Source organism: Mycobacterium sp. E802 (genome assembly GCF_001666875.1).
Taxonomy (GTDB): domain Bacteria; phylum Actinomycetota; class Actinomycetes; order Mycobacteriales; family Mycobacteriaceae; genus Mycobacterium.
Map to the genome: position 1 here is coordinate 1 of NZ_LZJD01000099.1, position 53,841 is coordinate 53,841.

General features: G+C 66.7%; 54 protein-coding genes, 1 tRNA gene and 2 pseudogenes. 37 read left to right on the forward strand and 20 right to left on the reverse strand.

Annotated features, from left to right (window positions below; translation table 11 throughout):
• Nucleotides 1-327: hypothetical protein (locus tag A5699_RS14940; RefSeq protein ID WP_157561273.1), on the forward strand; the 327-nt coding region annotated here is incomplete at its 5' end.
• On the opposite strand, the gene A5699_RS14945 is transcribed toward A5699_RS14940, so the two are convergent.
• The 3 genes from A5699_RS14945 to A5699_RS14955 form a co-directional block, all read right to left on the reverse strand.
• Complete coding sequence (locus A5699_RS14945; RefSeq protein ID WP_067770549.1) at nucleotides 321-2,921, reverse strand: LuxR C-terminal-related transcriptional regulator; 2,601 nt, start codon at nucleotides 2,919-2,921, stop codon at nucleotides 321-323. The genes A5699_RS14940 and A5699_RS14945 overlap by 7 nt on opposite strands.
• A 122-nt stretch (nucleotides 2,922-3,043) precedes the next feature.
• On the reverse strand, nucleotides 3,044-4,159 hold the full coding sequence (locus A5699_RS14950) for a catalase family protein (RefSeq protein ID WP_067770642.1): 1,116 nt from the start codon (nucleotides 4,157-4,159) through the stop codon (nucleotides 3,044-3,046).
• A gap of 20 nt (nucleotides 4,160-4,179) precedes the next feature.
• Complete coding sequence (locus A5699_RS14955) at nucleotides 4,180-5,967, reverse strand: peroxidase family protein (RefSeq protein ID WP_067770551.1); 1,788 nt, start codon at nucleotides 5,965-5,967, stop codon at nucleotides 4,180-4,182.
• 187 nt (nucleotides 5,968-6,154) lie between these two features.
• Here A5699_RS14955 and A5699_RS14960 point away from each other — a divergent pair, with 187 nt between their 5' ends.
• From A5699_RS14960 to A5699_RS14970, 3 genes are all read left to right on the forward strand, one after another.
• A complete protein-coding gene (locus A5699_RS14960) occupies nucleotides 6,155-7,540 on the forward strand; it encodes a hemopexin repeat-containing protein (RefSeq protein ID WP_067770553.1) in 1,386 nt (461 codons plus the stop codon).
• A gap of 150 nt (nucleotides 7,541-7,690) precedes the next feature.
• Complete coding sequence (locus A5699_RS14965) at nucleotides 7,691-9,562, forward strand: S8 family peptidase (protein WP_067770555.1); 1,872 nt, start codon at nucleotides 7,691-7,693, stop codon at nucleotides 9,560-9,562.
• A 25-nt stretch (nucleotides 9,563-9,587) separates the two neighbouring features.
• Nucleotides 9,588-10,940 carry a serine-threonine protein kinase gene (locus A5699_RS14970; protein ID WP_067770557.1) on the forward strand — a complete coding sequence of 451 codons (1,353 nt, stop codon included), beginning with the start codon at nucleotides 9,588-9,590 and terminating at the stop codon, nucleotides 10,938-10,940.
• Between the two features lie 4 nt (nucleotides 10,941-10,944).
• Here the strand turns inward: A5699_RS14970 and A5699_RS14975 are convergent.
• Nucleotides 10,945-11,030, reverse strand: a tRNA-Leu gene (locus A5699_RS14975).
• An 86-nt stretch (nucleotides 11,031-11,116) separates the two neighbouring features.
• Between A5699_RS14975 and A5699_RS14980 the strand changes: the two genes are divergently transcribed.
• Both A5699_RS14980 and A5699_RS14985 read left to right on the forward strand, forming a co-directional pair.
• A complete protein-coding gene (locus A5699_RS14980) occupies nucleotides 11,117-12,451 on the forward strand; it encodes a M20/M25/M40 family metallo-hydrolase (RefSeq protein WP_067770559.1) in 1,335 nt (444 codons plus the stop codon).
• Nucleotides 12,452-12,492: 41 nt separating this feature from the next.
• Nucleotides 12,493-13,017, forward strand: coding sequence for a YbhB/YbcL family Raf kinase inhibitor-like protein (locus A5699_RS14985; RefSeq protein ID WP_067770561.1), 525 nt, complete (start codon nucleotides 12,493-12,495; stop codon nucleotides 13,015-13,017).
• Between the two features lie 42 nt (nucleotides 13,018-13,059).
• On the opposite strand, the gene A5699_RS14990 is transcribed toward A5699_RS14985, so the two are convergent.
• From A5699_RS14990 to A5699_RS15000, 3 genes are read right to left on the reverse strand one after another with little or no spacing between them, the layout of a single operon-like run.
• Nucleotides 13,060-14,142, reverse strand: coding sequence for a quinone-dependent dihydroorotate dehydrogenase (locus A5699_RS14990; RefSeq protein ID WP_067770563.1), 1,083 nt, complete (start codon nucleotides 14,140-14,142; stop codon nucleotides 13,060-13,062).
• Complete coding sequence (locus A5699_RS14995; protein ID WP_067770565.1) at nucleotides 14,142-14,411, reverse strand: DUF5703 family protein; 270 nt, start codon at nucleotides 14,409-14,411, stop codon at nucleotides 14,142-14,144. Before A5699_RS14995 ends, A5699_RS14990 begins: the two co-directional genes overlap by 1 nt.
• Nucleotides 14,408-15,436: a YncE family protein gene (locus A5699_RS15000; protein WP_067770567.1), complete on the reverse strand. Its 1,029-nt coding sequence runs from the start codon at nucleotides 15,434-15,436 to the stop codon at nucleotides 14,408-14,410. Before A5699_RS15000 ends, A5699_RS14995 begins: the two co-directional genes overlap by 4 nt.
• Before the next feature lie 122 nt (nucleotides 15,437-15,558).
• On the opposite strand from A5699_RS15000, the gene A5699_RS15005 reads away from it, so the two are divergent.
• Genes A5699_RS15005 through A5699_RS15025 form a run of 5 tightly spaced genes read left to right on the forward strand, consistent with a single transcriptional unit; the run spans nucleotide 15,559 to nucleotide 18,880 of the window.
• Nucleotides 15,559-15,870, forward strand: a complete 312-nt coding sequence (locus A5699_RS15005) for a hypothetical protein (protein WP_067770568.1) — start codon at nucleotides 15,559-15,561, stop codon at nucleotides 15,868-15,870.
• 55 nt (nucleotides 15,871-15,925) lie between these two features.
• Nucleotides 15,926-16,756: an undecaprenyl-diphosphate phosphatase gene (locus A5699_RS15010; protein WP_067770644.1), complete on the forward strand. Its 831-nt coding sequence runs from the start codon at nucleotides 15,926-15,928 to the stop codon at nucleotides 16,754-16,756.
• Nucleotides 16,757-16,771: 15 nt separating this feature from the next.
• Nucleotides 16,772-17,443 carry a histidine phosphatase family protein gene (locus A5699_RS15015; RefSeq protein ID WP_067770570.1) on the forward strand — a complete coding sequence of 224 codons (672 nt, stop codon included), beginning with the start codon at nucleotides 16,772-16,774 and terminating at the stop codon, nucleotides 17,441-17,443.
• Nucleotides 17,444-17,478: 35 nt separating this feature from the next.
• A complete protein-coding gene (locus A5699_RS15020; RefSeq protein WP_067770572.1) occupies nucleotides 17,479-18,066 on the forward strand; it encodes a DUF3090 domain-containing protein in 588 nt (195 codons plus the stop codon).
• Nucleotides 18,050-18,880, forward strand: a complete 831-nt coding sequence (locus A5699_RS15025) for an SCO1664 family protein (RefSeq protein ID WP_067770574.1) — start codon at nucleotides 18,050-18,052, stop codon at nucleotides 18,878-18,880. Before A5699_RS15020 ends, A5699_RS15025 begins: the two co-directional genes overlap by 17 nt.
• Here the strand turns inward: A5699_RS15025 and A5699_RS15030 are convergent.
• A complete protein-coding gene (locus A5699_RS15030; protein ID WP_067770576.1) occupies nucleotides 18,877-19,284 on the reverse strand; it encodes a DUF2628 domain-containing protein in 408 nt (135 codons plus the stop codon). The genes A5699_RS15025 and A5699_RS15030 overlap by 4 nt on opposite strands.
• Before the next feature lie 68 nt (nucleotides 19,285-19,352).
• Between A5699_RS15030 and A5699_RS15035 the strand changes: the two genes are divergently transcribed.
• The 3 genes from A5699_RS15035 to A5699_RS15045 all read left to right on the forward strand — a co-directional run bounded on the left by A5699_RS15035 (nucleotide 19,353) and on the right by A5699_RS15045 (nucleotide 22,368).
• The gene (locus A5699_RS15035; RefSeq protein WP_067770578.1) at nucleotides 19,353-20,117 is read left to right on the forward strand and encodes a 3'(2'),5'-bisphosphate nucleotidase CysQ; all 765 of its coding nucleotides are present in this window, start codon (nucleotides 19,353-19,355) and stop codon (nucleotides 20,115-20,117) included.
• Between the two features lie 102 nt (nucleotides 20,118-20,219).
• The gene (mshC, locus tag A5699_RS15040) at nucleotides 20,220-21,458 is read left to right on the forward strand and encodes a cysteine--1-D-myo-inosityl 2-amino-2-deoxy-alpha-D-glucopyranoside ligase (protein ID WP_067770580.1); all 1,239 of its coding nucleotides are present in this window, start codon (nucleotides 20,220-20,222) and stop codon (nucleotides 21,456-21,458) included.
• 25 nt (nucleotides 21,459-21,483) lie between these two features.
• On the forward strand, nucleotides 21,484-22,368 hold the full coding sequence (locus A5699_RS15045; protein ID WP_067770582.1) for an SDR family oxidoreductase: 885 nt from the start codon (nucleotides 21,484-21,486) through the stop codon (nucleotides 22,366-22,368).
• Between the two features lie 22 nt (nucleotides 22,369-22,390).
• Here A5699_RS15045 and A5699_RS15050 read toward each other — a convergent pair whose 3' ends face one another.
• The gene (locus A5699_RS15050) at nucleotides 22,391-23,269 is read right to left on the reverse strand and encodes a PAC2 family protein (protein WP_067770584.1); all 879 of its coding nucleotides are present in this window, start codon (nucleotides 23,267-23,269) and stop codon (nucleotides 22,391-22,393) included.
• Nucleotides 23,266-23,418 carry a hypothetical protein gene (locus A5699_RS15055; RefSeq protein ID WP_157561275.1) on the reverse strand — a complete coding sequence of 51 codons (153 nt, stop codon included), beginning with the start codon at nucleotides 23,416-23,418 and terminating at the stop codon, nucleotides 23,266-23,268. The genes A5699_RS15050 and A5699_RS15055 overlap by 4 nt, the downstream gene beginning before the upstream one ends.
• A gap of 362 nt (nucleotides 23,419-23,780) precedes the next feature.
• Here A5699_RS15055 and metH point away from each other — a divergent pair, with 362 nt between their 5' ends.
• From metH to A5699_RS15070, 3 genes are all read left to right on the forward strand, one after another.
• The gene (metH, locus tag A5699_RS15060; RefSeq protein ID WP_067770645.1) at nucleotides 23,781-27,485 is read left to right on the forward strand and encodes a methionine synthase; all 3,705 of its coding nucleotides are present in this window, start codon (nucleotides 23,781-23,783) and stop codon (nucleotides 27,483-27,485) included.
• Nucleotides 27,486-27,561: 76 nt separating this feature from the next.
• Nucleotides 27,562-28,245 carry an HAD family phosphatase gene (locus tag A5699_RS15065; RefSeq protein ID WP_067770588.1) on the forward strand — a complete coding sequence of 228 codons (684 nt, stop codon included), beginning with the start codon at nucleotides 27,562-27,564 and terminating at the stop codon, nucleotides 28,243-28,245.
• Between the two features lie 99 nt (nucleotides 28,246-28,344).
• The gene (locus A5699_RS15070) at nucleotides 28,345-29,820 is read left to right on the forward strand and encodes a sugar porter family MFS transporter (RefSeq protein ID WP_067770591.1); all 1,476 of its coding nucleotides are present in this window, start codon (nucleotides 28,345-28,347) and stop codon (nucleotides 29,818-29,820) included.
• A 15-nt stretch (nucleotides 29,821-29,835) separates the two neighbouring features.
• Here the strand turns inward: A5699_RS15070 and A5699_RS15075 are convergent, their stop codons facing one another.
• Nucleotides 29,836-30,303 carry a hypothetical protein gene (locus tag A5699_RS15075; RefSeq protein WP_067770593.1) on the reverse strand — a complete coding sequence of 156 codons (468 nt, stop codon included), beginning with the start codon at nucleotides 30,301-30,303 and terminating at the stop codon, nucleotides 29,836-29,838.
• Between the two features lie 37 nt (nucleotides 30,304-30,340).
• Here A5699_RS15075 and A5699_RS15080 point away from each other — a divergent pair, with 37 nt between their 5' ends.
• The 5 genes from A5699_RS15080 to A5699_RS15100 all read left to right on the forward strand — a co-directional run bounded on the left by A5699_RS15080 (nucleotide 30,341) and on the right by A5699_RS15100 (nucleotide 33,919).
• Nucleotides 30,341-30,622: a phosphoribosyl-ATP diphosphatase gene (locus tag A5699_RS15080; protein ID WP_067770595.1), complete on the forward strand. Its 282-nt coding sequence runs from the start codon at nucleotides 30,341-30,343 to the stop codon at nucleotides 30,620-30,622.
• A 14-nt stretch (nucleotides 30,623-30,636) separates the two neighbouring features.
• Nucleotides 30,637-31,491: an ATP phosphoribosyltransferase gene (gene hisG / locus A5699_RS15085; RefSeq protein WP_067770647.1), complete on the forward strand. Its 855-nt coding sequence runs from the start codon at nucleotides 30,637-30,639 to the stop codon at nucleotides 31,489-31,491.
• A 67-nt stretch (nucleotides 31,492-31,558) separates the two neighbouring features.
• On the forward strand, nucleotides 31,559-32,041 hold the full coding sequence (locus A5699_RS15090) for a DUF4126 family protein (protein ID WP_067770597.1): 483 nt from the start codon (nucleotides 31,559-31,561) through the stop codon (nucleotides 32,039-32,041).
• A gap of 3 nt (nucleotides 32,042-32,044) precedes the next feature.
• Nucleotides 32,045-33,421 carry an FAD-containing oxidoreductase gene (locus A5699_RS15095; protein ID WP_067770600.1) on the forward strand — a complete coding sequence of 459 codons (1,377 nt, stop codon included), beginning with the start codon at nucleotides 32,045-32,047 and terminating at the stop codon, nucleotides 33,419-33,421.
• 147 nt (nucleotides 33,422-33,568) lie between these two features.
• Nucleotides 33,569-33,919: a hypothetical protein gene (locus A5699_RS15100; RefSeq protein ID WP_157561276.1), complete on the forward strand. Its 351-nt coding sequence runs from the start codon at nucleotides 33,569-33,571 to the stop codon at nucleotides 33,917-33,919.
• A 25-nt stretch (nucleotides 33,920-33,944) separates the two neighbouring features.
• On the opposite strand, the gene A5699_RS15105 is transcribed toward A5699_RS15100, so the two are convergent.
• The 3 genes from A5699_RS15105 to A5699_RS15115 all read right to left on the reverse strand — a co-directional run bounded on the left by A5699_RS15105 (nucleotide 33,945) and on the right by A5699_RS15115 (nucleotide 36,063).
• Nucleotides 33,945-34,304 carry a nuclear transport factor 2 family protein gene (locus A5699_RS15105; RefSeq protein WP_067770604.1) on the reverse strand — a complete coding sequence of 120 codons (360 nt, stop codon included), beginning with the start codon at nucleotides 34,302-34,304 and terminating at the stop codon, nucleotides 33,945-33,947.
• Nucleotides 34,305-34,438: 134 nt separating this feature from the next.
• Nucleotides 34,439-35,239: a thioesterase family protein gene (locus A5699_RS15110; protein ID WP_067770606.1), complete on the reverse strand. Its 801-nt coding sequence runs from the start codon at nucleotides 35,237-35,239 to the stop codon at nucleotides 34,439-34,441.
• Nucleotides 35,236-36,063 carry a RecB family exonuclease gene (locus tag A5699_RS15115; protein WP_067770608.1) on the reverse strand — a complete coding sequence of 276 codons (828 nt, stop codon included), beginning with the start codon at nucleotides 36,061-36,063 and terminating at the stop codon, nucleotides 35,236-35,238. The genes A5699_RS15110 and A5699_RS15115 overlap by 4 nt, the downstream gene beginning before the upstream one ends.
• Before the next feature lie 85 nt (nucleotides 36,064-36,148).
• Between A5699_RS15115 and A5699_RS15120 the strand changes: the two genes are divergently transcribed.
• Nucleotides 36,149-37,054, forward strand: a complete 906-nt coding sequence (locus tag A5699_RS15120) for a tRNA (adenine-N1)-methyltransferase (RefSeq protein WP_082957723.1) — start codon at nucleotides 36,149-36,151, stop codon at nucleotides 37,052-37,054.
• A gap of 123 nt (nucleotides 37,055-37,177) precedes the next feature.
• Here A5699_RS15120 and A5699_RS15125 read toward each other — a convergent pair whose 3' ends face one another.
• The 3 genes from A5699_RS15125 to A5699_RS15135 are packed head-to-tail and all read right to left on the reverse strand — an operon-like array spanning nucleotide 37,178 to nucleotide 38,529.
• Complete coding sequence (locus tag A5699_RS15125; RefSeq protein ID WP_067770610.1) at nucleotides 37,178-37,471, reverse strand: DUF503 domain-containing protein; 294 nt, start codon at nucleotides 37,469-37,471, stop codon at nucleotides 37,178-37,180.
• Nucleotides 37,472-37,477: 6 nt separating this feature from the next.
• Nucleotides 37,478-38,017 (reverse strand): hypothetical protein, encoded by a 540-nt coding sequence (locus tag A5699_RS15130; protein ID WP_067770612.1) that lies wholly within the window; start codon nucleotides 38,015-38,017, stop codon nucleotides 37,478-37,480.
• An 8-nt stretch (nucleotides 38,018-38,025) separates the two neighbouring features.
• On the reverse strand, nucleotides 38,026-38,529 hold the full coding sequence (locus A5699_RS15135; RefSeq protein WP_067770614.1) for a hypothetical protein: 504 nt from the start codon (nucleotides 38,527-38,529) through the stop codon (nucleotides 38,026-38,028).
• A gap of 145 nt (nucleotides 38,530-38,674) precedes the next feature.
• Here A5699_RS15135 and arc point away from each other — a divergent pair, with 145 nt between their 5' ends.
• Nucleotides 38,675-40,477: a proteasome ATPase gene (arc, locus tag A5699_RS15140; RefSeq protein ID WP_067770616.1), complete on the forward strand. Its 1,803-nt coding sequence runs from the start codon at nucleotides 38,675-38,677 to the stop codon at nucleotides 40,475-40,477.
• A 27-nt stretch (nucleotides 40,478-40,504) separates the two neighbouring features.
• Here arc and A5699_RS15145 read toward each other — a convergent pair whose 3' ends face one another.
• Nucleotides 40,505-41,401 (reverse strand): LysR family transcriptional regulator, encoded by an 897-nt coding sequence (locus A5699_RS15145; protein ID WP_067770618.1) that lies wholly within the window; start codon nucleotides 41,399-41,401, stop codon nucleotides 40,505-40,507.
• A gap of 36 nt (nucleotides 41,402-41,437) precedes the next feature.
• Between A5699_RS15145 and A5699_RS15150 the strand changes: the two genes are divergently transcribed.
• From A5699_RS15150 to A5699_RS15200, 11 genes are all read left to right on the forward strand, one after another.
• Complete coding sequence (locus A5699_RS15150) at nucleotides 41,438-42,457, forward strand: DMT family transporter (protein ID WP_231965726.1); 1,020 nt, start codon at nucleotides 41,438-41,440, stop codon at nucleotides 42,455-42,457.
• 340 nt (nucleotides 42,458-42,797) lie between these two features.
• Nucleotides 42,798-43,343 carry a diaminobutyrate acetyltransferase gene (gene ectA / locus A5699_RS15155; protein ID WP_067770651.1) on the forward strand — a complete coding sequence of 182 codons (546 nt, stop codon included), beginning with the start codon at nucleotides 42,798-42,800 and terminating at the stop codon, nucleotides 43,341-43,343.
• Nucleotides 43,344-43,391: 48 nt separating this feature from the next.
• A complete protein-coding gene (gene ectB / locus A5699_RS15160) occupies nucleotides 43,392-44,678 on the forward strand; it encodes a diaminobutyrate--2-oxoglutarate transaminase (protein WP_067770622.1) in 1,287 nt (428 codons plus the stop codon).
• A gap of 13 nt (nucleotides 44,679-44,691) precedes the next feature.
• A complete protein-coding gene (locus A5699_RS15165; protein ID WP_067770624.1) occupies nucleotides 44,692-45,084 on the forward strand; it encodes an ectoine synthase in 393 nt (130 codons plus the stop codon).
• Nucleotides 45,081-45,959, forward strand: a complete 879-nt coding sequence (gene thpD, locus A5699_RS15170) for an ectoine hydroxylase (RefSeq protein WP_067770626.1) — start codon at nucleotides 45,081-45,083, stop codon at nucleotides 45,957-45,959. The genes A5699_RS15165 and thpD overlap by 4 nt, the downstream gene beginning before the upstream one ends.
• A 9-nt stretch (nucleotides 45,960-45,968) precedes the next feature.
• A complete protein-coding gene (gene dop, locus A5699_RS15175; RefSeq protein ID WP_067770628.1) occupies nucleotides 45,969-47,477 on the forward strand; it encodes a depupylase/deamidase Dop in 1,509 nt (502 codons plus the stop codon).
• A 105-nt stretch (nucleotides 47,478-47,582) separates the two neighbouring features.
• Nucleotides 47,583-47,777, forward strand: coding sequence for a ubiquitin-like protein Pup (locus A5699_RS15180; RefSeq protein ID WP_003880265.1), 195 nt, complete (start codon nucleotides 47,583-47,585; stop codon nucleotides 47,775-47,777).
• Nucleotides 47,774-48,613 (forward strand): proteasome subunit beta, encoded by an 840-nt coding sequence (gene prcB, locus A5699_RS15185; protein WP_067770630.1) that lies wholly within the window; start codon nucleotides 47,774-47,776, stop codon nucleotides 48,611-48,613. The genes A5699_RS15180 and prcB overlap by 4 nt, the downstream gene beginning before the upstream one ends.
• Complete coding sequence (prcA, locus tag A5699_RS15190) at nucleotides 48,614-49,345, forward strand: proteasome subunit alpha (protein ID WP_067770632.1); 732 nt, start codon at nucleotides 48,614-48,616, stop codon at nucleotides 49,343-49,345.
• 189 nt (nucleotides 49,346-49,534) lie between these two features.
• Entirely contained in the window at nucleotides 49,535-49,789 is a 255-nt protein-coding gene (locus tag A5699_RS15195) for an antitoxin (RefSeq protein WP_067770634.1), read from the forward strand.
• Complete coding sequence (locus A5699_RS15200) at nucleotides 49,786-50,220, forward strand: type II toxin-antitoxin system VapC family toxin (RefSeq protein WP_067770636.1); 435 nt, start codon at nucleotides 49,786-49,788, stop codon at nucleotides 50,218-50,220. Before A5699_RS15195 ends, A5699_RS15200 begins: the two co-directional genes overlap by 4 nt.
• A 42-nt stretch (nucleotides 50,221-50,262) precedes the next feature.
• On the opposite strand, the gene A5699_RS15205 is transcribed toward A5699_RS15200, so the two are convergent.
• Entirely contained in the window at nucleotides 50,263-51,387 is a 1,125-nt protein-coding gene (locus A5699_RS15205; RefSeq protein ID WP_067770638.1) for a hypothetical protein, read from the reverse strand.
• A gap of 145 nt (nucleotides 51,388-51,532) precedes the next feature.
• Between A5699_RS15205 and pafA the strand changes: the two genes are divergently transcribed.
• Both pafA and A5699_RS15215 read left to right on the forward strand, forming a co-directional pair.
• Entirely contained in the window at nucleotides 51,533-52,891 is a 1,359-nt protein-coding gene (gene pafA / locus A5699_RS15210) for a Pup--protein ligase (protein ID WP_142253857.1), read from the forward strand.
• Between the two features lie 16 nt (nucleotides 52,892-52,907).
• Nucleotides 52,908-53,294 (forward strand): annotated as a pseudogene (locus A5699_RS15215) (helix-turn-helix transcriptional regulator); the annotation flags it as partial.
• A gap of 3 nt (nucleotides 53,295-53,297) precedes the next feature.
• Here the strand turns inward: A5699_RS15215 and A5699_RS30300 are convergent.
• Nucleotides 53,298-53,750, reverse strand: a pseudogene (locus tag A5699_RS30300) (WYL domain-containing protein); the annotation flags it as partial.
• Nucleotides 53,751-53,841: the final 91 nt, after the last annotated feature.

A 53,841-nucleotide genomic window follows, 5' to 3' on the forward strand; every position in this document is an offset into this window, starting at 1 on the left:
CGCCGTGAGAACTTCTACTATCGCAACGAGCTCGAGGAGATGGCTGGTGACGGGTTCTTGAGCCGGCTGGATCTGGCGTTCTCCCGCGACCAGGCCGACCGGGTGTACGTCCAGCACAAGATGCTCGAGGCCGGCGCAGAGGTATGGCGCTGGCTGGCCGAGGGCGCACATTTCTACGTCTGCGGTGACGCGGCCCGGATGGCAAAGGACGTCGACGCCGCGCTCAGCACGATCCTGCGCACCCACGGCGGCATGTCCGAGGACACCACGCGTGACTACAAGCGGGAACTGATCGCCGACAAGCGGTACGTGCGCGACGTCTACTGAGCCAGATCGCTCCAGACGATCTTGGCGAGCTCGTCGCGGTCGGCCACGTCGAGTTTGATGCAGGCCCGGTAGATGTGGCCCTCGACGGTGCGGACCGAGACGGTCAGACGTTCGGCGATCTCACGGTTGGACAGGCCCTGCGCGACGAGTCCGGCCACCTCACGCTCGCGGCCCGTCACCGGCAGCGGGCGGGCCGCCGAACGGATCGCCGGGGTGGCTGCCCCACCGCACTTGGCCGCCAATTGCAGTGCGCGGGCGGCAGATTCGGTGCTGTTGCGGCGATGTCCGGCGCGATCGTGCAGCGGCACCGCCTGGGCCGCAGCGTCCGCCGCCGACAACAGGACACCAGCGGTTTCGAATGCGGCGGCCACCTTGTCCAGTTCGCCCGGGTCCGCGGCGGTCACGGCCGCGGCGTGGCGGGCGTACAGCGCCGCCAGCGGGCCGCCGACGCGGTCCACCAGGTCCTGCAGACGACGGGTGACACTGCGGTCGCCGAACCGGGCCGCGCTGTGCAGAGCCTCGGCCTCGACGGCGAACTGGCCGCAGGAATGGGCGGCGTCAGCGGCGGCGCGGGCCTGGTCGATGGCTGAGCGGTGACTCCCTTTGGCGGCGGCAAGCCAGGCCTTTGCGATCATCCGATGCGGCTCGTGCAGGGCCATGAATTCGCCCGAGTGTTCCTCGGCGTCGGCGAGCACCCGTTCGGCGTCGGTGGGGTTGCCCACCCCGGCGTACGCGCGAGCCAACAGCAGCCGGCCGGGCAGCTGCCAGGGCAGTGAGCTCTCGGCGTTCAGTGCGGCCAGCGCCTGCTCGATCGCCGAGATGGCGTCCCGGAACCGGCCACTGTGGGTGGCGGCCACGCCCTCCATGATCTTGGCGATGGCCCATCCGGCGAACTGGCCGGCCGAGGAGAACTCGGCGTATTCGGTGGCGCGCTGCCGGGCCAGATCCAGCCGGCCGGTGTAGGCCAGAGCCAGCACCTCGCCGTAGAACACCATGATGCGGACCATGCCGTCGGTGGTCTTGCGTTGCGCGCGGCACCGCGACGCGATCGGCAGGAAATCATCGCCCCGGCCCACCAACGGCATCGACAACCCCGCGGCGAACGCCGCGAAATCCACGGCCTGGCGGGGCGCCTCGGGCGTGGCCAGCACCCGTTCGGCGATCGTCAGGCCCTCGTCGATCTTGTTCTGATGCACGGCCATTCCCGCGCCGGTGGCGTCGATGATCAACCGCAGGGCCGGGTGGCTGACCCGCTGCTGCAGGAGCGCCAGCACTTGATCCGCCCGCCCCACCTCGCCCATGGACCAGAACAGATTGGACACCCGCGGTACGCCCCACTGCACAAGTTCCAATTCGTTGAGATCGGCGGGGGAGAACTGCTCCAGGATGCTGTCGGCCTGGGCGGGATGACCCTGCCACAACAGCGCGCGGGACAGCAGGGCCGCCGCACCCAGACCACCGCCGTGGTCGAACGCCGCGCGCGCCAGTTTCTCCCCGAGCGGAAGGTTGGACAGGAACACCGCGTCTTTCGCGGCGGTGATCAGCAGTTCGATGTCGGTGCCCTGATCACTCTCGATGGCCAACTCGGCCAACTTGATTCGGCTGGCCGGGGAGTCGAGGTTACGTTCGTGCAGGATCTTGGCGATGCGACCGCGGAGTTTGCGGGCCGATGCGGTACCCACCCGGCGGCGAACCACCTCACCGAACAACGGGTGCGAGAACCGGACGTTGATCTGACCGTCGTCGGAGACGATCCGGATCAGGCCGCGCATCTCGGCCGCGTCCACCGCCTCCTCCCCGGCGAGTTCGGCTAGCGCATCGATGTCGAGCGGTTCGCACAGCGACAGCAGTTTCAGCGCATGCAACACATCTTCACCGGCATGCGCGAGTCGCTCGTCGAGCAGTTCGACGAGCCCGGTCGGGATGACGGTCGGACCGCGGAACTGCCAGACCCCGTTGACCTCGGCCAGCGTTCCGGCGTCGAGAGCGCCCTCGACCATGTTGCGCAAGAACAGCGGGTTGCCGCCGGAGGTCTGCCACATCACGTCGGCGCTGAGACCCTCAAGTGTTCCGCCCAGCACGGTTTCGATCAGGGCGATGCTCTGCTGCTTGGTGAAGGGGCTGAGTTCGAAGCGCTGGAGGTAGCCGTCCTTCCACAGCGAGGTGACGGCGTCGGGTACCGGTTCGCCGCTGCGCACGGTGGCCACCACATGCCCGGAACGCTCGACGGCGATCTGGTGCAACAGGGTGGCCGACAACTGGTCGAGCAGGTGGGCGTCGTCGATACCGATGACGGTGTCACCGTCGGACACAAGCGATTCACGCGCCGATCCAATGAGCGCGATGGGGTCGCGCGAAGCCGTCGAGGAGACCCAATGGGCGAATGCGCCGAGCGGAATGCTGCGGGATGATTCGGTACAGGCCGTCCAGTGCACCCTACGGCCCAGCGATGCTGTGACGGTGCGCGCCAACGTGGTCTTGCCCACTCCGGCAGCGCCGACGAGGATTACTCCGCAGCTTTCGGTCCCACTGAGGGCGGACCGGATGGCCTCGTGCTCGGTGGGCCGGTCCAGAAGCTGCCACTGACCAGGCATGAACGCAGAGTCTAAGGGCATCGGACCGCCGACGCTGGCGAACCTCGGGTCAACGGCATGACGTCTGTGGGCGACGAGGCTGGAAGTTCTTGCCATGTCAAGCAATTCCCGTTCGCTGCGGATCAGTCCGGAAGCTCGGAGATATCCGACGGTTCGTGCCGTTCGACGTTGTTCTTGAGGTGCCGGAAGTCGCTCGAGGCCTCGTACACCGTGCGTTTCAACCGGTTGATCGACCCCAGCGGCCGGTGGGCTTCGAGCCCGCGCCATGAGTTGAACGACAACACGTCGTCGCCGTAGGCCCGACGCAGCGCGCTGTAGGGGTTCTGCCGGGGGAACACGATTTTGGCGACGGGAAGGTAGGGCGAGACCGAGGTGTCCCAGTGCTTCGTGGCATCCTCGATCGGCATCGTCTGGGCATCGGTGCACAGCTGCACGCTGAAGGTGTATTCCGCACAGTTGTTCTCGAAAAATCCCATGATCAGGTCACGGTGGGTATCTTGACCGGGATTTCGTGGGAGGAGTTGCCCGGCAAGAGCTTTGACCTCGGGCGAGGACGGCTCGTACTTGAACCTCGCCACGTAGTCGCCGTAGCGGATGGGTGCGGAGGAGAAGAAGGTCTCGCCCAGGATCGGCCGGTTGGGGGCGACGAACACCGCCAGGTTCGGCGGGAGTGGCAGCCCGATCTTCTTCAGCAGGCCCAGCAGTTCACTGCCCGCGCCCAGCAGCCCGTCGGACAACCGGGCCAGCGCACTGGCGGTGGGCATACCCAGTTTGAGATAGGCGTGGGCATCGGCGAACAGGAACTCCTCGTGGGTGACCAACACGAAGTCCTGGGTGATGTTCGGTTCGTCGTCCATCGCCCGGGCCCCGTGCACGCCGATAGCCTTGAGGGCCAGGCCGCGGACGCCGCGCATCTTGTCGCTGCGCAACACCCCCGAGGTCGTCGAAATGCGCGCGATCACCGGATAACTGCGTGGTTCGGCGAACATCCCCTGAGCCAGCACACCGGGCAGGTCGGGGTTGACGATCAGTTCACCGCGCAGCACGGCGTGACTCTTGGCGTGGGCATCCCGCAGGCCCCGTTTGAACTTCTTGTACGCCCGCTCGTTGTTCTTGCGCAGTGCCGCGATGATCTTTTCGATCACCTCGGCTTCTCCGGCCCGTGGTTGCTCGAGGTCGTCGCGGTAGGAGACCGGGTCGAGATTCTCGGCGATGCGACGGACATCGGCTTCGGTCATCGTGGCGGTGGTGGCCTCGGTCATGTACATACCTTTCTGCCGGACTTGGGGGACATGGAATTCCAGGGAGCGAATGGGTTGGTCACCCCGGCCAGAGCGGGGGCCAACTCGGGAAAGTGACGCAGCAGCACCGATCGCATGTCGTTGTCGCGGACCCACTTCATGCCGGCGACCGTGTATGTCTCCTCACGGAAGTCGACGGTGAAGAATCGGTCGCTTTCCAGCCGGCGGGTGGCCATCAGGATGAAGACCCGGAAGGCGGTGTCGCTGAACCCGAAACCTCGGGGCTTGGGTTCGGCGTACAGGCCGATCATCAGGTCGACCAGGTCCACGTCGTCGTAGATCTCACGCAGCTCGGCTGCCAGCACCGTTTCACCGGTGAGTTCCTCGAAAGTCTTGGCCGGCTTGAGCCGGAACAGCTTCCGGAACTCGTTGTAGCGCGGCACACCGCGCTCCCTGGACCGGATCAGGTCGATGGTGGCCAGGTCGAGTAGTGCGCCGTCGACGCGACGCAGGTTCTGCAGATGCCGGGGGAAGTTGCGCAGCGACAACGCTCCCGGGTGGGCACGGCCGAAGGAGTAGAACAGATCGGCCATCGGCGTCTCGGCCAACCGGGCCCGTACGTTCTCGACCGACAGCTCGGGCAGCTCGTGCTCTGCGACGATCCGGTCATCGACCACCGAACGGAAGGTGAAGTCGTCAGGGATCAGTGGGTGCATCCGGTACACCGCGACGAACTCCTCGGTGAGCGAATACGGCACGCCGTGGTGGGTGGTCGCTGAGCCCGGGATGCCGCGCAGCAGCGGACTGCGGCTGATGCGACCGAAGCGCCGGCCCAGCCGTTCGCCCAGCAGCCCGAACCAGTTAGCCCGCATCGCGGCCACCGTGGTGGGGTGCGCGATGATGGCGGGGGTCCAGTCGACCGTGTGGATCTTGGCCATCAATGCGGAATTGACGAGGCGCGCCTTGTCGTAGAGCTGTTGATCGGTCAGATGTGGATGCGCCTGCGCCAGGCGGTCGCAGATGGCGTTGTGCTCACGCATGAACAGTGAGTGCAGCAAGGCCAGCCCGACCCAGAAGTTTCCGGCGGTACCGGTCAGGTCGACCGTCGCCTCCACATCCTGCGGCGGTAGCCCCGCGGAATCGATGCGTAGCTTGCCACCCTCGGGTGAGCGCAGTGCGCTGGCGAATTCCGGTGTGGTTCCGTAGATCTGAGAGCCGTCCCACCAGTGTGACTCCTGCGTGGTGAAGGTGGGCGGACCGACCGGGTTGGGGTGGGGATCAGGCTGTGTGCGCTGCACCCGCATCGGCCGCTGCGGCCACGGGTCGTCGTCGTGCAGCGGTACCACCCACGGGCCGCCGGCGACGGTGCCGTGGGCGAACCAGTCGTGTACCTCGAACTGGATCCACGCGGCGGCCAGCAGGTTGAGTGTGGTCGCGGGTTGAAAGCGCTCGCGGGTCAGCAGGCGGCGGCTGATCAGCCGCGGGTTGGGATCGAGAAGCTGCGGGTCCGACTCCGGATACGTGTACTCGGCCGGCACGTTGCGCCCGAAGCGGCAACCGACGGCGCCCATCCGCGGATCGGCGAGGTCGTTGTACGAGCCGTCACGGGTACGGGCCGACAGATAGTTACCCACCGCACCGGGGACGGCGGTTTGAGGTGGGCCCGGTTCGGCGGCATACAGATTCGAGGTGCGCAGTTGATGGCGTAGGCCCACCAGGACCGCCAGGCCCAACGCGGTCGGCAGCCGCGACCATCCCACCGACTGATCAATCTGCTGGGCGATCCGGGCGCCCACCGCGGCCATCGTCGACCGCGCTCTGGATCGGACATTGTTTTGACGCACATGTCGATCGTTGTCGCGCCGATGCGAAATGACACGAGTAGTGAGCTACCCGAATGCAGGTAGCGCTCCACTCGTGTGTCGAGGTGTCGATCGGCTCTACCTTCGCCGGTGACAACCGATGACGTCCGGACCCGAAGGAGGGACGACGATGACATTCATACCGTGCACGATCAAAGGACTGCCGGCCGGGAAGGTGATCGCCTCCGCGGAGGCGGCCGTCGGGGTCAATCCGGCGAATGCCCCCAACGTCAGCGGGATCTCGGCCGGGGATCGGCCGTCTCGTGAACACCTGGCCGTCATGACGAACAAGCGCTGGAATGCCGGCGGGGTCCGGCTGACGGTCGGCTTCCTGGACACCCCGCCGGCCGATCTGCAGCGCCGAATCCTGGCTCATATGAACGCCTGGGGAGCGTGGGCGAACGTCAGGTTCGTGGCGTCCCACGTCGATCCCCAGGTGCGGATCGCCCGGGTGGCCGACGACGGGTACTGGTCCTACCTCGGTACCGACATCCTCCTGGCCGCCGCCGACGAGCAGACCATGAACCTCGACGGTTTCACGATGAGCACCTCCGAGGCGGAGTTTCGCCGGGTGGTCCGGCACGAGACCGGACACACACTCGGGTTCCCACATGAGCACCGCCGCAAGGCAATTGTCGACCGGATCGACCGGGAGAAGGCCATCACCCTGTTCATGGCGACCCAGGGCTGGTCGCGGGACGAGGTGATCGAGCAGGTGCTCACCCCGTTCGATGTCTCGGCCTTGACCGCGACCAACGAGACCGACGAGAACTCGATCATGTGCTACGAACTGCCGGGTTCGATCATGACCGACGGCATCGATGTACCCGGCGGAACCGACATCGACAACCTGGACGCCCAGTTCGCGGCGAGCATGTACCCCGGTCCGGTGTCGCCGAGCTCGGTGTGGCCGAACGGCAAACTGTACTTCTTCAACGGCTCGCAGTACGCGCGGTTCGACGAGGCCGTAGGCAAGACGGATCCCGGTTATCCGCTGCCGGTGGCCGGGTTCTGGGCCGGTTTCCCGGCGGAGTTCGCCGATGGCATCGACGCGGATGTGCTGTGGACCAACGGAAAAGCGTACTTCTTCAAGGGCAGCCGATACCTGCGCTTCGATCTGCCGACCGATCGGGTGGATCCCGGTTATCCGATGGACATCTCGGCGGGGTGGCCGGGCATCTGGCCGGATGGTTTCGATGCGGTGGTGGTGTGGCCGAACAGCAAGGCCTACTTCTTCAAGGGGGCGCAGTATCTGCGCTACGACATCGCCACCGATCAGGTCGACGCGGGTTATCCCAAGCCGATCAAGGACAACTGGGCGCCCAATCTACCCACCGAATACGAGAGCGGCATCGATCATGTGGTGATCCGCAACAACGGCAAGGCGTACTTCTTCAAAGGGTCGCAGTACATCCGCTATGACATCGCGTCGTCACGGGTCGACGCCGGCTACCCCAAACAGGTGGCCGGCAACTGGCCCGGATTGTGGGCCGACGGCGTCGGCCGGCCGGACTGAGCGCGCACCCATGCTCAGCACCCACGCGCGCATGCTCGAACCGGCGGCGTCGAACCGTCGATTGCGGAATCGGCGAACTATCGCCTCCCTGAGGCCCGATCGTGTGTTGAATGCCAGTTGTAGGGTCGAGCACAGTTCCGAGGTGTTGCGGTGAGTCCGTCAAACAGTGAAGCCTGGACCGATCGGGCGCAGTGCGCCCTGGCCGACTTGGCAGCCAAGAACATCGACGCCGGTCCGCAGAACATCCTGGAAGCCGTGGCCGCCCGGTTCGCCTCACGGTTCGACTCCGAGGATCGTCTCTGCGCGGACGGGACGCCGCGGTGGCACCGCAGTGTCGCCGAGGCCGTCGACCGGCTGGTGCACGACAAGCTGGCGACCCGACGACGCGCGAGGAAGGACGCGGCGGGGGCCGAGCCGACGGTGGCCTTGACGGCGGCCGGCCGCCGTGCCGCCGAGCAGGCCTGTGAGCGGGCGATGGCGCCGCAGGAGCGGGCCCGGGCGGTGGCTCCGGCCGACGCGCCACCGCACCGCGACCTGCTGGTGGCCGGGGTGATCACGCCGCCACTGCGGGAGAAGTTTGTGGTGGGCCCTGACGATGACGCCGAGACGGCGCGGGAAACGTTGTGGCCGATCATGATCGAACTCAATCTGCGGTTTGCCGGGGGAGTTGCGGCGGCGATGGACCGGGTGCGCGAGCTGTGGCGCCTGGTCGGCGGGGCCGACGTCCCGCTGACGGTGGCCGACCAGTTCATGGTCGGTGAGCTGACCACCCGCCAGATCGAGGGCATGGTCTCGGCGGACGCGGTGCCGCAGCAGTGGCCCGAGCGGGCGGTCTACCGGATCTGGCCGGATTTCGACGCCCACCCGCAGATCGACGCGTCGTCCAACACCGTCAAGGCGGTCCCCGCGCAGCGGACATTCGCCTGCTTCGGGTCCGGAATCGTCTGGGCCGTCGTCGATTCCGGGATCGACGAGACGCATCCACATTTCGGTGACCGGGCCACCGTCACGGACCCCTCGGTCTGCGACCTACATCGCGATTTCACGGTGACCGGGGGTGAGGCGGCATTCACGCCCAGTGCACTGCAGGATGCGGACGGACACGGCTCCCATGTTGCGGGCATCATCGCCGGCGGCCTTGTCGGAAAATCGGCCGACGACGTCTATGTGGCCGAGAAGCGCTTCAATGTCGGTGCGCCGGAAGGCGATATCCCCATCCTGCAGAAGCGGGCGATCAGCGATCCGAGCCGGTTGGCCGGGATGGCACCCGAGGCCAAGTTGGTCAGTCTGAAGGTGTTGGGGCCGGGGGAGCGGGCCGCGCGGGTGAGTCGGGTGATGCGGGCCCTGGCCTATGTCCGCGAGGTGAACGCCGCGAGCCAGCGGATGCCGCGCATCCACGGCGTGAACCTCAGCCTGGGTTACGAGTTCGCCGCGGAGTGGTTCGCGTGCGGTCAGAGCCCGCTGTGCATCGAGGTCGACAAGACCGTGCGGTCGGGGGTGGTCGTGGTCGCGGCGGCCGGAAACAGCGGATACGTCTCGCTCAACCCGCTGTTCACCACCGACGTCACGAAGTTCAGTGCGGGCATGACGATCAACGATCCCGGCAACGCCGAGCGCGCCATCACCGTCGGTTCGACGCACCGCGACGCCCCGCATACCTCCGGGGTGTCGTACTTCTCGTCCAAGGGCCCCACCGGTGACGGCCGGTGCAAGCCCGACCTGCTGGCTCCCGGTGAGCGCATCACCTCGGTCGCGGCCGGTCGAATGCGCAGCGATGTGCTGCGGCAGACCGACGCGCCGCCGGAGAGCGCGGCGATCTACATCGAGGCCACCGGGACCAGCATGGCCGCGCCGCATGTGTCCGGGGCGATCGCGGCATTCCTGTCGGTGCAGCGCGAACTGGTCGGCCGGCCCGACGAGATCAAGCGCATCTTCATCGAATCGGCCACCTCGCTCGGTCGCGACCGGGCGTTCCAGGGGGCGGGCCTGCTGGACCTGATGCGGGCCCTGCAATCCGTCTGAAGATCCACAGCATCGAGGAGTCACCATGACCGACACCATCGAGGGCAGGCCGTTGTGGCGGCTGGTGTTCGACGCCGACGGCGACGTCGACACGGACACCCTCGCCGCGATACGCGAGGGCATCGGCGCCCACGCACTCACCGACCTGGTGCTGTTCTCCCACGGCTGGAACAACGACGAGGCCGCAGCAGAGTCGTTGTATGCCCGCTGGTTCGCCCTGCTGGCCGATCAGCTCGACGGTGACCGGAAGGTCGGATTCGTCGGAATCCGATGGCCGTCGCAACTGTGGCGGGACGAACCGATCCCGGACTTCGAGGGCACGCCCGCACATGACGGCGGCGGGGCGGCGGCGTTGACCGAACGCACCGCGACAGCGGCCGGCCCGGCCATGCTCGGGCCCGCCGAGTTGGCCGACCTCAAGGACATGTTTCCCGATGGCAGCGCGCATCTGGACGCCATCGCCGCGCTGTTGGAGAAGCCACCCACCGCACAGCGCGCGCACGAAATGTTCGCCGAGTTGCGCCGGTTCAACGCCGCGACCCGGAGTGGTTTCGACGACGGCGAGGCGGACACGCCGGTCCAGGTACCAGGCATGCTGGACCCGCAACGGGAGCCCGTCGACGTCTTCACCCGGTTCGCCGACCGGTTGGCCGATTCCGGCGTCCGGTTCACCGACGCCGACGGCACCGGCGGGGCGGCCGGTCTCGGCGACGTGGGCGACAAGCTCTGGCACGGTGCCAAGGAAGTCTTGCGTCAGCTCAGCTACTGGAAGATGAAGAACCGGGCCGGCGTCGTCGGACGCACCGGGTTGGGCCCCGCGATCGACGATCTCTCCGGTGCTCATCCGGATCTGCGGATCCATCTGATCGGACACAGCTTCGGTGCCCGGCTGGTGTCGTTCGCGCTCGACGGCATCGCCGATCACCGGCCGTCGCCGGTGAAATCGGTGACCCTGCTGCAGGGCGCATTCTCCCGGTTCACATTCACGAAGGGGCTGCCGTTCCGGGACGGCGACGGCGCCCTGGCGGGCCGATTGGCCCGGATCGACGGTCCGATGGCGGTCTGCTTCTCCAGCCATGACCGGGCGCTGGGGACGTTCTACCCGTTGGCCTCGTTGACCGCCGGTGACGATGCCGCCGGCCTCGACGATCCGATGGCGCGGTGGCGGGCGATGGGCGCACTGGGCGCATTCGGCAGTGACACGCAGGTTCTGGGCGATGAGGGGGCGCAGTATCCGTTCCAACCGGGCCAGATCCTGAACCTGAACTCGTCAGAGGTGGTGATCGCCGATGCGGGCCCGTCCGGGGCACACAGCGACATCTTCCACAAGGAACTGAGTTGGGTTGCCGCCGTGGCCGGGAAATTGATCCCGGTCTGAATTGTGTCCGAGGGGGGACTTGAACCCCCACGCCCGTTAATAGGGCACTAGCACCTCAAGCTAGCGCGTCTGCCATTCCGCCACTCGGACTTGCCAACCTTGCGGGTTGGGCGCCTAAGGCTATCGGATTGTGTGCCCTAGACCCAAACCGGTGTCCCAGTGGTACGAATGGGACTGTGACTGTCCCCGCCTCCAGCGCCGACGAGGTGGTCGATCTCGTCAGCGCGCTCATCCGATTCGACACCTCCAACACCGGTGATCCGGTTACTACCAAGGGTGAGGCCGAGTGTGCCCACTGGGTGGCCGAGCAGCTGCAGGAGGTCGGTTACGAGACCGAATACGTGGAGGCCGGGGCACCCGGGCGGGGCAATGTGTTCGCCCGCTTGGCCGGCGCCGATCCGTCGCGCGGGGCGCTGATGATCCACGGCCACCTCGACGTCGTCCCGGCCGAGCCGGCCGACTGGAGCGTGCATCCGTTCTCCGGCGCGGTCAAGGACGGTTATGTCTGGGGCCGCGGCGCGGTCGACATGAAGGACATGGTCGGGATGGCCATCGCGGTGGCCCGCCACTTCAAGCGTTCGGGGATCGTGCCGCCGCGGGACCTGTTGTTCGCGTTCGTCTCCGACGAGGAACACGGCGGCACCTACGGGGCCAACTGGCTGGTGGACAACCGGCCCGATCTGTTCGAGGGCGTCACCGAGGCGATCGGTGAGGTGGGCGGGTTCTCCCTGACCGTGCCCTGCAAGGACGGCGGGGAGCGTCGGCTCTACCTGATCGAGACCGCCGAGAAGGGCCTGTCCTGGATGCGGCTGACCGCGCGGGGACGGGCCGGGCACGGTTCGATGGTGCACGACGACAACGCCGTGACGGCGATCGCGGGCGCGGTGGACCGGCTGGGCCGCCATCAGTTCCCGTTGGTGCTCAATCCGGCCGTGGAGCAGTTTCTCACCGCGGTGGCCGAGGAGACCGGGTACGACTTCGACGTGAATTCCCCGGACCTCGACGGCACCATCGCCAAGCTCGGCGGCGTAGCGCGGATCGTGTCGGCCACGCTGCGCGACACCGCCAATCCGACGATGCTCAAGGCCGGCTACAAGGCCAACGTGATCCCCGCGTCGGCGGAGGCCGTGATCGACTGCCGGGTGCTGCCGGGCCGCAAGGAGGCCTTCGAGCGTGAGGTCGACGCGCTGATCGGACCCGACGTCACCCGCAGCTGGGAGCGCGACCTGCCGTCGTATGAGACCACCTTCGACGGTGATCTGGTCGACGCGATGAACGCGGCGATCCTCGCCCTGGACCCCGAGGCCCGCACCGTGCCCTACATGCTGTCGGGCGGGACCGATGCGAAGTCGTTCCAGCGGTTGGGGATTCGCTGCTTCGGGTTCGCGCCGCTGCGGCTGCCGCCGGACCTGGACTTCGCCGCGTTGTTCCACGGGGTCGACGAACGCGTACCGGTGGATGCCCTGCAATTCGGGGCGGGCGTTCTGGAACACTTTCTGCGGAACTGCTGACTGCACGAGCTGGTTACACCAACTGACTACGAGAGGGAACCATGAGCACATCTCCGTACGACAGCCTGCCGAAGCTGCCGACGTTCACCCTGACCTCCGAATCGGTCAGCGACGGCCAACCGTTGGCCAACGACCAGGTCAGCGGGATCATGGGGGCCGGCGGTTCAGACGTCTCACCGCAGCTGAGCTGGTCGGGTTTCCCGGCCGAGACCAAGAGTTTCGCCGTCACGGTGTATGACCCGGATGCTCCGACCGCCTCGGGTTTCTGGCACTGGGCGGTGGCCGATCTGCCCGCCTCGGTGACCGAGCTGCCCGCCGGCGCCGGTGACGGCGGTGAGCTGCCCGGCGGCGCGGTGACGCTGGCCAACGACGCGAGCCAGAAGCGCTACATCGGGGCGGCCCCGCCGGCCGGTCACGGCCCGCACCGGTACTACATCGCCGTGCACGCCCTGCCGGTCGAGTCTCTTGAGCTGCCCGACGGCGCCACCCCGGCCTACCTCGGCTTCAACCTGTTCGGCCAGGCCATCGCCCGCGCCGTCATCCACGGCACCTACGAGCAGAAGTAGTTCTCCGCCGAGCAGACGTAAACCCGTACCGAAACCGGCATTTTAGTAAGGGTTTACGTCTGCTCGCGGGTTGGCGGAACCCACGGCGTCGGCCAGTGAGGCGAATCCGCCGGCATGCAACCGCTCGGCGATGCCGTCGTGAATCTGCTTGGCCCACAATCCGCCGCCGTAGATGAACCCCGTATAGCCCTGCAGCAGGCTGGCTCCGGAGATGATCCGCTCCCAGGCGTCGTCGGCGGTCTCTATCCCGCCGACGCTGATCAACACGAGCTTGTCACCCACTCGCGAGTACAACCGACGCAGCACCTGCAACGACCGCTGCGCCACCGGTCGCCCTGAGATCCCGCCGGCGCCCAACTCGGCGACGCCGGGGGTGGTCAGCCCGTCCCGCGAGATCGTGGTGTTGGTGGCGACGATTCCGGCCAAGCCCAATTCCACTGCCAGGTCCGCGATTTCGTCGATGTCGGCGTCCGAGAGGTCGGGCGCGATCTTGACCAGTACCGGCTTGGTCGTCTCGGCCCGCACCGCGGCCAGGATCGGCCGCAGCGATTCCACCGCCTGCAGATCCCGCAGCCCCGGGGTGTTGGGGGAGCTGACGTTGACCACGACATAGGCGGCCCGCCCGCTCACCAGTCGGGTGCTCTCGGCGTAGTCGGCGACCGCATCCTCGGCCCGGGTGACCTTGGTCTTGCCGATGTTCACCCCGATCGGGACGTCAGGGGTGTGTTCGGCCAGTCGCATCGCCAGGGCCCCCGCGCCTTCGTTGTTGAACCCCATCCGGTTGAGCAGCGCGTGGTCTTCGGGCAGCCGGAACAGCCGGGGTTCGGGGCTGCCCGGCTGTGCCTGCGCGGTGACGGTGCCCACCTCGGCGTAGCCGAAGCCGAGCGCGCCCCAGGTCTGCAGCCCGCGGCCGTCCTTGTCGAATCCGGCGGCCAGCCCCATCGGGCCGGGAAACCGCACCCCGAACACCGTGCTGGCCAGCGCCGGATCGGCCGGGGCCAACCGACGCGCCAGGGCGCGCCGCAGGACGGCGGGGCCGGTGGCGGTCCGCAGTAGGGCGAACACCCACAGATGAATCCGTTCCGGGGGCACCAGGAAGAGTGCCCGCCGCAGCGCCGCGTACATCACAGGGACGGCGCCTGGGGCGTGCCCGCCATCGATGACGCGGTTTTCTTGCGGCGCAACAGCACCCGTCGGCTCCCGTCTGTGTAGGCCCGCACCCGGGTCAGTTCCCAGCCGCGGTACTCGGCCTCGATGGACAAGCGGATCGACGCGCTGATCCTGGTGACATCAGGGGGCAGTCGCAGCGGGATCCAGTCGTATTCCTCCGAGAGGTCCTCGGCGACGACCTTGTCCCATCCGGGGGGCATGCGGCCTTGCTGGATAGTGGTCATCGGCGCCCTGCCGCGTCACGGATCACCTGGACACCGGCTCCCGAGCCGGACACCACGTACAGGGTGCCGGTCTTGTCGTCGTAGGCCAGGGAGTTCGGTTGCTGCACGGTTCGATGACGCACCTTTTCCACGGGTATGCCGGTGGACAGATCGTAACCAATCACGGTGTTGGCCGCGGTCTGCGACACCCAGGCCAACTCGGCGGATCCGGCCAGGCCGTACGGGGCGGCGGGCACCGGGTAGCGCTGCCGCATGATCAACGGATCGGTGCCGAACACCAGCAGTTCGTCGCCGCGAGTGTCGGCGACCAGGACCCGGCCGCGAGCGTCGGCGGCGATCGTGGTGGCGCCCTCGCCGGCCCGGAGTGCCTGCGCGGCCTTGGTGCCGCTGGGATCCACGGCGGTCACCGAGGTCTGCCCGCGGTCCAGGACAACCGCGGTATTACCTTGTGTGACAAGCGAATCCACCCGGGCGAAGATCTTGAGCCGAGCGCTCACGGTGTGATCGTCGGCCAGCGTGTACACGGCGCCGTCGGCGCTGCCCAACACGACTTTGCCGTCGGTGCGCACCGCGATCGCGGTGAAGTCGACGTCCTGGTTGTCCGCCACCTCGATCTTGTCGGCCTTGGCGGCGCCGATGTCGATGCGGAAATAGCCGCCGCGGGTGGCGGCCAGGATGTCGCCGTGGCTGTCGACGCTCATCGCGGTGGCCGCCGGGGTCAACGTCACGTTCCGGGTGGGTCCCGTGCCGGTCAGCAGGCTCAGCGTCGACTGCCCCTCGGCTCCGGGGGAGAGCACGGCCAGGGTGGCTGTTGCTGGATCGAACACCGCGCTCTCGGCGCGTCCGGCCAGCGGTGTGATCTGGCCATCGGGGGTGACGGTGACCGGCGGCGATACTGCGGCCTGAGCCGGTTCGATGGTGGGTGGCGGGGCGTCGGCGGGGTTGGACGTGCACCCCGCGGTGAGCAGCAGGGCCAGCGCGATTACGCCGGCGCGAACAGGCTGACCTGCAAAGATTGGGCGCAACGTGGGCTCTCGATCGGATGTGAATGGTCGGTGACGGGCAGGGATCCAGTTTAGGCATGGTGGTTGGCCAGAAATGGTCGCGTCTTCAACCATTAGGGCATAAGTCGAGGTATGGTTCGACCATGACCCTCGCCGCAGACCAACAACTGGTTAGCCGTGAGTTTGCTATGGAGGATATTTCCACTGGTGTACACGCCAGTGGGTTTGGCCAGGTTGGCGATGGCCGGAGCTTTTCGTTCCATATCGAGCGTCAGCAATTGATCATCGAGATCTATCGCCCGCGACTGTCGGGTCCGGTTCCCGTCGAGGACGACGTGGTCGCCGTGGCCTCCCGCAAACTGACCGATATCGACCTGTCTGACGAACGCAGCTTGTCGGCAACCGTGCGGGACGCGGTGGCCGACGCGCAACCGGTCTCACGCGCCACGCGCTGACGACGTCCCCGGCGATCGTCACGGTACGGTCGTCGGCGTGACTGACGTCGGTGCCATGTCCTGGCTGCAAGTGGTCGTATTGTCGATTGTCCAGGGGCTCACCGAGTTTCTCCCGGTCTCCTCGTCGGGGCATCTTGCGATCACCTCACGGGTCTTCTTCGCCGACGACGCCGGCGCCTCCTTCACCGCGGTCACCCAGCTGGGCACCGAACTCGCGGTCCTGGTCTATTTCGCCAAGGACATCGCCCGCATCCTCAAGGCCTGGTTCAACGGACTGTTCGTGGCGGCCCACCGCACGGCTGACTACTGGCTCGGCTGGTGGGTGATCATCGGCACCATCCCGATCGGGGTGTTCGGCCTGTTGTTCAAGGACGAAATCCGCAGTGGCGCACGCAATCTGTGGCTCGTGGCCTCGGCGTTGATCGTGTTCTCCGCGGTGATCGCCGCGGCCGAGTATTACGGCCGACAGACCCGCCGCGTCGAGCAGTTGACCTGGCGCGACAGTGTCATCGTCGGCCTGGCCCAGTGCCTGGCGCTGGTGCCGGGCGTGTCGCGCTCGGGCGCGACCATCAGCGCCGGACTCTTTTTGGGTATGGAGCGTGAGCTCGCCGCCCGGTTCGGATTCCTGTTGGCCATCCCGGCGGTTTTCGCCTCGGGCCTGTTCTCCCTGCCCGATGCGTTCCACCCCGTCGGCGAGGGGATGAGCGCGACCGGTGCTCAGCTGCTGGTGTCCACGGTGATCGCCTTCGTCGTTGGTTTCGCCGCGATCGCCTGGTTCCTGAAATTCCTGGTGTCGCACAGCATGTATTGGTTTGTGGGGTACCGCGTGGTGCTTGGTGTGGTGGTGTTGGCGCTGCTGGGCACCGGGGTGGTGGCCGCGCAGTGATCGAGAGGAGCTGAGATGACGGTGATCTTGCTGCGGCACGGCCGCTCGACGTCGAACACCGCGCACACCCTGGCCGGCCGCAGCGACGGCGTCGACCTCGACGAACGGGGCGCCGAACAGGCCGCCGGACTGGCCGCCCGGATCGGGGAGCTGCCGGTGACCGCGATCGTGCGTTCTCCGCTGTTGCGCTGTGAGCGCACGGTGGCACCGCTGGCCGAGGCGCTGGGGTTGGAGCCGATCGTCGACGAGCGGCTCACCGAGGTGGACTACGGCAGCTGGACCGGGCGCGCGATCGGCGAGCTGGTCAAGGAACCGTTGTGGGCGGTGGTACAGCAGCAGCCCAGTGCCGCGGTGTTCCCCGATGGGGAGGGCCTGGCCCAGGTGCAGGCCCGCGCGGTGACTGCGGTGCGCGAACGTGACCGTGCGCTGGCCGAGCAGCACGGCGCCGACGTGCTGTGGGTGGCCTGCACACACGGCGACGTGATCAAGGCGGTGCTGGCCGACGCGCTGGGGGTGCATCTGGACGGGTTCCAGCGCATCACCGCCGACCCGGCGTCGATGAGCGTGATCCGCTACACCGACCTGCGGCCCTTCGTCATGCACATCAACCACACGGGTGCGCAGTTGAGTGCCGGCCTGGCCGCCAAACCCGCCACCGACGCGGTGGTCGGTGGGTCCACCAACTGACCCGGCATAGCTATACCGGTATTTTGGAAGGTGCCATGGCCCGCGCAATTCACGTATTCCGTACTCCCGACCGATTCGTGGCCGGGACTGTCGGCCAACCCGGCAACCGGACGTTTTATCTGCAGGCGGTCCACGACAAGCGGGTGATCTCGGTGGTCCTGGAGAAGCAGCAGGTCGCCGTACTCGCCGAGCGAATCGCCGCGTTGCTCACCGAGATCAACCGCCGGTTCGGCACGCCGATCCCACCGGACACCGGTGAGGTGAGCGACCTGTTGCCATTGGTCACCCCGGTCGACGCCGAGTTCCGGGTGGGCACCATGGGGCTGGGCTGGGACTCGGAGGCCCAGACGGTCGTGGTGGAGCTCCTCGCGGTTTCCGAAGGCGAATTCGACGCGTCGGTGGTCCTCGACGACGCCGAGGACGGGCCGGACGCGGTACGGGTGTTCCTCACCCCGGAGTCGGCGCGCGAATTCGCCACCCGATCCAACCGGGTGATCTCGGCGGGACGTCCGCCGTGCCCGCTGTGCGACGAACCCCTGGACCCGGACGGCCACATCTGCGTGCGTACCAACGGCTATCGGCGCGGTGAGATCACCGGGTCCGACGATGACGCCGACACCTGAGCGCGGGCCCGCCCAACCCGACGATGAGGCGCTGGCCGAGGGCGAACTGACGGTGATCGGCCGCATCCGCTCGGCCAGCAACGCCACCTTCCTGTGCGAGGCCAACTTTCGCGACCGCCAGGTGCACTGCGTGTACAAACCGATTCGGGGCGAGGCGCCGCTGTGGGATTTTCCCGACGGCACCTTGGCCGGCCGCGAGGTCGGTGCGTACCTGGTGTCGGCCAGTCTCGGGTGGAACCTGGTGCCGCGCACCATTATTCGTGACGGTCCGGCCGGGCCCGGCATGGTGCAGCGGTGGGTGGACCAGCCGGAAGGCGCGGTGGGCGACGAGCCGGCGGCCGGTCCCGATCTGGTGGACCTGCTGCCGGCCGGCCATCTTCCACCGGGTTTCCTGCCGATCCTGCAGGCCTACGACTACGCCGGTGACGAGGTGACCCTGGTACACGCCGACGATCCCCGGCTGTTCCGGCTGGCGGTGTTCGACGTGCTGATCAACAACGCCGACCGCAAGGGCGGGCACATCCTGGCCGGGGTCGACGGCGCGGTGTACGGCGTCGACCACGGGGTGAGCCTGCACGTCGAAGACAAGCTGCGCACGGTGCTGTGGGGGTGGGCCGGCAAACCCGTCGACGACGAAACGCTGGCCGACGTCGCGGCGCTGCGCGACGGCTTCGCCGGCCTGGCCGAACAGCTGTGCCCACACATCACCGACGCCGAGATCGCCGCGCTGCGATCGAGAATCGTTGGCTTACTGGATGATCCGGTGATGCCGACACCCGATCGGCACCGGCCGATCCCATGGCCGGCGTTCTAGCGGGCGCGTCCGAACCCCTCGAACGGATTCCAGGACTGGCTGCCGCGCACCACGTGCAGGTAGTAGGCGTAGTTGGCGGTCGACATCGCCATCGCGGCGATTCCCAGGCCGATGGCGCGGGCGATGCCGTCGCTGACCCCGATGGCCGTGAACACCACCGCGACCGCGATCGTCAACCCCAGCAGCGTCAAACCCTTGCGCCACATGCCTTTGACGAAGAAGTAGAGCGGCCCGAACAGAAACGCCAGGATGTTCGACGTGAGCCGCAGCTTGGCCATCAAGCTGAGGTTGCGGTACGCGGCCTTGGCTTCCGGGCTCGCGCTAGGCAGCCCGTAGGTACTGAAGAAATCGAACTTCCAGCGCCACGAGTCGGACAGGTTGTCGACAGGCGTCTGCTCGGTCATGGCTTGACCCTAATGGCACAACCGGCCCCGCCAGCGCACCGGCCTGGCCCGCCACCGATACTTGGTGGGTGCACTCGACCGACGCCGACCTGGCTGCCGCCGTGGCCAAGGAAGCCGGTGAGCTGTTGTTGGCCGTACGCGAGGAGATCGGCTTCTACGACCCGTACTACCTCGGTGACGAGGGGGATCGGCGATCCAACGCCCTGATCCTCGACCGGTTGGCCCAGGCCCGCCCCGGGGATTCGGTGCTCAGCGAGGAGGCGGTCGACGACCTGGCCCGCGTCGACGCCGATCGGGTCTGGATCGTCGACCCGGTCGACGGCACGCACGAGTTCTCGCTGCCGGGCCGCGAGGACTGGGCCGTGCACATCGCGTTGTGGCAGCGCTCGGTCGGCGTCGACGGCGGCCTGTCGGATGCGGTGGTGGCCCTGCCGGCCCGCGGCGAGGTGTACCGCAGCGATGCGGTCAGCCCACCGGGTCCGCGGCGCCCCGGGCCGTTGTTGATCACCGCGAGCTCGAACCGGCCGCCGGCGGTGCTGTGGCGGATGCGCGAGCAGCTCGATTTCCGGATGGTGCGCATCGGTTCGGCCGGGGCCAAGGCGATGGCCGTGGTGCGCGGTGACGTCGACGCCTACATCCACGCCGGCGGGCAGTGGGAGTGGGATTCGGCCGCACCGGCAGGGGTGGTGCTGGCCGCGGGCCTGCACGCCTCCCGGTTGGACGGCTCGGAACTGCGCTACAACCGCGCCGATCCATATCTGCCGGACTTCGTCATGTGCCGCAAGGAGCTGGCGCCCATCCTGTTGGAGGCGATCGGGGTCGCCTCCCGATGAGCGCCGCGGGAATGGATTCGTCGGCGCGGTTGTCTGTCTACCTGAACTGTGGGGACCGACCGGCGGGAGGCCGTCCTGAGCGAGCACCTTAGAGTCGAGGCCATGCAATCGTGGGCGGCGCCGTCAATTCCGGTGCTGAAAGGGCGTGGTCCGCAACTACGGCTGTACGACAGCGCCGATCGGCAGGTCCGTCCCGTCAGCCCGGGCCCGACGGCCACGATGTACGTGTGCGGCATCACGCCGTATGACGCCACCCATCTGGGCCACGCCGCGACCTACCTGACCTTCGACCTGGTGCACCGGCTGTGGCTGGATGCCGGGCACAGCGTGCATTACGTACAGAACGTCACCGACGTCGACGACCCGCTGTTCGAACGCGCCGAGCGCGACGGCATCGACTGGCGCGACCTCGGTGACCGCGAGACCCAGTTGTTCCGCGAGGACATGACCGCGCTGCGGGTGCTGCCGCCGCAGGACTACGTGGCTGCCACCGACGCCATCGCCGAGGTGATCGAGCTGGTCGAGAAGATGCTGGCCTCGGGGGCGGCCTACGTCCTCGACGACGCCCAGTACCCCGACGTGTACTACCGTGCCGACGCCACCGTGCAGTTCGGCTACGAGTCGGGCTACGACCGCGACACCATGCTGCGGCTGTTCGGTGAGCGCGGTGGTGACCCGGAGCGGGCCGGCAAGAGCGACGAACTCGACGCGCTGCTGTGGCGGGCCGAGCGTCCCGGCGAACCCAGCTGGCCCTCGCCGTTCGGTCCGGGCCGGCCCGGCTGGCATGTCGAGTGTTCGGCGATCGCGCTGACCCGCATCGGCACCGGGCTGGACATCCAGGGCGGCGGCAGCGACCTGATCTTCCCGCACCACGAGTTCTCCGCGGCCCACGCCGAATCGGCAACGGGGGAGCGGCGTTTCGCCCGCCACTATGTGCACGCCGGGATGATCGGCTGGGACGGGCACAAGATGAGCAAGAGCCGCGGCAACCTGGTGCTGGTGTCGCGACTGCGCGCGCAGGGGGTGGAGCCCTCGGCCATTCGGCTGGGATTGTTCGCCGGGCACTACCGCAGCGACCGGTTCTGGAGCGACGCCGTGCTCGCCGAGGCCACCGACCGGCTTGCGCACTGGCGCAGGGCCACCGCACTGCCTGCCGGACCGGATGCCACCGATGTGGTGGCCCGGGTGCGCCAATATCTCGCCGACGATCTGGACACCCCGAAAGCTCTTGCCGCACTTGATGGTTGGTGTACCGATGCGCTGGCCTACGGCGGGCATGACCCCGCCGCACCGGGATTGGTCGCGACTGCGGTCGACGCATTGCTGGGTGTGGACCTGTAGCTGGGCGCGGCGGTACGTTACCGCCATGGGTTCTGTGAACGGGAAAGTCGTGTTCATCACCGGCGGTGCGCGCGGGATCGGCGCCGAGGTGGCCCGCCGGTTGCGACGTCGGGGCGCCAAGCTCGTGCTCACCGATCTCGACGAGGCCCCGCTGAGCGCGCTGGCCGCCGAACTCGGCGAGGAACATGTGCTCACCGCGCTGGCCGACGTGCGCGACCTGGCTGCCATGCAGAAGGCCGCCGATGCCGCCGTCGAGCGCTTCGGCGGCATCGACGTCGTGATGGCCAACGCCGGTATCGCCAGCTTCGGCTCGGTCATGCAGGTGGATCCCGAGGCGTTCAAGCGCGTCGTCGACATCAACGTGGTCGGGGTGTTCAACACCGTCCGGGCCACGCTCCCGGCGGTCATCCAACGCCGCGGCTACGTACTCGTGGTGTCCTCGCTGGCGGCATTCACCTCAGCCCCCGGGCTGGCCGCCTATCACGCCTCCAAGGCCGGGGCCGAGTACTTCGCCAACACCCTGCGACTGGAGGTGGCCCACCTCGGCGTCGACGTCGGCTCGGCGCACATGAGCTGGATCGACACTCCGCTGGTACAGGACGCGAAGTCCGACCTGTCGGCGTTCCGCGAGATGCTGTCCAAACTGCCGCCGCCGTTGAACCGGACCACCACCGTCGACGCCTGCGGCGCGGCCTTCGTCAAGGGCATCGAGGGACGCAAGAAGCGCATCTACAGCCCGGAGTGGGTGGGGGCGTTCCGCTGGATCCGGCCGGTGGTGTCCACGTCGCTGGCCGAACGCGACATCCGCAAGTTCACGCCGACGCTGCTGCCCAAGCTGGACGCCGAGGCCGCCGCGCTGGGCCGCTCGACCAGCGCCCGCATCGAAGCGCTGGAGAAACCCGAGTCCTAACGGCGCCGGTTGAACAGGCCGCTCAGCGGCCTCTCCGCCGCAGGTAGCGCTCGAACTCCGCCGCCAACGCGTCACCATCGATCTTGCCGAGCGCCTCGTTCATGTCCACCTCGGCGTCGCCACGCTGCTCCAGCGACGCGACGTACTCGGCGATCTCTTCGTCCTCGGCCGTCATCTCGGAGACGGCCTGCTCCCACTCCTCGGCGGCGGCGGGCAGATCGGCCAGCGGCACCTCGACGTCGAGCACGTCCTCGACGCGGCGCAGCAGGGCCACGGTGGCCTTGGGGCTGGGCGGTTGGGACACGTAGTGCGGGACCGCCGCCCAGAACGTCACCGCCGGAATCCCGGCCTGCACACAGGCATCCTGGAACACCCCGGCGATCCCGGTCGGACCCTCGTACCGGGTTTCTTCCAGCCCGAACACCTTCGCCGAATCCGATGAGTACGCCGAGCCCGACACCGGAACCGGCCGGGTGTGCGGGGTGTCGGCCAGCAGCGCGCCCAAGATCACCACGGTCTGCACATTGAGCTTGTCGGCGATGGCCAGCAACTCCGCGCAGAACGTACGCCAGCGCATGTTGGGTTCCACCCCGTGCATCAACACCACATCGCGGTTGCTGCCCGGGGGACGGCAGTGCGAGACCCGCATCGACGGCCACACCAGCTCCCGGGTGACGCCGTCGACCTGACGGATCACCGGGCGGTTCACCTGGTAGTCGTAATACGACTCGTCGTCGATCTCGACGATGGGTTGGGCCTCCCAGATCGCATCCAGGTGGTCCAGCGCGTCACTGGCCGCGTCGCCGGCGTCGTTCCAGCCCTCGAATGCCGCCACGATGGTGGCGTCCTTCAGTTCGGGCAGGTTGATCGGCCGGCCGGCGTTCGGATACGACGGTGTCACACCTTCAGCGTAAGCCTTCCGATGGTGCCGATGAGCGCGTTGCGCGCGCGGGTCGTCGCGGGGTCGAACAGCATGTTTGATAGACCGTCTACCCTGTTGATGTGACTGTCGCTGACACATCGGTCGATGGCATCGACCTGGGCAGCCAAGTGCAGACCGTCCGCCGGCCACGCGCCGCGGAGATGAAATATGGTCGGCCACAGCCTGGTTAGCCTTGGTGACGACGACATTGCCGACAAGATCCGCGGGCGGTCGCGGTAGACGCGACGGGATGGGTGTCCAGACGTCGATCGGGTGACGACGTAGACTTTTCTGGTCGAGAGGCGTTGCAACGGTTATCGGGGGGGCCGGACCCCTGCGGTATCCGCCACGCTCGGCAGAGACAAGGACGCCTTCCGCTACGGAAGGAACGTACGTGAGCACTTCTGAGTCGAATACCTCTGAGTTCAATTCGTCTGGGTCCAATGCGTCTGGGTCGAATGCGAAGGCGTCGGACACCTTCGAGCCGAACATCCGCCCCGACTGCACCGAGGACCTGACGGCTACCCTGCGCGAGCGGATCATGGTGATCGACGGCGCGATGGGTACGGCGATCCAGCGCGACCGCCCGGACGAGGCCGGTTACCGCGGCGAGCGGTTCAAGGACTGGCCCAGCGATCTGCAGGGCAACAACGACCTGCTCAACCTGACGCAGCCGCACATCATCGAGGCGATCCACCGCGAATACCTCGAGGCCGGCGCCGACATCCTGGAGACCAACACCTTCAACGCCAACGCGGTGTCGCTGGGCGACTACGGCATGGAGGAGTTCAGTTACGAACTGAACTACGCCGGCGCCGCGCTGGCCCGGGCGGCCTGCGACGAGTACAGCACCGCTGACAAGCCCCGCTACGTCGCCGGGGCACTGGGGCCGACGACACGTACCGCGTCGATCTCACCGGACGTCAACGATCCCGGAGCCCGCAACGTCTCCTACGACCAGCTGGTCGCCGCCTACCTCGAATCAGCCAAGGGCTTGGTCGACGGTGGTTCCGACATCATCATCGTCGAGACGATCTTCGACACGCTCAACGCCAAGGCCGCGGTGTTCGCCCTCGAGACCCTGTTCGAGGAGCGCGGCCGGCGCTGGCCGGTGATCATCTCCGGCACGATCACCGATGCGTCCGGGCGGACGCTGTCCGGCCAGGTCACCGAGGCGTTCTGGAACTCGATCCGGCACGCCAAGCCGCTCGCGGTCGGCCTCAACTGTGCGCTGGGCGCACCGGAGATGAGGCCCTACATCGCCGAGATGGCACGGGTCGCCGACACGTTCGTGTCCTGCTACCCGAATGCCGGCCTGCCCAACGCCTTCGCCGAGTACGACGAGACGCCGCAGCGTCAGGCCTCCTACATCGCGGAGTTCGCTCAGGACGGCCTGCTCAACCTGGCCGGCGGATGCTGCGGCACGACGCCCGCGCACATCGCCGAGATCGCCAAGGTCGTCGAGGGGAAGCCACCGCGGCAGGTGCCCGAGATCCCGGTCGCCACCCGGTTGGCCGGCCTGGAGCCGCTCAACATCACCGAGGACTCCCTGTTCGTCAACATCGGTGAGCGCACCAACATCACCGGCTCGGCCCGCTTCCGCAACCTGATCAAGGCCGAGGACTACGACACCGCGCTGTCGGTGGCCCTGCAGCAGGTCGAGGTCGGTGCACAGGTCATCGACATCAACATGGACGAGGGCATGATCGACGGCGTCGCCGCGATGGACCGGTTCACCAAGCTGATCGCCTCCGAGCCGGACATCAGCCGCGTCCCGGTGATGATCGACTCCTCCAAGTGGGAGGTCATCGAGACGGGCTTGAAGAACGTCCAGGGCAAGCCGATCGTCAACTCGATCTCCATGAAGGAGGGCGAGGAGAAGTTCATCCGCGAGGCGCAGTTGTGCCGCAAGTTCGGCGCCGCCGTCGTCGTGATGGCCTTCGACGAGCAGGGGCAGGCCGACAACCTGGAGCGCCGCAAGGAGATCTGCGGCCGTGCCTACCGAATCCTGACCGAGAAGGTCGACTTCCCGGCCGAGGACATCATCTTCGACCCGAACTGCTTCGCGCTGGCCACCGGTATCGAGGAGCACGCCACCTACGGGATCGACTTCATCGAGGCCTGCGCCTGGATCAAGGAGAACCTGCCCGGAGTGCACCTCTCCGGCGGTATCTCGAACGTGTCGTTCTCGTTCCGGGGCAACAACCCGGTCCGCGAGGCGATCCACGCGGTGTTCCTCTACCACGCCATCAAAGCGGGTCTGGACATGGGCATCGTGAACGCGGGTGCCCTGGTGCCCTACGACTCGATCGATCCCGAGCTGCGGGACCGCATCGAGGACGTGGTGCTCAACCGTCGCGCCGACGCCGCGGAGCGGTTGCTCGAGATCGCCGAACGCTTCAACAAGTCCGGGAAGGACGAGGACCCGCAGGCTGCCGAGTGGCGCTCCCTGCCGGTCCGGGAGCGGATCACCCACGCCCTGGTCAAGGGCATCGATGTCCACGTCGAGGAGGACACCGAGGAACTGCGGGCCGAGATCGCCGCGTCGGGCGGCCGCCCGATCGAGGTGATCGAGGGTCCGTTGATGGACGGGATGAACGTCGTCGGGGACCTCTTCGGCTCGGGCAAGATGTTCCTGCCACAGGTGGTGAAGTCGGCCCGGGTGATGAAGAAGGCCGTCGCCTACCTGCTGCCGTACATCGAGGCCGAGAAGCAGCCCGGCGACTCCAAGGACACCAACGGCACGATCGTGATGGCGACGGTCAAGGGCGACGTCCACGACATCGGCAAGAACATCGTCGGAGTTGTCTTGCAGTGCAACAACTTCGAGGTGATCGACCTCGGCGTGATGGTGCCGGCGCAGAAAATCCTGGATGCGGCCAGGGAGCACGACGCCGACATCATCGGGCTGTCCGGCCTGATCACCCCGTCCCTGGACGAGATGTCCAACTTCGCCGTCGAGATGGAACGCGAGGGCCTGGAGATCCCGTTGCTGATCGGTGGCGCGACCACCTCGCGCGCGCACACCGCGGTGAAGATCTCGCCGCGGCGTAGCGGTCCGGTGGTCTGGGTCAAGGACGCCTCCCGTTCCGTGCCGGTCGCTGCCGCGCTGCTCGACGACAAGCAGCGCCCGGCGCTGCTGGAGGCCACCGAGAAGGACTACGCGGCCTTGCGCGAGCGGCACGCCCAGAAGAACGAGCGGCCGATGCTGACGCTGGAGAAGGCGCGCGCCAACCGCACGCCGATCGACTGGGACGGCTACACGCCGCCGGTGCCCGCCCACGGTCTCGGCGTGCGAGATTTCCACGAGTACGACCTGGCCGAGTTGCGCGAGTACATCGACTGGCAGCCGTTCTTCAACGCCTGGGAGATGAAGGGCCGTTTCCCCGACATCCTCAACAACCCGGCCACCGGTGAGACCGCCCGCAAGCTCTACGACGACGCCCAGGAGATGCTCGACACGCTGATCAAGGAGAAGTGGCTGACGGCCAACGGGGTGATCGGCTTCTTCCCGGCGAACGCCGTCGGCGACGACGTCGAGGTCTACACCGACGAGAGCCGCACCGAGGTGTTGACCACGCTGCACAACCTGCGCCAGCAGGGCGAGCACCGCGACGGCATCCCGAACCGATCGTTGGGAGACTTCATCGCTCCCAAGGAGACTGGGGTGCCGGACTATATCGGCGCCTTCGCCGTCACCGCCGGGCTCGGCAGCCAGGACAAGATCATGGAGTTCAAGGCCGCCCTCGACGACTACAGCGCCATCCTGCTGGAGTCACTGGCCGACCGGTTGGCCGAGGCCTTCGCCGAACGCATGCATCAGCGGGTCCGCGAGGAGTTCTGGGGATACCAGCCCGACGAACAGCTGGACAACGACGCGCTGATCGCCGAGAAGTACGTCGGCATCCGTCCCGCCCCCGGCTACCCGGCCTGCCCGGAACACACCGAGAAGGCGACGCTCTGGAAGTTGATGGACGTCCATGAGCGCACCGGCATCGAGCTGACCGAGTCGATGGCGATGTGGCCCGGCGCGGCGGTCAGCGGCTGGTACTTCTCGCACCCGCAGTCGCAGTACTTCGTGGTCGGCCGGGTGGCCCAGGACCAGGTCGCCGATTACGCGAAGCGCAAGGGCTGGACCCTGGCCGAAGCCGAGCGCTGGTTGTCCTCCAACCTCGCCTACAACCCGGAGGACTGAGCCGAAACCCGGCGCCCCGCAGTGCGTTGAGTCACATGATTTCGCGAGCTCGGTTGTGCGATGGGACAATCGGATCATGCGGGCGGTGCTGTGGGACATGGACGGCACCCTTGTCGACTCCGAAAAGCTCTGGGACATTGCGATGCACGCGCTGTATGCCCGCATGGGCGCGGTGCTCACACCCGAGGTGCGCGAGTCCACGGTCGGCGGCTCGTCGGAATCTGTGATGCGCATCGTCTACGACGACCTCGGTCTCGAGCCGGATCCGGCCGCGATGGCCGAGTCGGCGGATTGGTTGCACGATTACACCGGTGAGCTGTTCGACCAGGGCCTGCCCTGGCGGCCGGGTGCCCAGGAGATGCTCGAGGGATTGTCCGCGGCGGGCGTCCCGATGGCGCTCGTCACCAACACGCGCCGAGATCTCGCCGAGCGAGCCTTGAATAGCATTGGCCGCCATTACTTCTCGGTGATCGTCTGCGGCGACGAGGTACCGAACGGCAAGCCGGCACCGGATCCGTATCTGCGGGCCACCGAGCTGCTCGGCGTGGTGCCGGCCGACTGCCTGGCAGTCGAGGACTCGGTGACCGGTACGACCTCTGCGGAGTCCGCCGGCTGTTCCGTGCTGGTGGTGCCCAACGACATCGAGGTGCCGCAGGGCCCGGGCCGTCGGCACGCGGAAACGCTGGGCGCCCTCGGTGTCTGGGATCTGCGTTCCATCCACGCCGAACTGGCCGTCGGCTCGGGTGCCCGCGGCGTCTGAGACGCGCCGAAGTCAGCTACCCGGATATGGCCCGACCTTTGGGCTCACTGTGCCAAGGTGATGATGACTGGTCACCCGACGGCGCGGAGAGGACAGGTCATGTCACATGGTCCGGTAAGCGGCGGTACTTCGTCGGTCCACGACGACGAGTATTTCTCGTCGGGGCGCAGCGCCGTGCGGATCGCTTCGGTCGCCGCCCTCGGTGGGTTGTTGTTCGGCTACGACAGCGCGGTGATCAACGGCGCGGTCGACGCCGTCCAGAAGAACTTCGACATCGACAACAAGATCCTGGGATTCGCGGTGGCCTCGGCACTGCTGGGAGCGGCCGTCGGGGCGCTGACGGCGGGCCGGATCGCCGACCGCATCGGTCGACTCGCCGTCATGAAGATCGCCGCGGTGTTCTTCTTCATCAGCGCGATCGGCACCGGGCTGGCCCCCAGCGTCTGGGTGGTGGTCCTGTTCCGCATCGTCGGCGGCATCGGTGTGGGCATCGCCTCGGTGATCGCGCCGGCCTACATCGCCGAAACCTCACCGCCGGGAATCCGCGGACGGTTGGGGTCCCTGCAGCAGTTGGCCATCGTCTGCGGCATCTTCCTGTCGCTGAGCATCGATGCGCTGCTGGCCCGCCTCGCCGGGGACGCCACCAAGGAACTGTGGCTGAACATGGAGGCGTGGCGGTGGATGTTCTTGATGATGGCGATTCCGGCGACCGTCTACGGTCTGCTGACGTTCACGATCCCCGAGTCGCCCCGGTATCTGGTTGCCACACACCGCATTCCCGAAGCACGCAAGGTGCTCTCACGGCTGCTGGGCGAGAAGAACCTCGAGATCACCCTGAACCGCATCCAGGACACCCTCAAGCAGGAGAAGCCCGCAGCCTGGCGTGATCTACGTAAACCGACCGGTGGGGTCTACGGCATCGTGTGGGTGGGTCTTGGCCTGTCCGTTTTCCAGCAGTTCGTCGGCATCAACGTGATCTTCTATTACTCGAACGTGCTGTGGCAGGCCGTCGGATTCGACGAGAATTCGTCGTTCGTCATCACCGTCATCACCTCGGTGACCAACATCTTGACCACGCTGATCGCGATCGCATTGATCGACCGGGTGGGCCGTAAACCGTTGCTGCTGATCGGGTCGTTGGGAATGGCGGTGACACTGGGCACGATGGCCGTGATCTTCGGTACGGCAAAGACGCATGAGGTACTCAACACCTCGACGGGTTTGATGGAGCAACAGCCCTTCCTCGGTGGTATCACCGGTCCGATAGCGCTGGTCGCGGCCAACCTGTTCGTGGTGGCCTTCGGTATGTCATGGGGGCCGGTGGTGTGGGTGCTGCTCGGAGAGATGTTCCCCAACCGGATCCGCGCGGCCGCGCTCGGTCTGGCGGCCGCGGGGCAGTGGGCGGCGAACTGGCTCATCACCGTGTCGTTCCCGGAATTGCGCAACATGCTCGGGGCGGCATACGGGTTCTATGCGATCTGCGCGGTGCTGTCGTTCCTCTTCGTGTGGCGCTGGGTCGAGGAGACCAAGGGCAAGAACCTCGAAGACATGCACGCCGAGGTGTTGAAGACGTAGCGGTACACCTGGCGCTCAGGCGGGCGGCTCGTAGTCGTCGATGTACGGCCCGGCGCCGATACTGCGGGCGATCTCGACGGCCGCCTCGACCAGCTTCTCCGGGGAGATGTCCCGGTGGGCCAGATAGACCTCGCAATCACCGACGAGGACCCGGACGCTGGCCAGCGTCGTCTGCACCAGGGCGAACTCGTCGGGCTCGTCGCGTCGCACCTCATAGGTCGCCGGTGTGAAGTCCGCTGCCTGACGTAACTCCTCACGCGCCACCGTCGCGTCGTCGATCGGATGGATGGCCACCGTCAGCGCCGCGGCCGCGGCGACATCCGGACCCCAGGCCGCCGCCAGGCAATCGAGGGGCCGGATCGGATTGGCGGTGCGGTTGTTCTGAATCAGGTGCTCGACGGGAAGATGCTTGGCCAGGATCGCCCGGATCTCGGCGACCCGGGCGGTGTACGTCGGCAACGGGCAGTCGGCTGATTCGCTCACGCTTCTATTGCACCGCACAAACCGACCCCCACCGAGCATGAAACAATTCACTGCTGTGAAGACCTTCGATGCCCTGTTCGCCGAACTCAGCGACAAAGCGCGCACCAGACCCGCCGGTAGCGGCACGGTCGCCGCACTTGACGCCGGCATCCATGGGCTCGGCAAGAAGATCCTGGAGGAGGCCGGCGAGGTATGGCTGGCCGCCGAGCACGAGAGCGACGAATCGCTCGCCGAGGAGGTCAGCCAGTTGCTGTACTGGACGCAGGTGCTGCTGCTCTCCCGCGGTCTGACCCTCGACGACGTCTACCGGAAGCTGTGAACGTGGCCGATCAGATGTTGCGCGTTGCCGTCCCCAACAAGGGGTCACTGAGCGAATCGGCCGCCGAGATCCTCTCCGAGGCGGGATACCGGCGCCGGCGTGATCCCAAGGACCTGACCGTCGTCGACCCGATCAACAACGTCGAGTTCTTCTTCCTCCGGCCCAAGGACATCGCGATCTACGTCGGCTCAGGCGAACTCGACCTGGGCATCACCGGACGTGATCTGGCCGCCGATTCGGATGCCCCGGTTCGTGAACGCCTGGCGCTGGGATTCGGCAACTCCACGTTCCGCTACGCCGGCCCGGCCGGTCGGGAGTGGACCACGCAGGATCTGGCGGGCAAGCGCATCGCGACCTCGTTTCCGAACCTGGTTCGCAAGGATCTCGCGGCGCAGGGCATCGAGGCCTCGGTCATCCGGCTCGACGGCGCGGTGGAGATCTCGATCCAGCTCGGTGTCGCCGACGTGATTGCCGACGTGGTCGGCTCGGGTCGCACGCTCGGGCTGCATGATCTGGTGGCGTTCGGTGCGCCGCTGTGTGAATCGGAGGCAGTGCTGATCGAACGCGACGGCGCTCAGGGCGACGGCAACGCCGCCGCGCGCGATCAACTCACCGCGCGGGTGCAGGGTGTGGTCTTCGGCCAGCAGTACCTGATGCTGGATTACGACTGCCCGCGTGCGGTTCTGGAGAAGGCCACCCAGGCGACGCCGGGGCTGGAATCACCGACCATCGCACCGCTGGCCGATCCGGACTGGGTGGCCGTGCGCGCGCTGGTGCCGCGCCGCGACGTCAACGCCATCATGGATGAGATATCGGCGATCGGCGCCAAAGCGATACTGGCATCAGATATTCGGTTCTGCCGTTTCTGATCGGCGCGTGCCGCGTCGTTCTGCGTGTTAGCGTCCGGGGGACAAGTCCAGGCCCTCGGAGGTTGCCGTGACGCATTTTCTGGTTCTGTTGTTGGCGCTGCTGATCGGCGTGGTGGCCGGTCTCCGGGCTTTCACTGCGCCGGCCGTCGTGGCCTGGGCCGCCACATTGAGCTGGATCAACCTCGACGGCACCTGGGTGGAATGGCTGGCGCATCCGGTCACGGTCACCGTGTTGACGATTCTTGCTGTGGGCGAACTGGTTACCGATCAACTGCCGAGCACGCCGAGCCGTAAGACGGCGGTGCAGTTCATCGCCCGGCTGATCACCGGTGGTTTCGCCGGGGCGGTGATCGGCACCGCATGGGGATACACGTTCGGCGGCCTGGGTGCGGGTCTGATCGGCGCGGTGCTGGGCACCCTCGGTGGCTATGAGGCGCGTAAGCGTCTGGTCGCCGCCACCGGCGGTCGTGACCTGCCGATCGCCTTGGTGGAGGACGCCGTTGCGGTGCTTGGCGGTCTCGGCGTCGCCGCGCTGACCGCGGTCGTCTGAACCATGGCGCCCGCACGCAATTTCGACGCCATCGTCATCGGTGCGGGCCAAGCCGGCCCACCGCTGGCCGGTCGGTTGACCTCGGCGGGGCAGACTGTCGCGGTGATCGAACGCAAGCTGGTGGGCGGAACCTGCGTCAACTACGGCTGCATTCCCACCAAGACTCTCGTTGCCAGCGCGCATGCTGCCCACATGGCGCGCCGCGGGGCTGACTTCGGTGTGCGCACAGGCGAAGTCGTCGTCGACATGGCCAAGGTGAAAGCCCGCAAAGATGCGATCATGCTGGCCGACCGCCGCGGCGTCGAGGATTGGCTCGACGGCATGGACGGCGCCACCCTCATCCGCGGACATGCCCGGTTCGTCGACCCGCACACCATCGATGTCGATGGTCAATTACTGCGGGCCGAGCGCATCTTCCTCAATGTCGGTGGGCGCGCAGTGGTTCCCGACTTTCCCGGCCTGGACGGCATCGACTATTTGACCAACGTCGGTGTCCTGGACCTCGATGTGCTTCCGGAACATCTGGTAATCGTGGGCGGCAGCTATATCGCACTGGAGTTCGCGCAGATGTACCGCCGGTTCGGTTCGCGCGTCACGGTAATCGAGAAGGGCCCGCGGCTGACCTCGCGCGAAGACGAGGACGTCTCGGCCGCCATCGCCGAAATCTTGCGGGCCGAGGACATCTCGGTGGTGCTCGACGCCACGGGTATCCGGTTCACCAAGCGCGACAACGGCTTCGAAGTCACGCCTCGCGATGGTGCGGATCCGATCTGGGGAACCCATCTGCTGCTCGCGGTGGGACGCGCACCCAACACCGACGACCTCGGGCTGGAGAACGCCGGCGTGGACGTCGACCGGCGCGGCTACATCGTCGTCGATGATCAACTCCGCACCACCGCCGAGCACATCTGGGCGATGGGGGACTGCAACGGCAAAGGGGCGTTCACCCACACGTCCTACAACGACTACGAGATCGTCGCGGCCAACCTTTTCGACGACGATCCCCGCCGCGTGAGTGACCGCGTCACCACCTATGCGCTCTACATCGACCCGCCGCTGGGCCGGGCCGGCATGACCGTCGACCAGGTGCGGGCATCAGGCCGGAAGGCGTTGGTGGGCAAGCGCCCGATGACCCGGGTCGGGCGGGCCGTGGAGAAGGGTGAGACGCAGGGCTTCATGAAAGTGCTGGTGGATGCCGAGACCGAGGAGATCCTCGGTGCGGCGATCCTCGGTGTGGGCGGGGACGAGGTGGTGCATTCGATCCTCGACGTCATGACCGCCAAACTGCCCTACACCGCGATATCGCGGACCATGCACATCCACCCGACGGTCAGTGAGCTGGTGCCGACGATGCTGCAGGAGCTGAAGCCACTGGAGTGAGCGACCCACTGCGTTGAACGCGTGGTGATCGTCAGCGGCGGATTTCAGCGACGTCAGCGTCAATTACCAAAGGCGGGTGGGAAATTCGATTTCGTCCTCACGCGGTAGCCAGGCGTGTAACCATCGGCCTTGGCGTGAGGAGCAAAGATGAGAATTGCAGTTGCCGCCGTGCTGATCGGGATGGCTGCCATGGGTGTGGCCGCCCCGGCGAACGCGAACCCCAACTCAGATGATCCCAATTGTGTCGCGGAGCCGTACCTGGCCGAGTGCACGGACAGCGGATTCGGGGCGCCCACCGGTCCGTCTGATTCCGCATGCATTTCGTCGCCGATCGATCCGGTGTGCGCGGGAGGTCCGTACGCGCCGCCGGCGCCGGCCATGCCGCCGCCGGTCGGCAGCGATCTGCCGGGCAGCATGATGCCCGACGGAATGCCTTACGGCAGTGGTCCGCCTCCCGGCATGCCTGGGAGCATTCCGGGAATGCCGGGGAGTATCTGAGCTGCGATCTGTTCGGCGCTGAAAGTTATTCGGCCAGCAGTGCGGTAACGGCCGACGGATTCTTGTAGAACACGTCGAGTTCGGTGATCAGGCCTTCTCGAACCGTCACCACCTCGGTCACGGCCATTTCGGCAGTCGCTCCAGAGGCGCGTGCCGTGAAATTCAGGCGGTAGTGGAGCGCCACCGTGTCGTGGTCGGCGATGTACCGCATGTCCGGGCTCGGTGTGAGCTCTAGCACCGTGAACATCTGCGCGATGAGATCGAAAAAGCCGTCGGGGCCGAGGTAGTCGCCGCGGTACGGAACGTCCCCGGCCGCATGGATCACGAAATCGTCGTGCAGCAGCCGTCGAGCATCATCGAACCTGGCTTCCCCGATCGCACTCACGAACTCCTGTACGACCGTCCGAGAACGTTCAGTTTGAGATGTCATCGGAGCCCCCAGCCTCGGCGTGACCTATCGTCCCTTGTGCCAGTATGAGCGGGATCGCGTCAGCCTGAGACGCTGTTGGACCAAAGCATCTAACCTGGCGCGCGCATCACCAACAAGGTTTGCGCGGAGGTGCCGATAAATCCTTGGCGGTCAAAGATTTCCGCTGTGGTCACGCCGATACCATCCGGACCGATCGAACCACGGGCCCGAACGGCGAAATCGGAGCCGACCGGGAGCCGGTGCAGATGCACGGAGGTGTCGGTGTTCATGAAGATGAACTTCTGCGGATCCAACGCCGCACCAATGCCATTCGCCGAATCCACCACGAGCGCCAGGCGTTGCAGGGCCGTCGTCTCTTCGTCGTCGACCACGGGCGTCAGCGGACTCATCCACGCCACAGCGGCCTCACCTTCGGTGGTGCGCTGGCGTCGCCACGTCACGGTGTCGAGGTAACCTGCAGCGCCCTCCCAACTGTGCGCCACCTCGGCGGCCTCACCCTCCAGCAACGGTGGGAAGCGGTCGGTGGCCACATCACTGGTGTCACTGGGCGCCAATAGCCAGGCCGTCACCCGAGCGACTGCACGCCACGAGCCGTCCGCGCGGGCCGCCTCCATCTCCGAGACGGCCATCGAGATCCGGCTGCCGGGCCGATCGACCCATGCCCGAACCCGCACGGGTGCAACGGGAATCGCGCCCAGGATGTCGAGCGTCAAACGCCCGACCCGCAGACCCGAACCAGCGGTCAACTCTTCGATCGCCTTGGTCAGCAGCGCCAGCGGCGGTGAACCGTGCTGAATCGCCGGATCCCAGTTGCTCCGGGTGTCGGCGGTGGACTCGAACAGCTGATACTCACCATCGGCACCGAGCCGATGATAGTGACACCCGATCATGCAGCTCCTGATTCTGGCCAGCCCGGATACGGTGGCGGCGTGCCTCCGAACGCCGGGCACAGGTTCTGGTGTGCGCACCACGAGCACAGCCGCGACGGGTTGGGCCGGAAGTCTCCGGTGGCCCCGGCCACCTGGATGGCCTGCCAGATCGCCATCAGCGTGCGCTCAAACCGCAACAGCTCGTCGTGGCTGGGGGAGTAGTCGAGCACCTGACCGTCGGCGAGGTACAACAACCGCAGCCGCGCCGGCATCACGCCGCGCGACCGCAGCAACGCCACGGCATAGAACTTCATCTGGAACATCGCTTTGAACTCAGCCTGCGCCCGTGCCGCCGGCGGCGCTTTGCCGGTCTTGTAGTCGACCACCCGCAACTCGCCCGAAGGCGCGACATCGATCCGGTCGACGAATCCGCGCAACAGGGTGCCGTCAGCCAACTCGACCTCGAGGCGGTGCTCGCAGCACTGTGGATCGAACCGCGTCGGATCCTCAAGCCGGTAGTACCCCGACAACAACGCGCGTGCCTCGGTGAGCAACGTGGCCGGGTACTCGGTTTCGGCCAGCCCGGGTTCGGCGGCGAGGACCTGCTCCCACGCCGGCTCGATCAGGGTCAGCGCAGTGTCGTGCACCCGCTCGGCCGCCGGAAGTCCGTAGAGCTGCTCCAATGCGGCATGCACCAGCGACCCGCGCAGCTGTGCGGTGGACCGCGGCTCCGGAAGTCGGTCGATGGCACGGAACCGGTACAGCAACGGACACTGCTTGAAATCGCCGGCCCGCGACGGTGACAACGCCGGGCGGCGGGGCGTCGAAGCCGGTTCCTCACTCACATCCGCAAGCCTAGGACCGGGCACCGACAAAAATGAGCAACCCCCACGCACCCGGCCGGTGTGGCTACTGGCAGGCTGGACGTCCGTGGCAGCGAAGAGACCGACCGGACCGTTTGCCGTTGGCGACCGGGTACAACTCACCGACGCCAAGGGCCGGCGCTACACGATGGTGCTCAACCCCGGCGGAGAGTTCCACACTCATCGCGGCATCATCGCGTTCGACAACGTGATCGGGTTGCCCGAGGGCAGCGTGGTCAAATCCACCAACGGCGATCAGTTCCTGGTGCTGCGCCCGCTGCTGGTCGACTACGTGATGTCCATGCCGCGCGGGGCGCAGGTGATCTATCCGAAGGACGCCGCGCAGATCGTGCACGAGGGGGACATCTTCCCGGGCGCACGGGTGCTGGAGGCCGGTGCCGGCTCGGGTGCGCTGACATGCTCGCTGCTGCGGGCGGTGGGACCCGAGGGACGGGTGACGTCATACGAGATCCGTGACGATCACGCCCCGACCGCCGAGCGCAACGTCATCACCTTCTTCGGTGAGCGCCCGGAGAATTGGGACCTGGTGGTCGCCGACCTCGCCGACTACGACGGGCCCGAGATGGACCGGGTGGTGCTCGACATGCTCGCCCCTTGGGAGGTGCTGCCGGCCGTGGCCAAGGCCCTGGTGCCCGGCGGTGTGTTGATCGTCTACGTCGCCACCGTGACGCAGCTGTCGCGGGTCGTGGAGGCGCTGCGCGAGCAGCAGTGCTGGACTGAGCCGCGGGCCTGGGAAAGCATGCAGCGCGGCTGGCACGTGGTCGGTCTGGCGGTACGCCCGGAACACAACATGCGCGGGCACACCGCTTTTCTGGTTAGTGCGCGCAGGTTGGCGCCCGGTGCAGTGGCCCCGGTCCCACTGCGCAAGAAGCGTCAGCTTGCCGTCGAGGCAGTGGAGTCCGTGGAGTCCGTGGAGGCAGTGGAGTCCGAGGAGGCCGAGTCGGGCGCCTGACGGCCCAGTCGTCTACGCCGCTTTCTGCCCCACGGTCGCGCCTCGGCGGGAATCACCGCCCTCAGGTAGAAAACGGCGCGCGGGGCGCTGAGGAAAACGCGCGTGGGGCAAGCGTCCGGCGTCTCAGTCGTCGCTGTGGTGCAGACCCCGACGGGTCGACAGGAGTTCGAGTTCGGGCCGGGAGGCCACCATGCGTTCGGCGGCGTCGAGCACCTCCACCACATGAGCACGGTTGGCGGCCACGAGCGCCACGCCGATGCCGGCCCGACGATGCAGGTCCAGTGAACCGCTCTCGGCGGCCGAGACTGCCAGCTTGCGCTTCAGTTCGGCGATCACCGGCCGGATGACCGAGCGCTTTTGTTTGAGCGAATGCACGTCACCGAGCAGCAGGTCGAACTCCAGCCAGCCGATCCACATACCGGCTCAGCGGGGTGGGGTGGTGGCGGGCGGGGGACCGCCGGCGCCCATCACCAGTAGGAGGTCGGCGGTGTGTCTGGTCAATTGCCAGCCGTCGCCGTGCGGGGTGAACTCCATCGGGAACGTGAACTGACGCTCGTCGTCGGTGCCGGCGGTCACCTTGACGGTGGCCACCACGTTGTTCGGCTCCGTCGGGGACCAGGCCAGATCGGTGGCCTCGAAGGTCAGCGGGGAGAAGCCGTTGTCAGCCAGCGCGCGGCTGAACTTGTCGAGTGCGGCGGCGTCATCGGCGGTGCCCTGTTCCACCAGAACCACTTTGTCGCCCCCGGGAACGTTGACATCGGCCAGCCGGTACAGCACGCCGGTCAGCGCATCGGCGGGCGGCAGCGGCGCAGCGGGCGGCTCGGCCGGCGCCGCTGCGGGCATCGACGTGGTCGGTGCCGGGTGTGACCTTTTCGCGGGATGATCGTCGCTACTGCACCCGCAGAGCCCAAGTGCCGCCACAATCGTGGCGGCACTCAGGACTGCGATACGGCTGCGGTTCAACTACCTACTCAGCCGACCGAGGACAGCAGGTTCAGGGCCGACCCCTTGGAGATCTGCCAGCCGGTCGGGCTCGGGCCTGCGACGAACTGGATGTTCTGGGTCGCGGTGCCACCGAGGGCCGAGGTCGCGGTGACGTCCGCGAACGCCACGCCACCCTGATCTTCGATGTTGGCGACGTTGAAGGTGAGCGGGAACTTTCCTTCGGCGGCGGCCTTGTTGTAGGCGCGGTCGGCGGCGATGCTCTCGATCCGGCCGATCCCGCCCTGGATGTAAGGCGCCTTGCCGCTGAACGAGCCAGGGCCGGCGAGCGCCTGAAGGGTCTGGACCAGTGGTGACTCCAGTTGCGGTGCCGGCGCGGCCGGCAGGGGTGCGTCGAACACCACCGGCTGGATGGCCGGGGTCGCCGACATACCGCTGGATGCAATTGATGTCACACCCGCCGCTGCTCCGCCCACCACGGCGGCGGCTGCAGCTGCGGTGATAAAGCCGGTAACGAGGGATTTCGGGGTCACGACTGTCCTTTCGATCGGACCAATTGAACTAAGAGGCTAACAGTGCTGCTGGTGTGTCTAATTCCTAGAGCGCACACAATGGCTGAATCGCCGGTAGCGTTGAAGTTGTTACTGCACCAACTTACGGTGCGGGAGGGAGCGCAATATGAGTGAGTCAGAGCGTTCGGACATGTCCGGCGACGATGCCGCCGAGTTGGAGGCGCTGCGTCGTGAGGCCGCTGTTCTGCGTGAGCAATTGGAGAACGCGGTAGGGCCCCAGAGCGGACTGCGCAGCGCCCGCGACGTCCACCAGTTGGAGGCGCGCATCGACTCGCTTGCCTCTCGCAACGCCAAGCTGATGGACACCCTCAAAGAGGCACGCCAACAGCTGCTCGCGCTGCGTGAGGAAGTCGACCGGCTGGGCCAGCCACCCAGCGGGTACGGCGTGCTGCTCGGCACGCACGAAGACGACACCGTCGACGTGTTCACCTCAGGCCGCAAGATGCGACTCACCTGCTCGCCGAACATCGAGACCGCCACGCTCAAGCAGGGGCAGACGGTCCGGCTCAACGAGGCGCTCACCGTGGTCGAGGCCGGCACCTTCGAGGCCGTCGGAGAGATCAGCACCCTGCGCGAGATCCTGGCCGACGGGCACCGGGCCCTGGTGGTCGGGCACGCCGATGAGGAACGCATCGTCTGGCTGGCCGAGCCGCTGATCGCCGCCGCCGACCTGCCCGAAGGCTACGAGGGCGCGCTCGATGACAGCCGCCCCCGCAAACTGCGTCCTGGCGATTCGCTGCTGGTCGACACCAAAGCCGGGTATGCCTTCGAACGCATCCCCAAGGCCGAGGTGGAGGACCTCGTGCTCGAAGAGGTGCCCGATGTCAGCTACAACGACATCGGTGGCCTGGGCCGGCAGATCGAGCAGATCCGCGACGCCGTGGAACTGCCGTTCCTGCACAAAGAGCTCTACCGCGAGTATTCGCTGCGGCCGCCCAAGGGGGTGCTGCTCTACGGCCCGCCCGGTTGCGGCAAGACGCTGATCGCCAAGGCCGTGGCGAATTCGCTGGCCAAGAAGATGGCCGAGGTGCGCGGCGACGATGCCCGCGAGGCGAAGAGCTACTTCCTCAACATCAAAGGCCCCGAGCTGCTGAACAAGTTCGTCGGTGAGACCGAACGGCACATCCGGCTGATCTTCCAGCGGGCCCGCGAGAAGGCCTCCGAGGGCACCCCGGTGATCGTGTTCTTCGACGAGATGGACTCGATCTTCCGCACTCGCGGCACGGGCGTCAGCTCTGACGTCGAAACCACCGTCGTCCCACAGCTTCTCAGTGAGATCGACGGTGTGGAGGGGCTGGAGAACGTCATCGTGATCGGCGCCTCCAACCGCGAGGACATGATCGATCCGGCGATCCTGCGACCCGGCCGCCTCGACGTCAAGATCAAGATCGAGCGGCCCGACGCCGAATCGGCCCAGGACATCTTCTCGAAGTACCTGACCGAGGACCTTCCGGTGCATGCCGACGACCTCGACGAATTCGGCGGTGACCGGGCCCTGACGATCAAGACCATGATCGAGAAGGTCGTGGACCGGATGTACGCCGAGATCGACGACAACCGCTTCCTGGAGGTCACCTACGCCAACGGTGACAAAGAAGTCATGTACTTCAAGGACTTCAACTCCGGGGCAATGATCCAGAACGTTGTCGACCGGGCGAAGAAGAACGCGATCAAGAGCGTGCTGGAGACCGGTCAGCCCGGTCTGCGTATTCAGCACCTGCTGGATTCGATCGTCGACGAGTTCGCCGAGAACGAGGACCTGCCCAACACCACCAATCCCGATGACTGGGCCCGGATCTCGGGCAAGAAGGGCGAGCGGATCGTCTACATCCGCACGCTGGTCACCGGCAAGAGTTCCTCGGCCAGTCGCGCCATCGACACCGAGTCGAACCTGGGGCAGTACCTGTAGCGCTGTCGGGGTCAGTGTCGATGTGGGCTACGGCGCGCTGATCTCGGCGGCGGCGGCAACGAGTTCGTCGAGCACCGCAGCCACGGCAGGACGCGTCCGCGCGCCCGCTCGGGTGATCGCCTGCACCTGACGGGCCACGGTGATGTCGGTGATCGGTACCCGAACGAGGTCGCGGGCCAGCATCACGTAGCGGGGCATCAGGGCGATGCCGGTGCCTGCGTGCACTAATTCCTCGACGACGCGGAAATCGTTGATCCGCTGACTGATTCGGGGTTGGACGCCGGACAGGATGGCGATCGAGTTGAGCACGTCGTCGACCATCAGTCCGCCCTCGACACCGATCCAGTGCTCGTCGGCCAACTCCGCGAGCCGGACCTCGCCCTGACCGGCGAGGTGGTGCCGGGGCGGCAGGAGGACATCCAACGGTTCCCGTAACAACGAGGTTGCCTCGAACCGCGGACCCCACGCGGACCGGTCTCGCTCGTCGCGGTGCACCACCACCACGTCGAACTCGGCCAGTTGTGCCGGTGCCCGCGCTGCCGGGACGTCGACATCGCGTCCGCGTACCTGCACGCCCCGTGTAGCTGCCCGAATGATCAACGGCGCCAACAACATCGCCGCTCCCGAGGGGAAGAAGGACACGCTGACCGTGCCGTGCGGCGTGCTGCGGTAGGTGTCCATCTCAGCGCGGGCGCGGTCCAGCGCGGCCAGCACGGCATCGGCGTGGCCGACCAACATCTGCCCGGCGTCGGTCAGGCGCACGCGCCTGCCGTCGGGTTCGATCAGGATCACGCCGGCCTCGCGTTGCAGGATCTTCAGTTGTTGTGAGACGGCCGAGGGCGTCATCGACAGGGCCCGGGCCACGGCGGAGACCGTGCCGTGGTCCGCGAGTTCGCGCAGCATGCGCAGACGGCCCGCATCCATGAAGAAATACTACATATATTTGTCAAAAAGATTAGCTTGACTGAACTATATGCCGCCGCGACGCTGATCGACATGACCCGGCGTTCTCTCGATGTCTCCCTGCTGGCCGTGGCGGCGTTGTGGGGGTCGAGTTATCTGGCCACCAAGGAAGTCGTCGGGCCGGCATCGGTTTTCCCGATTCTGGTGCTGCGGTTCGCGTTCGCGACCGCCGTGCTGGCCGGTGTTCTGGCGCGCCGGCTGTCAGGGTTGACGAGTGCCGAGATGGTCGCCGGTGTCGTCGGCGGGACCTTGTTGACCGCCGTCTGCGCCGCCGAGACCTACGGGGTCACGATGACTTCGGCCTCGAACGCGGGGTTGATCATGGCGCTGACCATCGTGGCCACCCCGGTGCTGCAGCGCAGTCCCGTCGGCCGCCGCTTCTACCTCGCGGCGACGCTTGCGGTGATCGGTTGCACGTTGTTGACCCAATCCGGCGGCTTCACCGCGGCGCGACTGGGAGACCTCGTCATCGTGATCGCCGCCCTGCTGCGTGCGATTCACGTCATCACCCTGGCGCGGCTGTCCGAGAGGGCCGGAACCGACGCCGCGCGAACGACTTTAATTCAGCTCCTGACGGTCGCCGTCGTGTCGACGATGTTGTGCGCGGCGACGGGGCAGTCCATGTGGACGACGGCGACAGGCCTCGATATGGCCCAATGGTCCCTCGTCGGCTACCTGGCATTGGGATGCACGGTTTTCGCGTTCCTGGTCCAGTTGCGGGCGCTGAGAGTGACCAGTCCGGCCCGGGTCAGCCTGCTGTTGGGCACCGAGCCGATGTGGGCTGTCCTGCTCGGCATCGTGATGGGTGGGGATCCGGTCACCGGCACCGGAATCGCCGGTGCCGTCTTGGTGATCGCCGGCACCGGTTGGGGGCGGCAGGTGCTGACGCTCGCACACGACGGATCGCGTGGCGTTGCCCGATCTGGCCCTCGGCGACCGCTGATGCCGCGGGCCGGCGGCGAATCGGCAAGCCACTCCACCGTCCATTCCAGGTGCATTCCGGGCGCCGATAATTAGAAATTTATTGGAATTCCTCCCGACCCGGAATAGGTGGGAAATCTCTCGAATGCGTCACGTTTCACCCGCCGGCGCACCGATGTGAGGTCGGGCCGGTCCGGCGTCGACGACCAGCACCGCCCAGGCAAATGTAACGATCCGATAACGGTGGCAAATCTTATCTGAGATCTAATAATTGCCGGGTTTCTGCAGGTCAGTGTGGGTGTTCGCGAAGCCGTCCGAGCGCCACACGAGGCCGTGGCGCTTGATCCGGGCAATGGGGTGTGCTTACGTCGATGGCACCGATGGCTTGAAACTGACGATGCTCGCTGAGAAGTTCGGTGGTGACTTTCAACTCGATATGCATGTTTTAGAAAGCGTTCCGGGACGCCATTCCCGGGAAGAATCCCTGCGCCCACCACGGGCCACCGATGCGCTTGGTATCCGCGATATCGCGGAATCCACCGGAGTGCTCGATCTGAATTCCACCTACGCCTATCTCCTGCTGGCGACAGATTTTGCTGCCACGTCAATCGTCGCCGAATGCGATGGTGACCTGCGCGGATTCATCACCGGCTACCACCCGCCTCCACGGCCGGACGTCTTGTTCGTCTGGCAGGTCGCCGTGGCGCCGTCCGCCCAGGGGGGCGGCCTGGCCAGCACCATGCTCGACGCACTCGTGCATCGGGTGCGGGCCCAACGCGACGGGCGCCCGGTCACCGTGGAAGCCACGGTCGCACCCGACAACGCCGCATCCCGCGCGTTCTTCGGCGCCTTCGCCCGCCGTCACGGGGTCCCGGTCGTCGAGGACCCGCATTTCGGGCGCGAGCTCCTCGATGCCCACGGGGCGCACGAGGACGAGCCCATCCTGCGGATGGGTCCGATCACCACGCCCCTGTCTCGCTGAAACCAGTTCGCCGATAACCAGTTTCATTTTGATTGGAAGGATTTTCCCTTGCTGCTCGCTTCAACAGAGCCGTTGACCGAGTCTGACCTGCCCGACGTGTTCAGCTCCGTCGAGTCCGAGGTCCGTAGTTATTGCCGCAGTTGGCCCACCGTCATGAACAGCGCCTCGGGCTCCTGGATGACCGACACCGAGGGCCGCACCTACATCGACTTCTTCGCCGGCGCAGGCGCATTGAACTACGGGCACAACAACGCCGCGCTCAAGGAGCCGTTGCTGCAGTACCTCGCCTCCGACGGGATCGTGCACTCGCTGGACATGGCAACCGCGGCCAAGCAGCGCTTCCTGGAGACCTTCGAACGGCTCATCCTGCAGCCGCGCGGCCTGGACTACAAGGTCCAGTTCCCCGGCCCGACCGGCGCCAACACCGTGGAGTCGGCGCTCAAGCTGGCCCGGAAGGTCACCGGCCGTGAGTCGGTCATCAGCTTCACCAACGCATTTCACGGCATGACCCTGGGAGCGCTGTCGGTCACGGGCAACTCGATGAAGCGTGCCGGAGCGGGGATTCCGCTGGTGCACGCCACGCCGATGCCGTACGACAACTACTTCGGCGGCGTCACCGAGGACTTCCAGTGGTTCGAGCGCGTGCTCGACGATTCGGGCAGCGGACTGAACCGGCCGGCCGCGGTGATCGTCGAAACCGTCCAGGGCGAGGGCGGTCTCAATGTCGCCCGGATCGAATGGTTGCGCGCACTGGCCGAACTGTGCCGCAAGCGCGACATCCTGCTGATCGTCGACGACGTGCAGATGGGGTGTGGCCGCACCGGACCGTTCTTCAGCTTCGAGGCCGCAGGCATCGTTCCCGATATCGTCACGCTGTCGAAGTCGGTCAGTGGTTACGGCCTGCCCATGGCGCTCACGCTGTTCCGCCGCGACCTCGACGTGTGGACGCCGGGGGAGCACAACGGAACTTTCCGCGGACACAACCCCGCATTCATCACCGCCACCGCGGCGTTGGAAACCTATTGGCAGACAGATAAATTCAGTCTGGACACGGTGGCCAAGGGCGAGCTCATCCGGGGGCGGCTGGAAGAGATCGGCGCCGCACACGACGGGGTGAATGCCCGTGGTCGGGGAATGGCCCAGGGCCTGCGGTTCGACGACGCGGATCTGGCCGGTCAGGTGTGCCGGGCCGCGTTCGACCGCGGTGCGCTCATGGAGACCAGTGGCCCGTCCGACGAAGTGGTCAAACTGCTTCCGCCGCTGACTGCTTCGCCCGCCGAACTGTCCGAGGGACTGGACATCCTCGCCGAGTCCGTCGCCGTCACGCTGGCCTGAGGAGGCTTGAAACATGATTGTTCGCACCACTGCTGAGATCACCGGGACCGACCGCGACGTCGCCGACGGCACCTGGCGGTCCAAGCGCATCATCCTGGCCGGCGACGGTGTGGGCTTCTCGTTCCACGAGACCACCATCGAGGCCGGTTCGGTCAACGAATTCCACTACCAGCACCATGTCGAGGCGGTGTGGGTGATCGAGGGCACCGGCACCCTGACGGATCTGAAAACCGGTCAGGAGTACCCGCTGGCCGACGGAACCATGTACCTGCTCAACGACCATGACCACCACCGGGTCACCTGCGACCAGCAACTGCGCATGCTGTGCGTCTTCAATCCGCCGGTGACCGGACGGGAAGTGCATGACGAGAACGGCGTGTACCCGGCGCCGCAATCGGTCGCATGAGCAGGCCAGATCCCTACCCGACCCGCCTCGACCACGCCATCGAGCCGATACCCCGGCAGGAGCCGTCCGTGTGGGGTACCGAGGCCGACGGGCCGTTGAGCCAGAGCCACCTCGACGGCTTCTCCGACTACGGCTACCTGGTGGCGCCGGACACGGTCTCCGGTGATTGGCTGCCGTTGCTGCGGCACGAATTGGACCGCATCGCAGCCGATCTGGATGACGACGATCCGCGGGTGATCCGTGAGCCGGGTGGGACGATCCGCTCGATCTTCGAACCGCATCTGCTCAGCGACCTGGTGGCCCAGGTCGTCCGGCTCGACACGGTGCTGCCGGTCGCCCGGCAGCTGCTCGGCGGCGACGTCTACATCCACCAGGCCCGGATCAACCTGATGCCCGGCTTCACCGGGACGGGGTTCTACTGGCATTCGGACTTCGAGACCTGGCATGCCGAGGACGGCATGCCGGCAATCCGTGCGGTGTCGTGCTCGATCGCGCTGACGCACAACTACCCGTACAACGGGTCGCTCATGGTGATCCCCGGATCGCACCAGACGTTCTATCCCTGCGTCGGTGCCACACCCGCGGACAACCACGACACCTCCCTGGTGGCCCAGAGCATCGGCGTCCCGGATCAGACGACCCTGACCAAGGCGGTCGACCAGCACGACATCCACCAGTTCACCGGTCCGCCCGGCACCGCGCTGTGGTTCGACGCGAACCTGCTGCACGGGTCCGGCTCCAACATCACGCCGCTGCCGCGGTCGAACGTGTTCCTGGTGTTCAACTCGGTGGACAACGCGCTGACCGAACCCTTCGCCGCGCCGCGGCCGCGACCCGAATACCTGGCGGCTCGGGGTGCGCAGGCCGTCACCTAGGCTGGCCTCATGCAACGGATCATCGGAACTGAGGTCGAATACGGCATCTCGTCGCCGTCTGATCCGACCGCCAATCCGATCCTGACCTCGACTCAGGCGGTGCTGGCGTACGCGGCGGCCGCCGGAATCCAGCGCGGCAAGCGCACCCGGTGGGATTACGAGGTCGAATCCCCGCTACGCGACGCCCGTGGATTCGACCTGTCCCGCGCCTCGGGGCCGGCGCCGATCGTCGACGCCGACGAGGTCGGTGCGGCCAACATGATCCTCACCAACGGTGCCCGGCTGTATGTGGATCATGCCCATCCGGAGTACTCGGCACCCGAGTGCACCGACCCGATGGACGCGGTGATCTGGGACAAGGCCGGCGAACGCGTGATGGAGGCCGCCGCCCGCCACGTCGCCAGCGTGCCTGGGGCGGCCAAGCTGCAGCTCTACAAGAACAACGTGGACGGCAAAGGCGCCTCCTACGGGTCGCACGAGAACTATCTGATGAGCCGGCAGACCCCGTTCTCGGCGGTGATCGCGGGGTTCACCCCGTTCCTGGTATCGCGCCAGGTCGTGACGGGCTCGGGCCGCGTCGGTATCGGGCCCTCCGGTGACGACCCGGGTTTCCAGCTGTCGCAGCGGGCCGACTACATCGAGGTCGAGGTCGGCCTGGAGACCACGCTCAAGCGCGGCATCATCAACACCCGCGACGAGCCGCACGCCGACGCCGACAAATACCGCCGGTTGCACGTCATCATCGGTGATGCCAACCTGGCCGAGACGTCGACCTACCTCAAGCTCGGTACCAGTTCGCTGGTGCTCGACCTGATCGAGGAGGGGCCGCAGTTCGGCCTGGACCTGTCGGATCTGGCATTGGCCCGCCCGGTGCACGCGGTGCACGTGATCAGCCGCGACCCGTCGTTGCGGGCCACGGTGGCGCTGGCCGACGGCAGGGAGATGACGGCGTTGGCGCTGCAACGGGTGTACCTGGACCGGGTGGCCAAACTGGTCGACGCCCGCGATCCGGATCCCCGGGCCTCCCACGTCGTGGAGACCTGGGCCCACGTGCTCGATCTGCTCGAACGCGATCCCATGGAATGTGCCGACCTCCTGGACTGGCCGGCCAAACTGCGGCTGCTGGAGGGATTCCGTCAGCGCGAGAACCTCAGCTGGCAGGCGCCGCGGCTGCACCTGGTCGACCTGCAGTATTCCGACGTGCGGCTGGACAAGGGCCTGTACAACCGGTTGGTGGCCCGCGGTTCGATGAAGCGTCTGGTCACCGAGCAACAGGTGCTCGACGCCGTCGACAACCCACCGACCGATACCCGCGCCTACTTCCGCGGTGAATGCCTGCGCCGGTTCGGTTCCGACATCGCCGCCGCCAGTTGGGACTCGGTGATCTTCGATCTCGGCGGGGATTCGCTCGTCCGGATTCCGACGCTGGAACCGCTGCGCGGAAGCAAGGCACATGTCGGTGCGTTGCTGGACTCCGTGGACAGCGCCGTCGAACTCGTCGAGCAACTCACGAACTGACGATCTGGACCGGTGAGCTATCCCGGGCAATCCGGATGATGACCGGTACTGTGGAAGAACCGGTTGGGCGGTTAGCCCGGCCGATGACAATTGCAGGAGGCAGCGATGGCTCAAGAGCAGACCAAGCGTGGTGGCGGCGGCGGCGAGGATGACGACCTGCCGGGTGCATCCGCTGCTGGGCAGGAGCGTCGCGAGAAGCTGGCCGAAGAGACCGACGATCTGCTTGACGAGATCGATGACGTGCTGGAAGAGAACGCAGAGGACTTCGTGCGCGCGTACGTCCAAAAGGGCGGCCAGTGACCTGGCGCGAAAACTTGTCCTTGCCTTTCTCGCAACCCCTCGAGCTGTCGTCCTTCTCCGAACTGCTGCGCCGGCAGGCCCCTGAACTGTTGCCGGTCAACCGCATCGCCGACGGCGGGATCACCACGACCAACGCGGTTCCGCACGGGACGACCATCGTCGCGATCAAGTACCGCGGCGGGGTGCTGATCGCCGGTGACCGCCGCTCCACGCAGGGCAACATGATCGCCGGCCGCGACGTGCAGAAGGTGTACATCACCGACGATTACACGGCCACCGGCATCGCCGGCACCGCCGCGATCGCCGTCGAGTTCGCCCGGCTCTACGCCGTGGAGTTGGAGCACTACGAAAAGGTCGAAGGCGTCCCGCTGACGTTCCGCGGCAAGGTCAACCGCCTGGCCATCATGGTGCGCGGCAACCTCGGCGCGGCCCTCCAGGGTTTCGTGGCGCTGCCGCTGCTGGTCGGTTACGACGTGGACGCCGCTGATGCCGAGAATGCCGGCCGGATCGTGTCGTTCGACGCCGCCGGCGGCTGGAACATCGAGGAAGAGGGCTACCAGTCGGTGGGCTCGGGCTCGATTTTCGCCAAGTCGTCGATCAAGAAGCTGTATCCCCAAGTGGTGGACGCGGACTCGGCCCTGAAGGTGGCCATCGAGGCGCTCTACGACGCCGCCGATGACGACTCCGCGACCGGCGGTCCCGATCTGGTGCGCGGCATCTATCCGACCGCGGTGACCATCGGGTCCGAGGGCGCAGTGGAGATCACCGAGGAACGCATCGCCGAGCTGGCTCGCGAGGTCATCGCGCGCCGGACCCGGACGGGCGGTGAGGGGTAAATGAGCTTCCCGTACTTCATCTCGCCCGAACAGGCGATGCGTGAGCGCTCCGAGTTGGCGCGCAAGGGCATTTCCCGCGGGCGCAGCGTGATCGCGTTGGTCTACGACAACGGCGTGTTGTTCGTCGCCGAGAATCCGTCGCGGTCACTGCAGAAGATCAGCGAGCTCTACGACCGCGTCGGCTTCGCCGCCGTCGGCCGGTTCAACGAATTCGACAACCTGCGTCGCGGCGGCATCCAGTTCGCCGACACCCGCGGCTACGCCTACGATCGTCGCGATGTGACGGGCCGTCAGTTGGCCAACGTCTACGCGCAGACACTCGGCACGATCTTCACCGAGCAGGCCAAGCCCTACGAGGTGGAGCTGTGTGTGGCCGAGGTGGCGCATTACGGCGAAACCAAGGCCCCTGAGCTGTACCGGATCACCTATGACGGGTCGATCGCCGACGAGCCGCACTTCGTCGTGATGGGCGGTACCACCGAGCCGATCGCCGCCGCGTTGACCGAATCCTTCACCGAGAACGCCGATCTGGGGGCCGCGGTCAAGATCGCGGTTCAGGCACTCAGCGCGAGCAGCAACGGCTCCGAGCCGCGGGTGCTCGGGCCGTCCACCCTCGAGGTGGCGGTGCTGGATGCCACGAGGCCACGTCGTTGTTTCCGGCGGATCACCGGTGCGGCTTTGGAAGCGCTTCTGCCGGAGCCGAATTCGGAAGCGCCGGACCCGGCCGAGTAGTAGGCGCCGCCATGGGGGAGGGCAAAGCGCAGCGCAGGCAGGAGCCCGGAAGTTATCGGCCGACGCCTGCACAATGGTCCCTTGCCGGTCTGATCCTGGCTTTCGTGGGGCAGGCCCGCGCGCGATCACCCGGTGATGCCGGTGAATCTGACAGCATGGCATCAAAAAATCTGATGCTATGCTGTCAAAATGCGGACCACGGTGACGTTGGACGACGATGTCGAGCAGTTGGTACGTCGTCGCATGGTCGAACGGCAGGTCTCGTTCAAAGTCGCCCTCAACGATGCGATCCGTGACGGAGCCGCGGGTTTGCCTGCGCCTCGCACGTTCTCCACCAGGACCGCCGACCTCGGTGTGCCCGCGGTGAATCTCGATCGCGCCCTGCAGATTGTCGCTGACTTGGAGGACGACGAGTTGATCCGCCGTCAGCATCGCGGCGCATGAGGATCGTCGATGCGAATGTGCTTCTGTATTCCGTCAATTCGTCCAGTGAGCATCACGTGGCGAGTCGCCAGTGGCTCGACGGGGCGCTGTCGGGTGCCGATGGTGTAGGCCTGGCCTGGGTGCCGATGCTGGCATTCGTCAGATTGGTGACGAAGGCGGGTCTGTTTCCTTCCCCGTTGCGTGCGGACGAGGCGTTGGGCCGCGTCGCCGATTGGCTGTCCGCGCCCAGCGCAGTTCTGGTCAACCCGACGCCGCGCCATGCGGAAATCCTCGGTCAGATGCTTGACGCCGCGGGAGTCGGCGGCAACCTGGTCAACGATGCCCATCTGGCGGCATTGGCGGTGGAACACCGCGCAACCATCGTGTCCTACGATGCGGACTTCGGACGTTTCGACGGGGTACGGTGGGATCGCCCAGACGATCTGCTGTGAGGTCACGCGCTTAGCGCGTCACCGCCGCATCGATATCGACCTTCAGCCCAACGGGAACCGCAGCTTCGCAATGGCGGTCTCATTCCACACGGCGGCGGTGATTTCGTCGGGGCGCACCGCGAACGTCTCGCCACCGTGCTGCAGCACCGTCACCGCCACCCGGGACAGCACGTCGTAACCGGTGTCGTCGTAGTGCAGCGCGCCGGTGGCGGCTTCGATGCGGCCCAAGACGTCGACAGTGAAGTTGTACACCAGGGTGTCGACCGCACCGGCGACCGCGGCCCGGGTGATGTCGCCGATGTCGGTGACCACCAACCCCCTGCTGAGGTCGTTGCCGAATTCGTCGACGCGGTCGCTGGCCCGCTCGGCGTTCAGGGCCGGCAGTGACTCGCGGATCGCGGCGTCGATCTGATCGGCCCGCAGTTCGTCTGCCGCGCCCGGCACCGCCACGATCTGCCGCTTGTGGTCGATCCTGCGGTACATGTCCAAAAGCGGATCGGTGGCGAACAGGTACAGCGGGCGGGTCGAGGACGGATCCAGCCTCCCGAGCTCGCCGTCCACCGCGTCGGCGACCCGCTTGGCGTACTGCTCCAACAACACCTTCTTGCCCTCGTCGCCCACCAGGCGGCGCACGTGGCCGCGGTCGCGCACCGTGGCGCGGTTGGTCGCATCGGCCACGTCGATCGCATGTTCGCCGGTGAGCTCGAGCTCCTCGGCTCGCGTGCGGGCCGTGGCCTGCCACAGGTTCCAGCCGTCGGCGGACAGCGTGAGCGCGTAGGCATCCTGCGGCGTGGTGACCGCCCGGACGAGTTGGCCGATGTCGAAGTAACGGCCCACCTGCAGCTGGCTCTCCAGGGCATTGGGTAGAACGTAGACCTCATGGAAATCGTCGGCGATGAAGATCGCCACCGAACGCGACAGGCTCAGCCACAGATCGGATTCGGCGATCTGAGTCCAGCGTGCCCGTAGTTGTTCTTCGACGGCGTGCTTTGCCCCGGAATCGCGGATCGTGCGCAACGCCCGGTCCATCGCGCTCTTGGCGGTCAGCAGGCTCTTGTCCCGCTCGTCGGGTCCCGGTGCGGTTTCGGCATACACCGTGATGGCGTGCTCGTGTGGCTCGCCGAGACGGATCAGGTCGGCAATGTCGGGTAGTTCGTATCGGGTCATCGACACTCCTTTGTGCGGACTCGAGTCCAACCTTATGCCTGACATGGGTGCTGACCAGGGACAAAAGTCCACAACCGAGAGCGCCGCGGACACGATGGCGGCGCTTGCCCACCGTTACCGTGGACCACCCCGTAAGCTCGATAGCGTGCAGCGACGAATCATGGGCATCGAGACAGAATTCGGTGTGACCTGCACGTTCCATGGCCATCGCCGGCTCAGTCCCGACGAGGTCGCCCGCTATTTGTTCCGGCGGGTGGTGTCGTGGGGCCGCAGTTCCAACGTATTCCTTCGCAACGGGGCTCGGTTGTACCTCGACGTGGGCAGCCACCCCGAGTATGCGACCGCCGAATGCGACAACCTGACCCAACTGGTCACCCACGACCGCGCCGGCGAGCGTGTTCTGGAGGACCTGCTGATCGACGCCGAGCAGCGGCTCGCCGACGAGGGCATCGGCGGCGACATCTACCTGTTCAAGAACAACACCGACTCGGCCGGCAACTCCTACGGCTGCCACGAGAACTACCTGATCGTGCGGGCCGGCGAGTTCTCCCGGATCTCCGATGTGCTGCTGCCGTTCCTGGTCACCCGCCAATTGATCTGCGGCGCGGGCAAGGTGCTGCAGACGCCCAAGGCCGCCACCTACTGCCTGAGCCAGCGCGCCGAGCACATCTGGGAGGGCGTCTCGAGCGCCACCACCCGGTCGCGCCCGATCATCAACACCCGCGACGAGCCGCACGCCGACGCCGAGAAGTACCGCCGGCTGCACGTCATCGTCGGTGACTCCAACATGTGCGAGGCCACCACGATGCTCAAGGTGGGCACCGCCTCGCTGGTGCTGGAGATGATCGAGGCCGGTGTGCCGTTCCGCGACTTTTCCCTGGACAACCCGATCCGGGCCATCCGCGAGGTCAGCCATGATCTGACCGGCCGCCGCCCGGTTCGGCTGGCCGGCGGTCGGCAGGCCAGCGCGCTGGACATCCAGCGCGAGTACTACAGCCGGGCCGTGGAGTACCTGCAGACCCGCGAACCCAGCAGCCAGATCGAGCAGGTGGTCGATCTGTGGGGCCGCCAACTCGACGCGGTCGAGAGCCAGGATTTCGCGAAGGTCGACACCGAGATCGACTGGGTGATCAAACGCAAGCTGTTCCAGCGCTACCAGGATCGCTACAACATGGAGTTGTCCGATCCGAAGATCAGCCAGCTCGATCTCGCCTACCACGACATCAAGCGCGGTCGCGGGGTGTTCGATCTGCTGCAACGCAAAGGCCTGGCCTCCCGGATCACCACCGACGAGGAGATCGACGCCGCGGTCAACACCCCTCCGCAGACCACCAGGGCCAAATTGCGCGGCGAGTTCATCAGTGCCGCACAGGAAGCCGGGCGGGATTTCACCGTTGACTGGGTGCATCTCAAGCTCAACGATCAGGCCCAGCGCACCGTGCTCTGCAAGGATCCGTTCCGGTCGGTCGATGAGCGAGTCAAGCGCCTGATCGCCAGCATGTGAGCTTTAAGCTCGTCTCGTGGCGGTATCCAAAGTCGAGCGGTTGATGAATCTTGTCATCGCCCTGCTGTCCACCCGGTCGTTCCTGCCTGCCGAGAAGATCCGCGCCAGTGTGGCCGGATACGCCGACAGTCCCAGCGACGAAGCGTTCTCCCGGATGTTCGAGCGCGACAAGAACGAGTTGCGCGATCTCGGTATCCCGTTGGAGACCGGCCGGGTGTCCAAATTCGATCCGACCGAGGGCTATCGGATCAACCGGGATTCCTACGAGCTTCCCCCGGTGCAGTTGAGTGCCGACGAAGCCGCTGCGGTGGCGGTGGCCACCCAACTGTGGCAGTCCCCGGAATTGGTCACCGCGACGCAGGGCGCGCTGCTGAAGCTGCGGGCCGCGGGGGTCGATGTCGACGGTGATCTCCTCCCCTGCGCGTCCGCCCAACGTGCGCGGCATGATCTCGGTGGCCTGACGACGCAGCGCGGTGGCCCGCCCACCGGCAATCCAGACGCGAGCTTGCTCCCCGGTGGGAAGTTCGGCCACCGCACGCGCGACGATCTCCCGCAGATTGACCCCCTCGGGCTTGGCCACCGCACCGGCCGACCCGACGGTGCTCACGTCGGCATCGATGCGCGACAGCCGGAAGGTACGGATGTCGTCGCGGTCGCGGTCATGCCCGACCAGATACCAGCGGCCGCGGTGAGTGACCACACCCCAGGGCTCGACGGTGCGGCTGGTGTGCTCGGCACTACGCGAGGCCCGGTGGCGAAAGCGCACCGCATGACCGGAGTCGATCGCCGACAACAGGATTCGCAACACCTCTTCGGAGCCTCGCAGCCCGGGCAACGTCGCGGTCGATGCGATCGCCACCCCCGCACCTTCGGCGTCGACATCGACCCCCGCGGCCCGCAGCTTCAGCAGCGCGCCCTGCGTCGCGGTGACCAATTCCGGGGACTGCCAC

Coding starts and splice junctions, on each gene's coding strand:
- A5699_RS14945 (WP_067770549.1), bottom strand. CDS start 2,921: ATGCCTGGTCAGTGGCAGCTTCTGGACCGGCCCACCGAGCACGAGGCC.
- A5699_RS14950 (WP_067770642.1), bottom strand. CDS start 4,159: ATGACCGAAGCCGATGTCCGTCGCATCGCCGAGAATCTCGACCCGGTC.
- A5699_RS14955 (WP_067770551.1), bottom strand. CDS start 5,967: ATGGCCGCGGTGGGCGCCCGGATCGCCCAGCAGATTGATCAGTCGGTG.
- A5699_RS14960 (WP_067770553.1), top strand. CDS start 6,155: ATGACATTCATACCGTGCACGATCAAAGGACTGCCGGCCGGGAAGGTG.
- A5699_RS14970 (WP_067770557.1), top strand. CDS start 9,588: ATGACCGACACCATCGAGGGCAGGCCGTTGTGGCGGCTGGTGTTCGAC.
- A5699_RS14985 (WP_067770561.1), top strand. CDS start 12,493: ATGAGCACATCTCCGTACGACAGCCTGCCGAAGCTGCCGACGTTCACC.
- A5699_RS14990 (WP_067770563.1), bottom strand. CDS start 14,142: ATGTACGCGGCGCTGCGGCGGGCACTCTTCCTGGTGCCCCCGGAACGG.
- A5699_RS14995 (WP_067770565.1), bottom strand. CDS start 14,411: ATGACCACTATCCAGCAAGGCCGCATGCCCCCCGGATGGGACAAGGTC.
- A5699_RS15005 (WP_067770568.1), top strand. CDS start 15,559: ATGACCCTCGCCGCAGACCAACAACTGGTTAGCCGTGAGTTTGCTATG.
- A5699_RS15010 (WP_067770644.1), top strand. CDS start 15,926: ATGTCCTGGCTGCAAGTGGTCGTATTGTCGATTGTCCAGGGGCTCACC.
- A5699_RS15015 (WP_067770570.1), top strand. CDS start 16,772: ATGACGGTGATCTTGCTGCGGCACGGCCGCTCGACGTCGAACACCGCG.
- A5699_RS15020 (WP_067770572.1), top strand. CDS start 17,479: ATGGCCCGCGCAATTCACGTATTCCGTACTCCCGACCGATTCGTGGCC.
- A5699_RS15025 (WP_067770574.1), top strand. CDS start 18,050: ATGACGCCGACACCTGAGCGCGGGCCCGCCCAACCCGACGATGAGGCG.
- A5699_RS15030 (WP_067770576.1), bottom strand. CDS start 19,284: ATGACCGAGCAGACGCCTGTCGACAACCTGTCCGACTCGTGGCGCTGG.
- mshC (WP_067770580.1), top strand. CDS start 20,220: ATGCAATCGTGGGCGGCGCCGTCAATTCCGGTGCTGAAAGGGCGTGGT.
- A5699_RS15045 (WP_067770582.1), top strand. CDS start 21,484: ATGGGTTCTGTGAACGGGAAAGTCGTGTTCATCACCGGCGGTGCGCGC.
- A5699_RS15065 (WP_067770588.1), top strand. CDS start 27,562: ATGCGGGCGGTGCTGTGGGACATGGACGGCACCCTTGTCGACTCCGAA.
- A5699_RS15070 (WP_067770591.1), top strand. CDS start 28,345: ATGTCACATGGTCCGGTAAGCGGCGGTACTTCGTCGGTCCACGACGAC.
- A5699_RS15080 (WP_067770595.1), top strand. CDS start 30,341: ATGAAACAATTCACTGCTGTGAAGACCTTCGATGCCCTGTTCGCCGAA.
- hisG (WP_067770647.1), top strand. CDS start 30,637: ATGTTGCGCGTTGCCGTCCCCAACAAGGGGTCACTGAGCGAATCGGCC.
- A5699_RS15095 (WP_067770600.1), top strand. CDS start 32,045: ATGGCGCCCGCACGCAATTTCGACGCCATCGTCATCGGTGCGGGCCAA.
- A5699_RS15100 (WP_157561276.1), top strand. CDS start 33,569: ATGAGAATTGCAGTTGCCGCCGTGCTGATCGGGATGGCTGCCATGGGT.
- A5699_RS15110 (WP_067770606.1), bottom strand. CDS start 35,239: ATGATCGGGTGTCACTATCATCGGCTCGGTGCCGATGGTGAGTATCAG.
- A5699_RS15125 (WP_067770610.1), bottom strand. CDS start 37,471: ATGTGGATCGGCTGGCTGGAGTTCGACCTGCTGCTCGGTGACGTGCAT.
- arc (WP_067770616.1), top strand. CDS start 38,675: ATGAGTGAGTCAGAGCGTTCGGACATGTCCGGCGACGATGCCGCCGAG.
- A5699_RS15145 (WP_067770618.1), bottom strand. CDS start 41,401: ATGGATGCGGGCCGTCTGCGCATGCTGCGCGAACTCGCGGACCACGGC.
- ectA (WP_067770651.1), top strand. CDS start 42,798: ATGCATGTTTTAGAAAGCGTTCCGGGACGCCATTCCCGGGAAGAATCC.
- A5699_RS15165 (WP_067770624.1), top strand. CDS start 44,692: ATGATTGTTCGCACCACTGCTGAGATCACCGGGACCGACCGCGACGTC.
- thpD (WP_067770626.1), top strand. CDS start 45,081: ATGAGCAGGCCAGATCCCTACCCGACCCGCCTCGACCACGCCATCGAG.
- dop (WP_067770628.1), top strand. CDS start 45,969: ATGCAACGGATCATCGGAACTGAGGTCGAATACGGCATCTCGTCGCCG.
- A5699_RS15180 (WP_003880265.1), top strand. CDS start 47,583: ATGGCTCAAGAGCAGACCAAGCGTGGTGGCGGCGGCGGCGAGGATGAC.
- prcA (WP_067770632.1), top strand. CDS start 48,614: ATGAGCTTCCCGTACTTCATCTCGCCCGAACAGGCGATGCGTGAGCGC.
- A5699_RS15195 (WP_067770634.1), top strand. CDS start 49,535: ATGCGGACCACGGTGACGTTGGACGACGATGTCGAGCAGTTGGTACGT.
- A5699_RS15200 (WP_067770636.1), top strand. CDS start 49,786: ATGAGGATCGTCGATGCGAATGTGCTTCTGTATTCCGTCAATTCGTCC.
- A5699_RS15205 (WP_067770638.1), bottom strand. CDS start 51,387: ATGACCCGATACGAACTACCCGACATTGCCGACCTGATCCGTCTCGGC.